We start from the raw sequence: 57,671 nt of genomic DNA, 5'->3' as shown, positions 1-57,671 counted from the left end.
GTAGCAAGTCGCTGTAGCACCTCAAACCACTCACTGACCAGCTGAAACGCCGCCGTGATCGGCCGTCAGAGCGTGGTCAGGAACATGTAGACCATGCTCAGGGAGAGGACCAGTTCGGTGGTGGCCGTCAACCTGGGGCGGTCTCGGGGCGGGCGGACCAGGTCGGTTCCGGCGAAACCGGCGCTGAGCAGGCAGTAGGTCATCAGCACCCAGGCCACCAGCGGAAAAGCGAAGCCTGCGGACTGTGCGCCGACGACGGCCAGCGCGCTGCCGTGCGAGTGGCCGGACGAATGCGCGGTGGACAACGACAACAGGCCTGAAGTGGGCCCGTGCGGCCGAGCGGCGGCGAACATGTACGACATGGCCAACCCGCCGACCAAGTGGTGCAGGTAGGTCAGGGCCGGACGCCGACGCAGCGCCAGCACGCCCATCCAACCGGCGTTCGCAACGAACAGCGCAGCCCACACGCCGGGCGGAAGCACCTCGGGCAGGAACATCGCGGACATCCCGATGCCCATCAAGACGTGAGCGATGTCGGCGCTCCCGCACCCACCCCAAGCCTCCGGAAGCCGCCAACGGCGGACCACCAGCCGAACCAAGCACACCGAGGTCACCGCGATGACCGCCCCGCCCAACACCTGGTCGACCACCAACAACCCCCGGCGTCCGATCGGCAACCCGAGATACCCGATTGTTCGCGCCCCACCACCCTAGGTCTAGGTCCAGTCGGTGCTTTCAAAAACCCAACCCAGTGCGCCGAACACCCAAACCAAGAAGTCCACGTTGGACAAATCAACAACCGCCCAACCCCATGCGTCGGCGAAGCCGCACCAAATGCGCACGCACACAAAGAGTAGTGACGACACTCACCCAAACAACACGAAAGCCGCCTGCTCCAAAAGGATGATTTCAAGGCACAGGGGCTACCCAGGTCCGGAAGCGTCCTTGCCGGCTACCGACCCCGAAACCAGGTCTTCACCCCGTCGACCTGGAGACGCTTGATCAGCTTGGGGCAAGGTGGCAACATCCGATCCCACGGTATATGTCGGCGGAAGCTTGCCCCCTTGGCGCGGTCTGATAGCCCTTGTGGAGGTCGATGGGGCGAGGACAGAGCAGTCGGGACCGGACCGCAGGGTTTGAGTATGCCCCCTTCACCCTGTTGGCCTGCCCGTGCGGCGAGGATCTTGCTTCTGCGTTCCGGTGACCATAAGCCGGCGGTTGTTGTTTCCGTGGTCAACAACGTCGCCGTCGTGAACGTTGAGGCGGGCCACGTCACGTTGGGGTACTCGTGATCAACCCGCGTGGCCTGGCAGCCTCCCCTACCGCCGAGCACCCACAATGTTGAACGTGCGTTCGAGTGCTCGCCACTCAGGCACTTCTTCGGTTACCATTTGTGTAACAAACCGGCCAAACCCGTCATGAGCACAGCATGCCTGATACCACGCAACGCGATGCGAACGGTGCACAGTGTCACCGAAGGCTTGATCTTGCCGAGCTCCGGAACACCCGCTTGAGGCTGCTGCGCGAAGCATACCGGCGTGGCGGAGACCACACAGCTGTTCTGTTCGATACTGAGTTCTTGGGCGATGCCGACAAACCCACGGTTATGGAAGCGATCCTGCGGGCTGCGCTCACGAGCGGCGGTGCTGACTTCTGTGACCTGCAAGTACACGATCGGCAAGAGGGTGCACTGCGGATCCGGGCACAGCACGGCTTCAGGCCCGCGTTCCTGAGCTTCTTCGCAAGCATCACGACCGGCCATCCCACCGCCTGCGCCAAGGCACTGGTCACCCGTGCGCCTGTTCTGGTCGACGATGTCACCCGCAGCCCGATCTTCGTCGGACAGCCGACGCTGGACCCGATTCTCGACGCTGGGACCCGCTCCGTCGCCTCATACCCGCTAATGGACGGCGGACCGGAGCCGCTCGGTGTGCTGTCGTTGCACTACAGCCGCCCTGGGTTCGGACGCGGAGTCCCCGAACTCGTGGTACTCGGCGCCGCCACGGCACTCAAACACTTTCCTCCCGACGGAGATGGCCCCGGCCACTGGTATGACTTCACGCTGTGACGGCTTCCGTCACGGCTCGCCCACTTACTGGCGCCGCTTCCGGCGGAGCAACATTGCAATGCCTGGGGATCGAACCCAGAGCCCGCGGTCCCCGTTTCCGCGATCGACAACGTTTGCCGTTGTCTGCCAACACCTTTGGCTACCTCCTACCGTCATTTGCAGTCGATTGCGGGTTATTGTTGGCAATAACGTGGCAACGTCCCCTGCTTGGGCCTGCACGAAGACAGTTTCGCCAGGTGGCAGGCACGTGAAAACGGGCAAGGCTTCGACGGGTCGCTTGCACGCCTCTGCCTCTGGTCGGTACGAGACTAACGGCGCCGCTCGGGCGTGCTTGCCTGTGAACCCCGCTTAACAGGATGTGTACCTCGGCCGCAAGGCGGTCGGCAGGGAAACGGCTTAGTCGCTAGAAAGAGCCTTCGTTACCGAGTCAGACTGAATTGCGTGGATAAAGTGCGGAGAAGCTTGGGCATGTAAAAAGCCCCAGGGTATTAACCTGGGGCTTTTGTGCGCCAACAGGGACTCGAACCCCGAACCCGCTGATTAAGAGTCAGCTGCTCTGCCAGTTGAGCTATTGGCGCTGGTTGTCGGTCAAGTTTTGAACGGTTCGGTTCCTTTTCGGTTCCGCCCCGGTCTCCCTGGCGACGTGGAAAACATTAGCACGGCACTGCGGGGTGCCGAAGAGGGGGGTCGGTTTTGGGGGTGGGCGAGGTTGTCGGGGGTGGGGACGCAACCCCGGGGTGGGGTGCTGCGTCTCATGGAGGGTGATCGGCCAGGGGAGATCACCCTATGTGTGCAACCCGGTCCCTTCACTCACTGTCGGGGCATTGCTGCACACTGTTCTCAGGCGTAGCGGCGCATCGGAGCGGACGGACAGTTGCCCATGAGGGAGTTGAGTAATTCGGTCGGGTTTCCCGTACGGGTGTCACGACTGCTGACAATGTTGATCTTCGGTTTGGTGGCGTTGCTCGTCGCCGGCTGTAGCGGGTCCGGTTCGGGGGACGAGGTGGCGCCCGCGCCGACGTTGGAGCTGGCACCGCAGAACGGGGCCAACGACATTTCGCCGACCGCGCCGATCAGCGCGAAGGCGGTCAACGGCAAGATCGTCGAGGCGGTGCTGACCAGCGCGGAAGGCAATGCGACGGCAGGTGCCATCGCGCCGGACGGGGTCAGCTGGGCCGCCACCGAAAAGCTCGGTTACGGCAAGACCTACACGCTGTCCGTGACCGCGCAGGGGGCGAGCGGGCCGACGATCACCCAGCAGTCCACTTTCAGCACCATTTCACCCGGCAAGCAGACCTTCGTGTCGATGAACCCGCTGGACGGGCAGACCGTCGGCGTCGGCCAGCCGCTGGCGTTCTACTTCAGCGAGAAGGCCCCGGCACCGGACAAGGCGAAGGCCGAGGAAGCGATCCAGATCCGCACCGAGCCGGCGGTCGAGGGTGCTTTCTACTGGTTCAACAGCCGCGAGGTGCACTGGCGGCCGAAGGAGTACTGGAAGCCGGGCACCAAGGTGTCGATCGACGTCGACGTGTACGGCAGGGACCTCGGCAACGGCGCCTGGGGCGAGGAGGACCGCAAGGCGACCATCACCATCGGCAACGCGGTCGTGCTGAAGGCCGATGGCGCCACCCACAAGATGACCATCGAGAAGAACGGCAAGCTGCTGCGGACCATGCCGGTGTCGTTGGGCAAACCGTCGTTCCCGTCCAACAACGGCGTGCACGTGGTCACCGAGCACCACGCTACGAAGGTGATGGACTCCTCCACCTACGGCCTGCCGGTCGAGGCGGGCGGCTACCGCACCGAGGTCCAGTGGGCGGTCCGGATCTCCAACGGCGGTGAGTTCCTGCACGCCGCGCCGTGGTCGGTGGGCGATCAGGGGCGGCGCAATGTCAGCCACGGCTGCATCAACATGAGCATGGCCGATGCCAAATGGGTCTTCGATCTGCTGAAGAAGGGCGATGTCGTGCAGATCACCAACTCCGGCGGGCCGAACCTGCGCGCCTGGGACGGTTTCGGCGACTGGCAGGTCCCGTGGGGCCAGTGGGTGCAGGGCAACAAGTGAGTTGAAACCGCAGTTGCCAGGACAACAAAGAAAGGCCCCGTTCCAACTGGAACGGGGCCTTTCTTCATTGGGTGAGTGACGGGAATCGAACCCGCGACACCTGGGACCACAACCCAGTGCTCTACCGACTGAGCTACACCCACCGTGGCCGCTCGGACTAGCCCTCTCGAGCACCCTTCCGGAGCAACGCTCATATCGTAGCGCGCGCCGCCATCCGGTTTTCCACCGCCTCCGGTTTATCCGGTGCGCGCTGGTCAGCGGCCGGATTCCGGGTTCTGGCCGGACTCCTAGCGGGCCTTCTCGGTGCCGCCGACGCCATCGCCGTCGAGCAGTTCGGCCGCCACCGCCTGGGCCTGCTCGCTGGTCGGCCCCGGCTGCGGGACGAACGCGGTCCGCCGGTAGTAGGCGAGCTCGCGGATGGACTCCCGGATGTCGGCGAGCGCGCGGTGGGCGAGGCCCTTCTCCGGCTGCGCGTAGTAGATCCGCGGGTACCAGCGGCGGCACAGCTCCTTGATGGACGACACGTCGACCATCCGGTAATGCAGGTGGGTGTCCAGCCGAGGCATGTCGCGGGAGATGAAGCCGCGGTCGGTGGCGATCGAGTTGCCGGCCAGCGGCGCGGACCGGCCGTCCGGCACGTATTGGCGGATGTAGTCCAGCACGCGCTGTTCGGCCTCTTCGAGCGTCACCGTGGAGCGGCGCACCTCTTCGGTGAGGCCGGAGCGGTCGTGCATCTCGCGGACCACGTCGGGCATTCCGGCGAGCTTCTCCTCGTCGGCGTGGATGACGATGTCCACGCCTTCGCCGAGGATGTTGAGGTCGGCATCGGTGACCAGGGCGGCGATCTCGATCAGCGCGTCCTTGCCGAGATCGAGACCGGTCATTTCGCAGTCGATCCACACTAGACGGTCGTTCACCCGAGGCAGCCTAACTCGACACGAGGGGTGATCGTGCAGCCCTGCCGGTCAGGTGTCCAAGCGGGCGAGCAGTTCGCGAGGCACGACCTTGCCGGTGGCGTTGCGCGGCAGGTCGTCGAGGAACACCACATCGCGGGGCGTGGCGAATTTCGACAACCGGCCGCGGACCCGCTCGCGCAGCTGCTCGGCGTCCAGCCAGCCGTCGGCTCGGAGCACCACGAACGCCGCTAGCCGCTGCCCGAACTCGGCGTCGTCGACTCCGATGACGGCGGCCTCGGACACCTCCGGCTGGCCGGCTATGACGTCCTCGGTCTCCTTGGGGTAGACGTTCTCGCCGCCGGAGGTGATCATGTCGTCTTCGCGGCCGACGACGAACAACCGCGCGGCGGCGTCGAAGCGCCCGAGGTCTCCGGTCGACATCAGGCCGTCGCGGGTCTCCCGGCTGCTGCCGTTGGTGTAGCCCTCGAAGAGCAGGTCGTTGCCGACGAAGATCCGCCCGGTCGCACCGCGACGCACCGGGATTCCGTCGTCGCCGAGGATGCGCACCCTCGTCCCGTGCGGTGGTCGGCCAGCCGTGCCCGGGGCGGCGCGCAGGTCGTGCGGTGTCGCGATGCTGACCCAGGACACCTCGGTGGAGCCGTAGAGGTTGTAGAGCACCGGCCCGAAGGCGCGCTGGAACCTGGTGGCCAGGTCGGCGGGCAGCGCAGAACCGCTGCTCGCCACTACGCGCAACGTGCTGTGGTCGTACTCGTCGCGGACCCGTTCGGGAAGCTCGAGGATGCGCTGGAGCATCACCGGCACCGCGAACATCGATGTGCACTGGTTGCGCTGCACCGCGCCGAGCGACTGCTCGGGGTCGAACCGGCGGCGCAGCACCAGCGTCGCGCCGAGCACGGAGCCGAGCTGGAACGCGGCGAGGCCCCAGGTGTGGAACAGCGGTGCGTTGACCAAGATCCGGTCCCCGTTTCGCAGCGGCACGCGGGACAGGATCGCCGCTGCAGGCGCGAGCCCCGGCGGATCGGGGCGGCGGGCGCCCTTCGGGGTTCCGGTGGTGCCGGAGGTGAGCACGATCATCCGGGAGTGCCGCTTCGGCCGGGGCAGGTGCTTGGCCGAGGACGTGGCGATCAGGTGCTCCAGCGTGTCGTGCCGGGTGGTGCCTTCGGTCCACGCCAGCACGGCCTTGAGGTCGTCGGGTAGGTCCGGCAGGTGGGTGCGGTATTCGGCGTCCAGGACCAGCAGGCCGACCCGCTGCTCGGCGATCACGTCGGCGAGCAGCGGGGTGCTCAGGCCCGTGTTGAGCAGAACCACGTCTATGCCGAGCTTGGCGGCGGCGACGATCGTCTCGATCGGCCCGTGGTGGTTGCGGCACAGCACGCCGATCCGGGTGCCTCGGGGAACCCGGTTGCGCAGGCCGTTGGCAAGCCGGGTGGTGCGCTGCGAGAGCTCGGCATAGCTGAGTGCGCCGCGCTCGTCGATCACGGCCGGGCGGTCGGCGTGACGCACCGCGCCGACGGCGAAGCCCAGCGGCGGGGTGATGCCCCAGCGGCGCCAGGCGAGGACGATGCGCAGCAGCTTGTCCGGCCGAAGCGGGCTGATCACGCCCTGCTTGGTCAGGACGGACACCGTGCGCAGGCCGGACGCCCCGCGCCGGAGCAGCGCGGCTGATCGTTGCCAGAACGTGCTCACGCAGTCACCTCTCGGTTGCCAGGCTACCGGGAGTAGATAATGCCGCGAGCGGACTTGCGGGGGGAAGACTGCGCTCGTGAGCGCGGCGGCCGGCGGACCGCCGGCCACCGCGCTCACGAGGGGATCACTCCATTGCGGCGGCCTCCACGATCGCGTCGCGCAGGGCCGCGCGTAGTCTGCCGACCTCGAGCGGGGAAAGCACCGCGGTCTCGCCCGGTGGAGCGACCACCACCACGTTCCCCTGGTTGAACAACACCGATATGTCCCGGCGTCTGCCGGCGACATCGCGGCAGCTCACGTGCCATTGCCTGGCGGGCTCCACGATCCCAGCCTCCCCATTGAAGTCCGCGCGCTCTGCCTCCAGCGCGCGGTTGTTGATCGAGGGACGCAGCTGGACGCGCACCGTGACGGCGGTTCTGCGCATTAGTCACCCGGCAAACTTCCGGGGCACTCCCGGTAAGGGGCACCGATACGCAGAGTGTCCGCAGTTTCAATTGAAACTGCGGACACGGGGCGGGGTCGGCCGGCCTTCAGACCGGGCGGACCACCAGGCCGTTCGGTTCGGCGGTGAAGGTGACCGCGGCTTCCTCGAAGTCGGCAATCGGCAGCTCGTCGCGCACCAGCCGGTGCGGCGCGTCGAAGGCCTCGACCCGGATCTCGCGGGTGGTCAGCGTCCGCTCCGGGGTGTCCGCGCCGCCGACCTGGACCTGCAGCTCGCCGCCCTGCACCGTCATGGTCAGCCAGCCGCCGGGCACCGTCAGCTGCGCACCGTCAAAGGTCAGGACCAGCCGGCTGACACCGGGGTCCTCGGCGCGCACGGCGACGTGCGAGATCGCGACATCGCGCTGGCCGGAGTCGCCGGCCAGGGCGATCACGTCCCGCTTGACCTCCTCGGCGGGGCCGTCGCCGGGCTTCGGCGCGAGCACCGGGGCGCGCAGCTCGGCGGCCACTCGGTAGGGCTGCCACGATCCGGCACCGATCAGGTTGACCACCGCGGTGATCTCGACGTCGGCCAGCAGCCGGTCGCTGCCGGGAGCCGGAGTCACTTCGACCGCGGCGACGTCGCGCCGGTTCAGCAACTCGCGCAGCGCCTTCGCGCGCTGCCTGCTGTTGCGGTCGAATCCGCGGGTGATCGCCACCGTCCCCGAACCGGCGGCCGCCACGGCGGCTTCGGTCAGGTCCGCCAGCGGGGCCCAGATCCGGGCGGGATCCTCCGGCCGGGGCTGCCGGCGGGAACGGGCGAAGCTCGGGGCATCGGTCGTGGTTTCCATCATCAACCACTTTAGTCCGCGACGAAGGGTTGCCTGGCCTGCCGGTGGGGACCTTCAAGGTGTGAATTCGATCGCTGTGCCGGGCGCCGGGCGAGCGGCTGTGCGCCGATCGGAGCAGCCGGTCCGCCCGCTTGGCGGCCAAGCGGGCGAGGGCGTGGTCGCGCGGCGGTCCCGGTTGTTAGGTTGGTGGGACTGACGCGGGGTGCCCGGGCTGCCGGGCTGAGAACAAACCCGTTGAACCTGACCTAGCTCGTACTAGCGGAGGGACGTCATGGTTCCCAATGTGCTGACCATCGCAGGCACCGACCCCAGCGGCGGCGCCGGTGTGCAAGCCGATCTGAAGACCTTCTCCGCGCACGGCGCCTACGGCATGTCCGTGATCACCGCGCTGGTCGCGCAGACCACCACCGGTGTTTCCGAGGTCCACGAGGTGCCGCCGGAGTTCATCACCGCGCAGCTGGTCACGCTGCTCGACGACGTGCGGGTGGACGCGGTCAAGATCGGCATGCTGGCCAACGCCGAGGTGATCCGCGCGGTGATCGGGGTCCTCGACCGCTACGCGCCGCCGCACGTCGTGCTGGACCCGGTGATGGTCGCCAAGAGCGGTGACCGGCTGCTCGCGCCGGAGGCGGTCAGCGTGCTGCGTGACGAGCTGCTGCCGCGCGTGGACCTGATCACCCCGAACCTGCCCGAGGCCGCCGATCTGCTGGGCGAGCCGGAGATCACCGACCCCGACGAGATGCCCGCGCAGGCCGAGCGGCTGGCCGGGTTGGGCGCGAAGCAGGTGCTGCTCAAGGGCGGTCACCTCGACGGCCGGTCCAGCGTGGACCTGCTCTACGGCGACGGGATCGCCGAGTTCCTGTCCAGCGAGCGGGTCGTGACCACCAACGACCACGGCACCGGCTGCACCCTGTCGGCCGCGATCGCGGCGCTGCGCCCGCAGCGCGGGGACTGGCTCGAAGCGGTGCGCGAGGCCAAGGAGTACCTGACGGCGGCTCTGCGTGCTTCCGACCGGCTCGACGTGGGCCACGGCCACGGCCCGGTGCACCACTTCCACCACTGGTGGTGACAGTTTTCCGGTTCGGGCTCACCTCGCGCGGCGGTGCGGGTGGCGGAACCTCAGGCGTCGCCTGGACTCCGGGATCCCCGATTTGCGCATGGCTTCGGGGCCGTCCTCGCCAGGTGACGTCTGAGAACCCGCGGCGGTGCAAGTTGCAACAGGGTGGGCTAAGCGCCTCCGGCGCTTCGAGGACAAAGAAAAACAGGTACTAAAGCGGCCCAGCATCCAGAAGCACGCAGGGCTCCACACACGACGAGAGGTTCTGATGAGCAAGCTGCCCGCTCCGCCCGCCGACGGTTTCTGCGCCGAGGCATGGGCGCACACCGCCGATCTGCAGCAGGCGATCGTCGAGCACCCGTTCAACGCCGCACTCACCGACGGCACCCTGGACCGCGACCGGTTCGCGTTCTACATCGTGCAGGACGCGCGCTACCTGGTCGGTTTCGCGCAGGCGCTGGCGGCCTCCGCGACGCGGGCCGACAACGCCGAGGACGCGGCGTTCCTGGCCGGTGCGTCCCAGGGTGCACTGGTTGAGGAGCGCCGGCTGCACGCCGGTTACGTCGCGGAGTTCGGCCTCACCGACGCCGAGATCGCCGGGATCGACACGTCCCCGTCCTGCCTGGCCTACACCTCGTACCTGCGGGCGACCGCGCTGACCGAGCCGTATCCGGTGCTGCTGGCGGCGATCCTGCCGTGCTTCTGGGTGTACCAGCATGTGGGCACCACGATCTTGGAAGCCACCGGTGGTGCCGAAGGTCACCCGTACCGGGCGTGGATCCAGACCTACGCCGACGACGAGTTCGCCGAGGCGGTGCTGACCGCGCGCGACCTCACTGACCGGGTCGCCAAGGGAGTCGACGCCGAGACCCGGCAGCGGATGCTCGACGCGTTCACCCGAGCGACTGAGTACGAGTGGTTGTTCTGGAACAGCGCTTGGATCAAGGAGGAGTGGCAGACTTCGCGATTCCTGAAGTAATCGCGAAACCCGTTGCAGGATAGGAAGAACGCGCCTCGACCCGGTGTGATCCGCTGCACGAACGGGGCCGTAACGAATCGCGGGCCGAAGCGATGCTCCCAGCGAGGCACCCGTCCGGGCGGACTTGGGTGTGGGTTCTTCCCACCGTAGACGGAGTTTCGATGGCCGTGGGCAATTCTCTTCTGATCGTTCTGATGGGCATGCTGGTGCCGGTGTTAGCGGCTGCGCCGTTCTACCTCGCCGACCGCCGTCGGGAGCAGCAGGATGCCGCCGAGGGTGACGAATAGGTCAGCTTCCGTAGATCTTCTTCGCGAGTTCTTCCTTGCCCCGCTTGAGTTCTTGCAACGCATTGGCGGCGAATCCACCGCTGGCGGGCATGGCCGGGATCCGCAGGCCTTCGCTGAGCGTCCAGCCGGAGCCGCAGTCGATCAGCGACCGGTGCTTGTTGGTGTAGTAGCCGGAGTTGATCGACACCGCGACCCCGTGTGCTCCGGCCGCGGCCGCCATCAGGTGCAGGTGGAATCGGCTGGACAGCCAGTGCTGCCCGGCCGCCGCGGGCAGCCCGTCGGCCATGATCTCGGAGAACGGGTAGAAGCGGGTGCCCGGCAGGTCGTGTTCCACCAGCGCGAAGACCTCGCGGTCCACGCGCGGGATGCCTTCGACGATGCCGACCTGCTTGGGGCGCACGCCCCATTCGCCCAAGGTGTCCAACAGGAATCCGGCCAGCGCGGGCACCGAATCGTCGAGCAGGTCCGACTGCAGGCACACCATGACCTCGCGCAGGTCGTCGTCCCGGTACAGCCCGGGTTCGACCCCGAAGAACATGTCGTCGCCGGTGTGCGAGGTGGCGCTGGATAGCGCCGCCGACGGCTCGTCGCGCACGTCGACGACCTCGAACTGCGCGGCGAGGTTGCGCAGCAGCGGTTCCGCTTCGTCAGCGACCGGCGACAACCCTTGGCCGGTCATCACCGCCCGGCCGCCGGAACGGCGCGTCGCCGCCACCGCGGCCGCGAGCAGGCCGATGTGCCGCGGCCAGATGCCGTTGACGAATCCGCCGCCGACGATGTGCACCAGGTCGGCACGGGCCGCCAGCTCGATGCCGGCGACCCATCGCGGCGCCAGCCCCGGGTTGTTGAACGCGTGCTGCACGAACGACGCGACCTCCCACGGCCCGTCCGACGGGGCCTCCCAGCACAGCCGCCAGAAGGTGTCGGTGAACCGGACCCGCGGATGCAGGTGGCCGAGCAGGACGTCGCTCGGTCCCGGGTTGGGGCAGTCCACCCAGATCTCGCTGTCCGGCGCGACGCGTGCCAGGTGCTTCAACCAGGCGGCGGCGATCAGTTCGTCCCCGTAGTTCGGGTGGCCGGTGGTGGCGACGAGGTAGATGGTGGGGGGCTTCGTCAACGGTGGGGCTCCAGCCTTCGGGTGCCGAGTCCCTTTCGAACGTAGCAACGACGAAGCCCCGACCGCCGTGCTTGGTGATGTCTCGCACCCCACCGCCACCGCTGGTACCAATTAGGGTGAGCTAACTTCCATTGGAGGCGTGTTGACGATCCGATCCCAGGCGAAGGTGGGCACCGACAAGCCGGCCCGCTACGCCAAGCAGCTGTCCTCGCACCTGGGGCACCGGTGCGCAGTGTCTGAAGAACCCGGTGGCATCCGGATCACCCTGCCCGCCGACAGCGGCGTGGGCAGTTGCCTGCTGGTCAACGAATCGGATGTGCTCGCCTTGCATGCCGAGGCGGAGAACGCCGAGGTGCTCGACCGCGTGCAGGACGTGGTCGGCCGCCACCTCGAGCGTTTTGGTCAGCGCGACGAGCTCAAGGTCAACTGGACGAACGACTGAGTATTAACAGTCGCGAGGATCATGCAGAGGTCGGGCGAGCGGCGGCAGCCGCTTCCTGGCACCTGGGCAGCTCCCGCCGCCGCAGGTTCTCCTGCGTCGACCCGGAGTTCTCTATTCCTTGCTGATCTCGTCGCGGATGCGGGCCAGGCGCTGGCGAGAGCGGTTGAACTTGGCCTCGAAGTGCTTCTCGAACAGGTCCGTGGGCAGCTGCGGGATCTCCGCCGGCTCCGCCGAACGCTGCTGCGGTGCGACCGGCGCCGACCGGGGTGCCTCCGGCTCGGCCTCGGACCTGGTTTCTGCGTCGGACCAGGTTTCGGTCTCGGCCTCGGGTTCGGTCGCCGGTGGCTGGTCGTCGGTGCTCGGCCGCCGGGGGATGACCGTCGGCGGCGCCGGCTTGACCGGGGCGGCCGGGGTGCGCAGCGCGTGCCTGCCCTTCGGGGCGGTCGCTGGTTCGGCGAGGCCGCTCTCGGCGAGGCGTCTGTTCGCGCGGTTTAGCAGTGGCCAGAAGACCAGCGTGGCCAATGCGAAACCGGTGACGAACATCAGCACAAGCAGATCCACGAGTAGCTCCGATCAGTTCTGTCTGGCGGGGCCTGTCTGCGGGGCGGCGCCGTTGGTGTGCGACCGCTCGATGGGAATGGTGTAGGTCTGCGCGTCGTCGCGCTGTTCGGGCAGCCGCACCGGCTGCTGCTCGACCTGCTCGGCATGCGCGATCCGCTCGACCTGCCGGTCCCGCGTGATCTGGTCGATGTCGTCGGCGATGTCCGGAATCGGGTCGCGCAGTTCCGCGACGGACTGGTCCAGCAGGTGCTGGGCCTTGTCCATTGCGGACAGGACCGAACTGCGCAGCTCCTCCAGTTGGAGTTGCTTGGTGCGGATCTCGTCCAGGGCTTCCAACCGCTGCTGCTCGGTCTCGGCGTCCCACTGGCCGCACTGCCGCCGGGTCTGGTCGATCAGCTGGTCGGATTCGAGCTGGGCGGCCGACATGGTCCGCTTGTACTCGTTGCGGATGTTCTGCCGCAGCCGCTGTTCCCGGGAGCGCAGGTCGCTGACCTTCTGGTCGTGCTCGCGGTGCAGCCGCGCGCGTCGCTCCTCGACCTCGGTGACCAGCTCGCTGCACTCGTTGCGCAGCTCGGTGGTGGCCCGCTGGGCCTCGTTGAGCAGTTCGCGCGCCTCGGTTTCCGCCGTGCCCCGGATGATCTCGGCCTGCCTCCTGGCCTGGTCGCGCAGGGTCTGCACCTCTTCTTCGGCGATCGAGAGCATGTTCTGCACCCGCTGGGAGGCGGCGGGCAGCCCGGTGTCGGAGGACTCGATCTGCTTGAGTCGCTGCTCGGCGGCGTCGAGGTTGCGGCGGGTGTCGTCGCAGAGCTTGCGGAGGTCGGAGTTGAGCTGCGCGGACTCGTTGCGGTCGATGGTGACCAGGCGCAGCTGGTCCTCCAGCAGTTCCAGGTGTTCGATGACCTGATGGCGGTTGAAGCCGCGTACCTGGATGTCGAATCCCGGCCGGAGCGGCACGACGGAGTCGGCGTCTTCCATTGGTGAACTCCTCTCCGTACGGTCTGGGCCGATTCGATAGGTCGGAGAGTAGGGGCGATGGTGCGGGTTCGCCCAGCGGAAAACAACGATCATCACCGGATCAGGTGCTGATGATCAGGCGATCAAACGGTCGCCTTGCGCTCAGCGATCGTGACACGGGTTCGTCCACTGTGCTCGTTTCGTTAGCCGGGTGACGCCCAGGCAGACCGGGGCAAGTACGGCAGTGGTGTGAAGCACTGTCACGAGATCGAGTGGTTAGGTTAGGCTCCGCTCACGTATGAGTTCGCGGTGTCTAGGGAGCGTGGCGTGACGACTGGAGTCGACCTTGCCGGACGGTCGCACCAGCGGACATCGGTGTTGCTGCGGCGGTGGCTGGCCGAAACGCACACCCCGGTCGCCGAGGGGCGAATGCGGTTGACCATCGGGTCGCTGCGGTTGGGCGCGGACGTGGTCTACGACTCGCCGACCGGGGCGCACAGCTTCGGCCCGATCCACGTCCTGGACGCCACCGGCGCGCCGGTCGAGGTGGCCGAGCCCGCGTTGCTCGCCGCCGCGTGCTCCGCCGATGCGCGCGCCCGCGCGCTGCACGACGCGCCGATCAACGCCGCCGACTCGGGCACGCTGCTGGACTGGCTGTTGGATGCCTTGCCGCGCCGTGCGGTCGATCCGCTTGCGCTGCCTGCGGATTTGGTCGCGGTTGCCCGGTCGGTCTCCGACGGGGCGGAGGCACGGCGGTGGTTGTCCACGCACGTCGAGGGCCGGTTGCTGCCCGCGATTCGGGGCTGGGAACCCGACGACGCCGCCGGTGCCACGGCGGCGCTGCTGACGCGTGGCGCGCTCGCCGTCATCGGGTTGCTGGGGCGGCGTGGTGTCGTGCACGAGACGGACCTGATCGCCGACCTCGCGGATCGGCTGCGGGCCATCGCCGACGCGTATCCGGACGCGGAATGGCTGGTGCGGCACTGGTTGACCAGCCCGACGCTGACCGATCTCGCCGTGCTCAACGGTTCCGGGCTGCGGTACCGCGCGGCTTCGGGCGAGATCCGGGTGCGGGCCGTGCCGTTCGAGGTGCGGAACCCGTTGTGGTCGGGCGCTCCGGACGCCCCGGGCGTGCCGATCCCGGAGCTCGGGGAGGGCTGGTCGTTGCGGCCGGTGCAGGTCTTGGGCGCGGATGGCGGGCCGGATGTGGCGCTGGTGCACCGCTGGATGAACAACGGGCACGTCGCGGTCAACTGGAACCAGGCGTGGCCGGTGCCGCGGTGGCAGGACGAACTGGCTGGTCAGCTCGCCGGGCGGCATTCTCTTCCCTGCATCGTCGGGCTCGGCGGGCGGGATGTCGGTTACCTGGAGCTCTACCGGGTGCAGCGGGACAAGCTGGCGCGCTGCTACTCGCACGATCCGCACGACCTCGGCGTGCACGTCGCCATCGGTGAGCCGGACGCGGTCGGGCGCGGGGTCGGCTCGTCGCTGCTGCGGGCGGTGGCCGAGGGGTTGCTGGCGGTCGACCCGGACTGCGGCCGGGTCGTCGCCGAGCCCGACGTCCACAATGGAGCTTCGGTGGGAGCGTTCGGCAAGGCCGGGTTCGGGCGGGCAGCGGAAGTGGGGTTGCCGAACAAGAATTCCGCGCTGATGGTGTTCGGCCGGTCCGCGCCGGGTGAGTAGTCCCACGTCGGTCGATGCGGTGAGCGGCTGTACTCCGGATCGGATCATAAGTAAGGTAAGCCTTACTTTCTGGTCGATCGTGGGGAGAACGATGTCGGGTCGTGCTGACGAGCAGGTGCCGTTGTCCGCCGCGCAGTCGGGGATCTGGTTCGCGCAGCAACTGGACCGCAACAACCCGATCTTCAACACCGCCGAGTACGTGGAGATCCACGGGCCGGTGGATCCCAGCCGCTTCGCGGCGGCCCTGCGGCGGGTCGTCGAGGAGGCCGAGGCGCTGCGGATGCGGGTGGTCGACGAGGCCGGCGAGCCGCGGCAGGTCATCGACGAGGCCGACGGTTTCGACGTCCCGGTGATCGACTGCTCGGATGCCGCCGATCCCGACGCGCGGGCGCTCGCCTGGATGGGCGCCGACCTGCGGGAACCGGTGGAGCTGACGCGGTCGAGGGCCGACGGCGGCCGGTTGTGGACCGCGGCGCTGCTCAAGCTCTGCGACGAGCGCTGGTGGTGGTACCAGCGGATCCACCACGTGGCCATCGACGGGTACGGCTTCTCGCTCCTCATCCGGCGGGTCTCCGAGCTGTACAACTCGGCGGATTCCGGGCCGTCGCAGTTCGGCTCGCTGCGATCGCTGCTGGACGCGGAACGGGAGTACCGGGAGTCGCCCAAGTTCCGCGAGGACGAGGAGTTCTGGCGGGAGCAGTTCGCGGACCGGCCGGATGTCGCGTCGCTGGCCGGAGATTCGAGTCCCACCGCGCACACCTTCCACCGCCAGGCCGACGCCTCCGGCGCGGCCGATGCCCTGGCCCGCGCCGCGACCGAAAGCCGGGCGATCTGGTCCGACGCGCTCATCGCCGCCTTCGGCGCTTACCTGCACCGGATGACCGGGGCCACCGACGTCGTGCTCGGACTGCCGGTGATGGGCCGGCTCGGGTCGGCTGCGCTGCGGGTGCCCGGCATGGTCGTCAACGTGCTGCCGCTGCGGCTGCGGATCACCCCGGGCACCACGCGCGGGGAGCTGATCGCGCAGGTCGTCAAGGCCGTGCGGCAGGTGCGCAGGCACCAGAACTACCGCAGCGAAGACCTGCGCCGCGACCTGAAGCTGCTGGGCTCGGACCGCCCCCTGTTCGGGCCGATGATCAACATCAAGTCCTTCGACTACGAGCTCACCTTCGGTGACAGCCCGGCGACCGTGCACAACCTCGCGGCCGGGCCCGTCGACGACCTGACCATCGCGGTGTACAACTCCGGCGGCGACCTGCGCTTCGAGTTCGACGCCAACCCCGAGCGCTACGGCGAGGCGGAGCTGACCGCGCACCGCGAGCGGTTCCTGCGGTTCCTCCAGGAGTTCTCGGACTGCGCCGGGAACACCCCGGTCGGCCGGATCGACCTGCTCTCGGCCGAAGAGCGCGACCGGATCCTGAACGAGTGGAACGCGCCGATCGCCGATGCCGGCGCGCCCCCGGCGGCGCCGCTGCCGCAGCTGTTCGAGGAGCAGGCCCAACGCACCCCGGATTCAGTCGCGGTCACCTTCGGCGCGCAGAACCTCACCTACGCCGAGCTCGACGCGCGGGCCAACCAGCTCGCGCACCACCTGATCGACCACGGCGTCGGGCCGGAGCAGCTCGTCGCGCTGGCGCTGCCGAGATCCTTAGAACTGGTGGTGGCGCTGCTGGCGGTGCTGAAGGCCGGTGCCGCGTACCTGCCGCTGGACCCGGAGCATCCGGCCGAGCGGATCCGCTACGTGATCGGGGACGCGCAGCCGACCGTGCTGATCAGCGACGCCGAGCACGCGGCGCGGCTGCCGGACGGGATCACCCGCATCCTGCTGGACGATCCGGTCGAGGTCGAGGAGATCTCCCGGCATTCGCAACGCGATCCGAAGGCCGGCGAGCGGGGACCGCTGACACCCGAGCACGCCGCCTACGTGATCTACACGTCCGGCTCGACCGGGCAGCCCAAGGGCGTGTCGATCCCGCACCACAACGTGGTCCGGCTATTCAGCGCGACCCAGCCGTGGTTCTCCTTCGACGGCAACGACGTCTGGACGTTGTTCCACTCCTACGCGTTCGACTTCTCGGTGTGGGAGCTGTGGGGCGCGCTGCTGCACGGCGGCCGGTTGGTGGTGGTGTCGCACGAGGTCAGCCGGTCGCCGCGGGATTTCCTGCGGCTGGTCGCCCGCGAACGCGTGACCGTGCTCAACCAGACGCCTTCGGCGTTCTACCAACTCAGCCAGGCCGATCGGGAGGCGCCGGGCACCGAGCTGGCGCTGCGGTACGTCATCTTCGGCGGCGAAGCGCTGGAACTGTCCAGGTTGGACGACTGGTACGACCGGCGCCCCGGGTCGCCGAAGCTGATCAACATGTACGGGATCACCGAGACCACCGTGCACGTGTCCTATGTGGAGCTCGACCGCGAGGCGGTCGCTCGCCGCGACGGCAGCCTGATCGGCCGTGGCATTCCCGACCTGCGGGTGTACCTGCTCGACGGACTGCTGCAGCCGGTCCCGCCGGGCGTGGTCGGGGAGCTTTACGTGGCAGGCGAAGGCCTGGCCCGGGGCTACCTCGGGAAGCGCGGGCTGACCGCGCAGCGGTTCGTCGCGGACCCGCATGGCGCGCCGGGGAGCCGGATGTACCGCTCCGGCGACCTGGGTCGGTGGCGGGCGGACGGCGGCATCGAGTTCGTCGGCCGCGCCGACCAGCAGGTCAAGGTGCGCGGGTTCCGCATCGAGCTCGGCGAGATCGAGGCGAACCTGGCGGCGCATCCGCAGGTGCGGCAGGCCGCCGTCGTGGTGCGCGAGGACCAGCCCGGCGACAAGCGGCTGGTCGGTTACACCGTCGGTGCGGCCGAGCCGAGCGAACTGCGGGCGCACCTGGCGGAGCGGCTGCCGGCCTACATGGTGCCGTCGGCCTACCTGGCCGTGGACGCGATTCCCTTGACCGGCAACGGGAAGCTCGACACCCGGGCCTTGCCCGCGCCAGATTTCGCCGCCGATGCAGGTGGCCGCGGGCCACGGGACGTGGCCGAGTCGACGCTTTGCCGGTTGTTCGCCGAGGTGCTCGGGGTGCGCGAGGTCGGCATCGACGACGGGTTCTTCGAGCTGGGTGGGCATTCCCTGCTGGCCGCGCGGCTGCTGGCGCGGGTGCGCACCGAGCTCGGTGCCGAGCTGACCATCCGCGGCCTCTTCGACCACCCGACCGTCGCGGGCCTGGCCGCGCAGCTCGAAGCGGGAGCCCGTCGGCCCGCGCTGCGGCCAGTGGAGCGGCCCGAGCGCATCCCGCTTTCCTTCGCGCAGCAGCGCCTTTGGTTCCTGAACCGGTTGGAGGGCGCCAGCGCCACCTACAACCTGCCGCTGGTGCTGCGGATGTCCGGGGAGCTGGACGTGGACGCACTGCGGGCGGCGATCGGCGACGTCGTGCGGCGGCACGAGAGCCTGCGCACGATCTTCCCGGACGAGCTGGGAGAACCCCGCCAGCAGGTCCTCGACACCGTGCCCGACCTTACGCTGGTTCGGGTTCCGGCCACCGGGGATCCGCAATTTCCATTGAAATCGAACCTTCGATTTCCATTGAAATTGCGCGACTCCGAGGACTCGGGGGCGTCCGGCGGGGTGGCCGGGGCGTTCGCGGCAGCGGTTCGGCAGGGGTTCGACCTGGCCGCGGAACCGCCTATCCGGACCACGTTGTTCACGACAACCGAATCGCCCGAGGCCGGCGGCGAGCACTTGCTGCTCGTGCTGTTGCACCACGTAGCCGCTGACGAGTGGTCGACGCGGCCGCTGGTGCGGGACCTGTCGACCGCATACGCCGCGCGCGTGGCGGGCGCGGAGCCGGGCTGGGACGGCCTTCCGGTGCAGTACGTGGATTACACGCTCTGGCAGCGGGAACTGCTCGGGGACGAGTCCGATCCGGGTCGGCCCGCGGCGCGGCAGCTGGCGTTCTGGCGGCAGGCGCTCGCCGACCTGCCAGACCAGTTAGAGCTGCCCGCCGACTTCCCGCGCCCGGCGGTGTCCAGCCACCGGGGCGACGCGGTGCGCTTCGACCTCGAACCCGCCTTGCACCAGCGGCTTCGGCGGCTGGCCGGCGAGCACCAGGCCAGCGTGTTCATGGTGTTGCAGGCCGGGTTGGCCGCGCTGCTGACGCGGCACGGCGCCGGCACCGACATCCCGATAGGTTCACCGGTGGCCGGTCGCGGCGATGACGCGCTCGACGACCTGGTCGGGTTCTTCGTCAACAGCCTCGTGCTGCGCACCGACACCTCGGGAGAGCCGAGCTTCGCCGAGCTCGTCGACCGGGTGCGGCAAGGCGACCTGGCCGCCTTCGACAACGCGGAGCTGCCCTTCGAGCGGTTGGCCGAGGCGCTCAACCCGGACCGCTCGCTGTCCCGGCACCCGCTGTTCCAGGTGATGCTCGCGTACTGGGGCGCGGCCGAGTCCGTCACCGCGGACCTGCCGGGGCTTGAGACCACTGTGGACACAGCGCCCGCCGGGGCGGCGAAGTTCGACCTGGCGTTCAGCCTCAGCGAACGGGCCGACGGCGGGGTCGACGGATTGGTGCAGTACAGCACCGACCTGTTCACCCGCCGCACCGTCGAGGACCTGGCCGCGCGGTTGGTCCGGCTGCTCACATCCGCCGTCGAGGATCCGGCCGCCCCCATCGGCCGCCTGGACATCTTGGGCGATGCGGCCCGGCAGCAGGTGTTGGCCTGGGGCGACGCCGCTGCTGGCGCGGCTCCGGCGGGAACGTTCCCCGAGCTGTTCGCCGCGAAAGTCGCGCAGGACCCGGACAAGCCGGCGCTGATCTTCGAGGACGTGGAGCTGAGCTACCGCGAACTGGACCGCCGGGTGACCGAACAGGCGCAGCTGCTGGTCGAACACGGCGTGGGCCCGGGCGACATCGTCGGCGTGCTGCTGCCCCGGTCGCCCGAGCTGATCACCGGCCTGCTCGCGGTGATGACCGCCGGCGCCGCGTATCTGGCGCTGGACCCGGACTACCCGGCGCAGCGGCTGCGGCACATGGTCGACGACGCCAAGCCGCGCCTAGTGCTCACCGCCGATCCGCGCGCAGACCTGCCGGTAACCCTGCTGAGCTGCTACGACAGCCCCGCCAGCATGCGGATCTTGCCGCGACCGGAGCTGGACGACGCGGCCTACGTCATCTACACGTCCGGCTCGACCGGCACCCCGAAGGGCGTCGTCGTGCCGCACCGCGGCATCGGCAAGCTGCTCGCCACCCAGCGCGAGCGGGTCGGCATCACCGCCGACAGCCGCGTGCTGCAGTTCGCCTCGCCGAGCTTCGACGTGGCGTTCTGGGAAATCTGCATGGGGCTGCTCAGCGGCGGCACCCTCGTGGTGGTGCCCTCGGACCGGCGGGTGCCGGGCGAGCCGCTGGCCGAATACACCCGGCGGCACCGCGTCACGCACCTCGCGATCGGACCGTCGATGATGGGCATGTTCCCCGCCGGCACCGAGCTGCCGCCGGACGCGACCTTGCTGTGCGGAGCCGAGAAGGTGCCTTCTGACCTGGTGCTCCGTTGGGCGCGGGACCGGCGGATGCTCAACTGCTACGGGCCGACCGAAGCCACCGTCAACTCCACGCTGTGGGACTGCGACCCGGACGCCGTCGGCAGCACGGTGCCGATCGGTGTGCCCGATCCGGGAGCGCGGCTCTACGTGCTGGACCGCGCGCTCCAGCCCACGCCGCCCGGCGTGGTCGGCGAGCTCTACGTCTCGGGGCTCGGGTTGGCGCGCGGGTACCTCCACCGGCCGGGGCTGACCGCCGAGCGGTTCGTCGCCGACCCGTTCGGCCCGCCCGGTTCCCGCATGTACCGCACCGGTGACCTGGTGCGTTGGCGGGCCGACGGGGTGCTGGACTTCGCCGGGCGCGCGGACGACCAGGTGAAGATCCGCGGGTTCCGCATCGAACTCGGCGAGGTTGAGGCGGTGCTGGCCAAGCATCAGGACGTCGCGCAGGTCGCGGCCGTGGTGCGCGAGGACACCCCGGGCGACAAGAGGCTCGTCGCCTACGTCGTCGGTGGCGGCGAAACCGCCGAGTTGCGGCGGCACGTGGGGGAGTCGCTGCCGGACTACATGGTTCCCGCGGCGGTGGTGTTCGTCGACGCGTTGCCGTTGCTGCCCAACGGGAAGCTCGACCGCCGGGCGCTGCCGGTGCCGGACCTCGGGGAATCCGTGGGCAACGCCATGCCGCGCAACCCCACCGAAGAGATCCTCTGCGGACTGTTCGCCGAGGTGCTCGGGCTGCCGCGAGTCGGGGTCGACGACAGCTTCTTCGACCTCGGCGGGCATTCCCTGCTGGCCGTTAAGCTGATCGGACGCATCCGCGATGCGCTGGGTGTTCGGGTCAATGTCGGCAGCCTCTTCGCCGCGCCGACCGTGGCCGGTCTAGCGGAGCGGTTGCACACCGGGAGTTCGCGCGACGCTCTGGAGATCGTGCTGCCGCTGCGCACCGAGGGCAGCAAGGAACCACTGTTCTGCGTGCACCCGGCGGCGGGGCTGGCGTGGCCGTTCTCCGGGCTGCTCAAGCACATCGACGCCGAGCGGCCGATCTACGGCATCCAGTCGCGGGGGCTCGCGGAGCCGAAGCCAGTCGCAGAGAGCCTGCACGAGATGGCCGCCGAATACCTGGAGCACATCCGGCAGGTGCAGCCGCACGGGCCGTACTACTTCCTCGGCTGGTCCTTCGGCGGCGTCGTCGCCCACGAGATGAGCACCCAGCTGCAGGCACTGGGCGAGGAAGTGCGGTTCCTGTGCATGCTCGACTCCTACCCGAAGGACGTGTGGGACGTGTTGCCGACCGAGGAGGAGGCGCTGAAGGCGCTGCTCTACATGGCCGGCTACGACCTCGCGGAGCTCGGGGAGGGGTCGTTGACCAGGGCAGACGTGATGGAGATCCTGTCTGCCGAGGGCAGCGCGCTGGCGAATCTCGAAGAGCACAGCACCACGGCGATCATCGACAACTTCGCCAACTGCGCGGTGCTGGAGAACCAGGCGAACCACGACAAGTTCCAGGGCGACGTGCTGTTCTTCACCGCCACGGTGAACCGGGCCAAGGCCTCGCTGACCGCGCAGATGTGGCAGCCGTACGTCGACGGCACGGTGCACAACCACGACATCGCCTGCGAGCACAAGGACATGACCCAACGCGGCCCGCTCGCCGAGATCGCCGCGATCGTCGACCCGGCCTTGACCGAGGCCAGCTCGTGACGGGCACGCGTGAATCGGGGATCCCGGAGTCCCCGCGGCGTCTGCGGTTCCGCCACCCGCACCGCTGCGCAGAACGAGTTTGGAAACAGGCTTTGAACGCCGAAGGAGCACGCCGATGACGAACCCGTTCGAAGATCCTGCCGCGGAGTACTACGCGTTGATCAACGAGCAGGACCAGTACTCGCTGTGGCCAGCCGCGATCTCCGTGCCCGCCGGGTGGACCATCGCGCACGGCCCGGCGGACCGGGAATCCTGTGTCGACCACATCGAGGTGAACTGGACCGACATGCGGCCCGCGCGCTGATGGCGATGCTGCTCGGCGTGCGCCCGCAGGTCGCGGTGTGCGTCTGCTACGTGGCGGCGATGTTCATGAACGGCATGGACGCCACGATCGTCAACGTGGCGCTGCCGGCCATCGGCGCCGAGTTCGCCGTGCCGCCCAGCGCCACCTCGGCGGTCAACGTCGGCTACCTGGTCAGCCTGGCGGTGTGCATCCCGGTCTCCGGCTGGCTCGGCGACCGCTTCGGCACGAAACGGGTTTTCCTCGGCGCCTTTGGGGTATTCGTGATGGCATCGGCGCTGTGTGGGCTGGCCGACGACCTGCCGCAGCTGACGTTTGCGCGGGTCCTGCAGGGCGCCGGCGGCGGGGTGATGAGTCCCGTCGCGCTGACCATGCTGTTCCGCGCCTACCCGCCGGAACAGCGAATTCGGTTGTCCCGCGTGCTCCTGCTGCCGACCGCGGTGGCTCCCGCGCTCGGCCCAGTGCTGGGCGGCTTCTTCGTCGAAAACCTCACCTGGCGCTGGGGTTTCTACGTGAACCTGCCGGTCGGCCTGCTCGCCCTGCTTTTCGGCGTGCTGTTCCTGACCGAACACGTCGAATCGCGGGGCAAACGCTTCGACTGGCTCGGTTTCGCCCTGGCCGCACCGGGACTGGGACTGGTCATGTACGCGCTGGAAGCCGTGTCGCAGGCCGGCCCCGGTTCACCGCGCTTCTGGGCCTGCGGACTCGCCGGGCTCGGCTGCCTCGCGGTGCTGGTCCGCACGCAACTGAGGGCCGCACATCCGATGCTCGACCTGCGCCTGTTCGCCGACGCGTCGTTCCGGCGCGGCAGCCTGATCCTCTTCACGTGCGTCGCCGGATTCCTGGGTACGCTCTACGGATTCACGCTGATGTACCAGGCGGGGCTGGGCGCTTCGGCGTGGGAAACCGGCTTGGTGACGCTGCCGAAGGCGATCGGGCTGATGATCGCCTCGCAGCTGGTCGGCTGGGCGCACCGCAGGTTCGGGCCGCGGCTGCTGATCGCGACCGCGATGTTCGGTGCCGCGGTGTCGTTCGTGCTGATGAACACGCTCGGGCCCGGTGATCTCTGGCTCGCCGCGGCCGTCCAACTGGCATCGGGTTTCTTCGTGGGCGCGGCCTCCGCCGAACTGCAGGTCGTCGCCTTCGCGACGATCAGCAAATCGGCGACCGGTGGGGCTTCGACGCTGTTCAACGTCCAGCGCCAGGCCGGTTCCGCGCTGGGCGTGGCGATCACCGCGAGCGTGCTGGCAGCGGTCGGGACCGACGGGCTGGGCGGCTACCACCTGGCGATGCTGGTGTCGGCCGGGTTCGCGCTGGTCGGGGTGATCTTCGCCGTGCGCATCAAGGATTCCGGGTCACCGCGCCAGAAACTCGCCGCCGCGCGGCGGTAGAGATCTGAGCCACCGCGGGAAGACAACGCCCAGTTCGTGTGGTTAGGTTAGCCTTAACTGACATGGTTGTTGGCCGGCAGGAAGGAACGCATGACCGATGGGTACCGCTGATCGTCTCCGGCGCGACCGGCCCCCGGCGCGCGACCTGCAGGTCCTGCGCACCGCTGAGCTCAGCCCGTCGATGCGGCGGATAACCCTCGGCGGCACGGAGCTCACGGGATTCCTCGACGAGCACACCGGGCCGAACATCAAGGTTTTCGTTCCGCAGCAGGGGCAGCAGCGACCGGTGTTGCCGACGCTCGACGCGGAGACTGGTCGCTACCGGTGGCCCGACCTGCACGAGCGGCCGACCATGCGGACCTACACCGTGCGCCGCTACGACGAGGCCCGCGGCGAACTCGACGTCGACTTCGTGCTGCACGGCGAATACGGCGTGGCCTCAAACTGGGCGCGCGCCGCCCGCCCCGGCGACCGCATCGGCGTGATGGGCCCGGGCGGCAGGACCTGCCGGCCCGCCGACTGGTACCTGCTGGTCGGCGACGAGACGGCGCTGCCCGCGATCTCCGCGATCGTCGAAGGCCTGCCGCCCACCGCGCGCGGCCAGGTGTTCGTCGAGGTCGGCGACGCCACCGACCAGCAGCACGTCGAAACCCCGCTGGACCTGCGGTGGACCTGGCTGCACCGCGACGGGGCGGCCGCCGGCCGCGCGCCAGGGCTGATCGACGCCGTGCAAGGGCTGGAAATGCCATCAGGCGTGGACGTTTCGGCTTGGGTAGCGGGGGAGTCCGGCATCGTCCGGGGCATCCGCCGGCACCTGCGCGCGGAACGTGGCATGGACGCGAAATCGGTGCTCGCCATCGGTTACTGGAAATACGGCATGGCCGAAACGGAGTACCACGACAAGCACAACCACGACCGGGACTGACCGAACGACCCGGTCCGGCACCGGCGGGATCCAGCGGATTTCGCCGGCAAATCCGGGTGCCCGAAAACGGGTGCCGGCGAGCTGAGGGGAAATACGTGGCTGCGGTCGACGAGAGAATCCACGACGTGCTGGGAATCGGTTTCGGGCCGTCCAACCTGGCGCTGGCCATCGCCATCGAGGAGCACAACCGCACCGCGTCGGAAAAAGACCGCCTCGATGGCGTTTTCTTCGAGCGCCAGGCCGCGTTCGGGTGGCACCAGGGCATGCTCATCGAGGGCACCACCATGCAGGTGTCGTTCCTCAAGGACCTGGTCACCATGCGCAACCCGGCCAGCGACTTCTCGTTCCTGTCCTACCTGCACGAGAAGCAACGGCTGGTCGACTTCATCAACCACAAGACGATGTTCCCGACCCGCGTCGAGTACCACGACTACCTGGAGTGGGCCGCGGCCCGGCTCGACGGCGTCGTGCGGTACGACTCGGAGGTCGTCGAGGTCAGCCCGGCCGGGGAGCACATCGAGGTGGTGGTGCGCCGCGACGGCCGGGCGGCGGTGCACCGCGCGCGCAACGTCGTGCTCGCGGTGGGGCTCGAAGCGAACCTGCCGGAGGGCGCGGAGCTCGGCGATCGTGTGTGGCACAACCTGGATCTCCTGCACCGGGTCGACGAGCTGACCGAGGCACCGCGGCGCTGCATCGTCGTCGGGGCCGGGCAGAGCGCCGCCGAGGCCACCGAGTACCTGCACCGGACCTTCGCCGACGCCGAGGTGTGCTCGGTGTTCGGCAGGTACGGGTTCAGCCCCGCCGACGACAGCCCCTTCGCCAACCGGATCTTCGATCCGCGGGCGGTGGACGACTTCTACGCGGCGTCTCCCGAGGTCCGCCGGGACCTGATGAACTACCACCGCAACACGAATTACTCGGTGGTCGACCTGGATCTCATCGAGGAGCTTTACTCGCGCGCCTACCAGGAGAAGGTGCGGGGCGAGCAGCGGCTGCGGATCTTCAACGCCTCCCGCGTCACCGACGTCTCGCCGCGCGCGGACGGCGTGTCGGTGACCGTCGAGTTCCGGCCCTCGGGCGAGCGGACGGTGCTGGACGCGGACCTGCTGGTCTACGCGACCGGCTGCCGGCCGCGCGACGTCTTCCAGCTGCTCGGCGACACCGCTGAGCACTGCGCTCGCGACGAGCGGGGCCGACCTCAGGTCGAGCGTGACTACCGGGTCCGCACCACCGGGGACTTCCAGGGCGGCATCTACCTCCAGGGCGGCACCGAGCACACCCACGGCCTCACGTCGTCGCTGCTGTCCAACGGAGCGGTCCGGGCGGGCGAGATCCGCGACTCGATCGTCACCCGCCGCCAGGCTCCCCGCCCCGCCCGCGACTACGCCCTCACCCGAGGCTGACACCCCGGGGCTCGACCCCAGTTTCAACTGAAACTGGGGTTGGTCTTCGGGGGGTCGGGGATCGGGTCCGGGGTGGGTTTGGTGTGGTTTCAGTTGAAACTGGGGGTCTTGTAATCGTGGGCACAGCGGGAATGGTGTTCGGCCGGGTGCGGTTGTAGGCACTGATGGAAACTGATGCGTCCCCGGAGCGCACCGAGTCGGGCAGCGCGACCGCAGAGCAGGACGACCCGATCAAGGGCCTAGCCCGTGGCGACTCGCCCGTGGCGTTGTCGGTGCTCGACCTGTCCACCGTCGGCGTCGAGCACAGCCCTTCGGACGCCCTGCGCACCACCACCGAGCTCGCCCGCAGCGTCGAGCAGTGGGGGTTCCACCGGCTGTGGGTCGCCGAGCACCACGGCATGCCCGGCATCGCCAGCTCCGCGCCCGCCGTGATGATCGCGCACCTCGCCGCGCACACCACCACCCTGCGCCTGGGCTCCGGCGGCGTGATGCTGCCGAACCACGCGCCGCTGGTCGTCGCCGAGCAGTTCGGCACTCTGCAGGCGCTGCACCCCGGCCGCATCGACCTCGGCATCGGCCGCGCACCCGGCACCGACCAGGCGACCGCCCGGGCCCTGCGGCGCACCACCGGGCCGCTGTCCGCCGACGACTTCCCGCAGCAGCTCGGCGAACTGATCGCTTTCCTCGACGACGACTTCCCGGTCGACCACCCGTACGCCGCGATCCAGTCCGTGCCGCACGGCCCCATGCCGCCGGTGTGGCTGCTCGGTTCCAGCGGCTTCAGCGCCCAGCTGGCTGGCGCTCTCGGCCTGCCGTTCGCCTTCGCGCACCACTTCAGCGCGCAGAACACGCTGCCCGCGCTGGAGCTCTACCGGCAGTCCTTCCAGCCCTCGGAAGTGCTGGCCAAGCCGTACGCGCTGATCGGCGTGCAGGCCGTCGCGGCCGACACCGACGAGGAAGCGCTGGACATCATCCGGCCCGTCGCGCTGAGCATGCTGCGGCTGCGGCGGGGCATGCCCGGCAAGCAGCCGACCCGCCGGGAGGCCCGCGAGTACCCGTACACCGAGCTGGAGCAGAGCTTCATCGACAGCTGGTTGGCAGACGCCGTCTACGGCGCTCCGGAGACCGTCCGGGCCGGGCTCGACGAGCTGCGCGAACGCACCGGAGTCGACGAGCTGATGCTCACCGCGAACGTGCCGGACCGGGACAGCAAGCTGCACTCGTTCGAACTGATCGCCAAGGCGTACCGGATGATCTAGCCACTCGCCAGCCGTTCCTGAAGCGGCTTGTCCCCCGCAGGTTCTCGGGGGTCGCCTCGGGAAAGACACCCCGGCGTGGCGTTTGGGCATGCATGAGCCGGGGATCCCGGACCGAAGGGGCGTCTGAGGTTCCGCTACGGGACCACCTACGCAAATTGGTCAGCAGAACAAGTTCTCAAGGTGTGCGCCGCCACTCTTGCCCGAGGTCCGGCACAGGCGCTCAGAGCCGTGGCGTACGGTCTATTAACACCGGTCTTTCTAGGCACGAGGCGGGATTGAGGGATTGGCGTGAAGCCTGGTGTGCTGGCCTTCTACCGGATCATGGCGTACGTCACCGCGGTGCTGTTGATCCTCCTGTGCGCCGCGATGGTGCTCAAGTACGGCCACTACGTCGGTTTGTGGTCGGAGGGTTCCTCGACCCAGCAGCTCGGTGAGACGTGGACCTTCCGGATCGGCGTCGCGCACGGCTGGTTGTACATGGTGTACCTGCTCGTCGCCGTGGTCGCCACCACCCAGCTCCGCGCGCCGATCGGCCGGATGCTGCTGGTGCTGCTGGCCGGCACGATCCCGTTCGGCGCGTTCGTCGCCGAGCGCAAGGTGACGCACTGGCACGAGCTGCGGTTGGCGGGCAAGCCGATCACCGCGCCGCACAGCGTCGCGAAGTCGGAGGAATCGCACGCCTCATGACAGCCGCTCCCGAATCCGCCACTTCGCAGCCCGCGCCGACCACCGGTCGTCGTCGCGGCGTGGTGGCCGCCTACCTGGCCTTAACCAAGCCGCGCGTCATCGAGCTGCTGCTGGTCACCACGATTCCCGCGATGTTCCTCGCGCAGCGCGGTGTCCCGTCGTTGTGGCTGGTCATCGTGACTCTGGTCGGCGGTGCCATGTCCGCCGGTAGCGCCAACGCCCTCAACTGCGTCGCGGACTCCGACATCGACGCGGTGATGAACCGGACCAAGAAGCGCCCGCTGGTGCGCTACGAGGTGCCGCGCCGCAACGCGCTCGTCTTCGGCATCGTGCTCGGCGTGGTGTCGTTCGCCGTGCTGTGGCTGGGCGCGAACCTGCTGGCGGCGATCCTGGCCACGGCCGCGCTGCTGTTCTACGTCTTCGTCTACACGCTGGTGCTCAAGCGCCGGACCTCGCAGAACATCGTGTGGGGCGGCGCGGCCGGCTGCATGCCCGTGGTGGTCGGGTGGGCCGCCGTCACCGGCAAGGTGGAGTGGCCCGCGCTGGTGATGTTCGGCGTGGTGTTCCTGTGGACACCGCCGCACTTCTGGTCGTTGGCCATGAAGTACAAGGACGACTACGCGCGCGCCGGGGTGCCGATGCTGCCGGTGGTCGCCACCGCGCGGCAGGTGTCGGCGCGCATCCTGGCCTACAGCTGGGCCACAGTGGGCTGCACGTTGCTGCTGGTGCCGGTGACGAGCTGGGTGTACGTGGCGTTCGCGGTGCTCGGTGGGGCGGCGTTCCTGATCGTCGCGCAGCGGCTGCACGCGGCGGTGCGCAACGGCCAGGCCGTCAACCCGATGAAGCTGTTCCACCTGTCGAACTCGTACCTGGCGCTGCTGTTCGTGGCCATCGCGGTGGACGCCGCCGTCGGTTTGCCCGTGCTGGGCTGAAGCAGCACCCCATCGCCGTTTGGAGCGAACGGCCCGTTCGCGTCGCTAGACGAGGCGTACAGGCCGTTCGCTCCTTCCGGCTTTCGGGCGGTGGGTGAGGTGAACGGACCGTTCGCGTCGTTAGAAGAGGCGGTGAGGCCGTTCGCTTCGCCCAGCCCACAGGGCCGTCGACTACAGGCGGAGGTGGAGTCGGAGGGCGCTCTCCAGCTTGGCGAGGGTGCTCTGCGGCAGCGTTCCGATGCGGTTGCCGAGGCGGTTTACCGCGACCGCCCGGACCTGCTCGGCCTGGGCCTTGGAGTCGTTGGGCAGGCCGCATTCGGCGGCCCGCAGGAGCACCTGGAACGGGTGCACGCGGTCGATGTTGGAGGTCACCGGTACGACGGTGATCACCCCTCGCCCGGCGCGCTGGGCGCTGCGGTTCGCGGCGTCGTTGCTGATGACGACCGCGGGGCGGGTCTTGTTGGCTTCCGAGCCGCGGATGGGTTCGAAGTCGACCCAGTAGAGGTCACCGCGGCGCATCGGCGATTCCGTCGGCGGCAGTCGCGTCCCACAGTTGCGCGTCGGCGCTGCCGTCCCACTCCTCCCAGGCGCTGGCGTAGGCGTCTTCCAGCCCGGCGTTGCGCAGCAGGTTGATCGCCTGGTGGATCACTGCCGACCGTGATGGCGCGCCGATCTGCTGGGCGTATTCGTCGACGAAGGTGACGTCTTCGTCGGTCAGGCTCACACTCACCTTCATACCGCGATGCTACCCGTGCTGCCACCCGCTGTCATACCGCTGTTTCGCCTGGTAGATGCTTTGAGCGGCTTCGGGGTGCGGTGGCGCCCGAAACAACTCATGGGACCTGACCAGGGGAAACGTTCAGCGCATGATCGGGAAGATGTCTGGGGTGCCGCGCCCGGTGGCCGCGTCGACGAAGGCGACCGGATCCGCGGTGGCGGCGAGCAGGTGCACCGTCTCGCGCAGCGGTTCGCCCTCCATCGGCCCGGGCACCGGGAGGTCCAGCGCGGTGGCCATGTCGAAGTAGTGCACCACCGCCTCCATCACGAAGATCCGCAGCGCCTCGCCCGCCGGCACCACGGCAACGCCGCCGTAGTCGACGCGTTGGTTCAGATCGGCGCCCCGCAACGCGGCGACGACCTTCGGGGCCACCTCGGTGAACTGGGTGACCAGCTCGCCGGTCGAGGTCGCTGCGGCCTGCTCGGTCGCCTGGTCGCGGAGGAGGTCGGCGGTCTGCTCGGCGACGCCGCCGGACTGCTGCATGAAGGCGAGCAGCTCGGCGGCGTCGTTATGGGTCACCTGTCCCTTGGTTTCCGGCGCGTCCAAGGCCGCGCCGGTCGCGGCCGGGAATCCGCTGTGGTGGGCGTAGACGTCCTTGACGGTCCAGCTCGGCAACCGGGTCGGCCGCTGCCACCGGGTCTCGTCGAGGCTGCTGCCCAGCTCGGCCCACGCCCGCCACGCTTGATCCAGGACGTCGATGATCATGCTTCTCCGATCAGTTCGAAGGTCACGCACGCCCGGCCGCCGAAGCGGTCGGCGTGCTCGTGGACGGCTGCTTCTAGGAAACCGCGGGCGTGCTCCTCGGCGGGTTCGTCGCTCAACGCCTCCAGGTAGGTCCGGTGCGCCGCCAGCGAGGCCACCGCCCGGTCCAGGGTGCCGGTGATGTCCTCGGCGTGCGTCGGCTGCGGCGAGGCGGCGATACCGATCCAGCGCACGCCCCGCCACGGCTCGTAGCCCTGCTCGATCAGTTCCGGGAAGATCCAGCGGTTCCCCGCATCGGCCACCGCGTCCAGCACCGCCCGGCCGACCGCGCGGTGGTCGGCGCTGTTCCAGCTGCCCGGCCCCCAGTCATCGTGGTGGTTCAGCGTGATCACCAGCTCCGGCCGGTGCTGGCGGATGGCACGAGCCAGGTCCTGCCGCAGCGGCAGGCCGTGCTCGATCACGCCGTCGCGATGATCGAGGAACTCCACCGACCGCACGCCCACCTCGGCGGCGCTGGCGATTTGCTCGGCTTCGCGCAGCGGCGCGGCGTCCTCCGGCGTGACCCCGTCGATGCCCGCCTCGCCGCGCGTCACCAGCAGGTAGGCGACCTCCCGGCCGCTCGCGGTCCAGGCGGCCACCGCGCCAGAGCAGCCGTACTCGAGGTCGTCGGGGTGGGCGACGATGGCCAGCGCGCGGCGCCAGTCCTGCGGCATGGGCTTGAGGTCGTCGGCCATCGCGTCATCCTCCCAAAGTTTCCGTTGGTACTAGTTCATTCTGGGGTTGCGCAGAACAACTGGCCACGCAATTTCCCGTCCTCCACCGGAATCATCGCTTTGGTGGAGTCCCTTTTCCGGGCCCGTGGCCAACCGCAACCGTGGTACCCGAACGCATACGGATGTGAGCACGCGCTGGAGGCGCTAGGACCACCTGCGCAGCTTGCGCCGCGGGTTCTCGGACGTCGTCCCGGGTTCTGCTACCCGCACGGCCTCGCGAACCAGCTCCATCAACAAACTTTCTTCTATTCCGGGAAATTCGTGTTGTGGCACATCGACGAAAGGCAACTGCGCTAGGAGGTCAGCAGATGGAACCTGCCTCGGACGTTAAGACCCGTTGGCTCATCGCATTTCTCGTCGCGGTGCTCGCCGGCGACGGCCGGCCGCGCACCGAGGTGATCGGGCTCGGGCCGGGCCGGGCCTGGATGGGTCGCCAGACGGTGAACGAGGGCGACGACACCATCCGCATCGCGGCGCACGAGCTCGGCCACATCCTCGGCCTGCCGGACAACCGCACCGGGGTGTGCGAGGACCTGGTGTCGGGCGCCAGCGCCGGGCCGGACTGCGGCAACGCGAAGCCGAACCTGGACGAGATCGCCGAGGTGGAGCGCAACTTCGCCGGCGGCGTGCGGATCGCCCCGCAGGTGTTCCGCGAAGACGTGCTTGCCGCGCGGTGAACACGTGGGTGGCGGTGGCCTTCGCCCCGATGCGCCACCAGCCGGTAGAACTTGCTGTTTCGCCTGCTCAGGGCCCGTGAGTGCGGTTCGGTGAGATACTCCCGCAAGCGCTCACGGGACCTGGCTCACCGGTTCGGAGCAATCGGTGCCAGGAACCGCTTTCGCTGCGCTGCCGTCAAACTCCGTGAATCCCGCTTGAACGGGGTTTGGCGGTACTAGGCTTGCTGATCATCAACGGGTCACTCCGCGACAGCGGAGAGCAGCGAGGCGGGCGAGGTCATGCGCGACGAGCCAGGGCACGACGAGCGGCAGCCGGCAACCGGCGAACCGGTCGACGCCGCGCGGGAACCGGCGGTGCCGGCGGGCGAACCGGCAGTCGAATCGGCCGGGAAACCGCCTGGCCCGGCCCGATCGGAGAATGACCAGGTTGAGCCTGCGAAAGGGTCGGCCGAGGCGGCGAGAAAACTGGTCGGGCCGCCGGAAAACCCGGCTGAGCTCGGGGACGACGCCGCTGATTCGGCGGTCGAACCGGAAACCGGCGAGCAGCCCGGGGAATCCGCCGAGCCGTTACCCGACGCACCGCCGGACCCGGTCGCGCGGTTAGCCGAGGCGGTCGCCGCGCTCACCGAGCAAGTCCACGAACACCACGAGCGGGCCGTCGCCCGCGAGCGCGTCATCGACAAGCTGCACGCCGACGTGGAGCGGCTGCGCGCCGGGGAACAGAACCTCGTGCTGCGCCCGATTACCAAGGACCTGCAGAACCTCCGCAAAGACCTGCTGCACCAAGCCGGCCTGCTGCCCGCCGAAATCGGCCGCCAGCAGGTCGTGGACCTGCTCGAATCCTTCGCGCTGAGCGCGGAGCAGGCGTTGGAGCGCTGCGGCAGCGCCCCGATCCGACCGGAGATCGGCGCCGAGTTCGCGCCGCGCGAGCACCGCGCCATCAAGGTCCTCCCGGCCGACGACCCCGCCCAGCACGAGCGGATCGCCGTGGTCGTCTCCGACGGATACCTGGACACCACTACCGATCGCGTGACCGTCCCCGCGCGGGTGCACGTGTACCGCTGGAGCGCCGAATCCGCGCCGGCCACCGAGAACGACCCGCGAGCAGAGGGGATGAGCGCAGATGTCTGACGGCGACCTGAGGGTGTTCGGCATCGACCTGGGCACCACCTATTCGGCCATCTCGTACGTCGACGAGACCGGCCGACCGGCGGTTTGCCGCAACACCGACAGCAACGAGACCACGCCCTCGGTGGTGTTCTTCGAGAATGAGTCCAACGTGGTCGTCGGGTCGGTGGCGAAGAACTCCGCGATCATCGACCCGGACCGGGTGGTGTCGCTGATCAAGCGGCAGATGGGCAGCGACGCCGAGTTCCAGTTCGACGGCACCACCTACACCCCGGAGTCGATCTCGGCGCTGATCCTCAAGCAGCTCGCCCAGGACGCCGCCGCGCACACCGGTGGCGATGCGACGCGCGCCGTGATCACCGTGCCCGCTTACTTCGGCATGCTGGAGCGCAGCGCGACCAAGAACGCAGGTCAGATCGCCGGGCTGGACGTGATCGGCATCGTGCCGGAGCCGGTTGCGGCGGCGCTGCACTACGAGGCGACCACCGACGCCGAGGACAAGACGATCCTGGTCTACGACCTCGGCGGCGGCACCTTCGACACCACGGTGATCCGGGTGTCCTCCGACGAGATCGTGGTGATCTGCACCGACGGTGACGACAACCTCGGTGGCGCGGACTGGGACACGCGGCTGCGCAACCACCTGCTGGCGAAGTTCCTGGAGCAGGCGCCGGAAGGCACCGAGGCCGACGACGACGAAGAGTTCATGCAGTCGCTGGCCACCACCGCCGAGGAGACCAAGAAACAGCTGTCGAAGGCGGAATCCCGCGCGGTGGCGCTGCGCGGCGCCGGGGTCAGCGCCCGCGTCGAGGTGACCCGCGCCCAGTTCGAGACCGAAACCCAGGACCTGCTGGACAAGACCGTCGACATCGTCAAGCGCACCCTGGCGACCCTGCAGGACAAGCAGCCCGGCGCGCAGATCGACGACGTGCTGCTGGTCGGCGGGTCCACCAAGATGCCCGCGGTCGCCGAGCGGCTGCGCGCCGACTTCGGCTGGGACCCGAAGCTGCACGACCCGGACCTGGCGGTGGCCAAGGGCGCCGCGCTGTACGCGTTGGGCCGCGTGGTGCACCGCGAGATGACCGAGGCCGCCGAGCAGGGCGCTACAGGTGTCGCGGAAGCGGTGCAGAACGTGGCGCAGCAGACCGGGATCTCGGTCAAGGCGCTGGAGAACCTCGCCGCCAAGCAGACCCGCAACGTGCTGCCCAAGGCCTTCGGCGTGAAGCTAGTCGACACCAGCGACCAGGACTGGCAGCAGAAGCCGACGAAGCACTTCGTCAAGCACCTCGTGCACGCCAACGACTCGCTGCCCACCGACGAGCGCGTGCTGGAGGCGGCCACCGTCGAAGACGGCCAGACCGGGGTGATGATCGAGCTGTTCGAGCAGTCCGGGGTGGTCGCCGGGCCGGACCTGGACGAGAACAAGCCGATCAACGAGGGAAAGGGGCTCATCGACGGGTTGCCGCAGCTGCCCGCCGGATCGCCGGTGAACATCCGCATGACGGTCGACGACGAGGGCCTGCTGGAGCTGACCGCCACCGAGCCGTCCACCGGCAAGTCGCTGGACATCAAGGTCCGGGTGAGCGTGCGCAGCGACGAGGAGGTCGCCGAGGCCAAGAAAGTGGTCGCCGGGATCACGGTCTCCGGTTGAGAACCCGAACCAGGAACAGGACTCCCGCCGCGATGCGCGCCCGATTCACCGCGTCGGGCCTGTCCTCCGCGAGGTTGCCCGGGGCGCGGGGTGTCCCCGCCGGACACAGTTGAGAACCTGCGGCGGCGGCCGCGCCAAGTCCGAGATGAAGATCGAACAGAGGTCAAAGACAGGATCCGATGCAACCCTTCGATCCCAAGGCCTACGAGCGCGAAGTGGTGCGGCCGCTGCGGGGACGCAGCGGCCGATTACCCGACGACCTGCTGACCAGGTACGCGGTCGAGCCGGGCTGCTCCGACGCGGAGCTGGCGCAGCGGCTCACCCAGATCCGTTCGCACTGGAACAAGAGCGCCCAATCCACCGCGAAGTCCAGCTTCACCACCAGCGTCTACAAGGCGTTCCTGCGCGAGGACGAGGAGCTGCGGCGCGCGCACGGCGACGCGATGTCCGGCATGTCGTGGTGGCGCAACCGGAACAACGACCGGGCCGGCGCCAGCAAAGAGCAGATCGACGAACTCGTCGGGATGCTGAAGGCGAACTTCGGCGAACTGGGCCTGATCACGCCCGGGCAGCTGGCGACGATGCGCGAGACGTTCGGCCAGCTGGCGCCCGCCGAGGTCGACCAAGCCCTGGACAAGGCCGGCGTGCAGACCGCGACACCGCGGGAACTGCCGAAGACCAGCGGCCTGTCCGAGACCCTGTTCCGGCGATTGAAAGCCCTGCTGGGCGACGCTGAAGTCACCGGAATTCCCGAGCTCCTGCACGGCAAGCTCGAAAGCTACCGGCTGCTGGTGGAATTCGACAGCACCCCGTCCTCCCCGACCGGGCTCACCGCGAAAGCCATCCGGCAGGCCATCGACCGGGAGAACCGGCGCTCCGGAAACCAGGCCGCCCGCGAGGCGCTCGGCATCCTCAACACGGCGCTCGGCAAGGACGGCGCGGACCTCCGGCTGCTGGCGCTCTACCACCTCCTCGACGACGTGCGCCGGCTCCGCGAGAACGGCGCACCCGCCAGCGCTCTGCTGAAGGTGCTCGGCCGAAGCGGGCTGGACGCGGGCGAAGTCCGGCAGGCCGTGGTGAGCGTCCTCAGCGAAACCGGCGCCACGGCGCCACCGGTCACCGGCCTGCAGAAGGTCGCCGAGCTGCTGTCCGACGGCCAGCTCATCGCCGCCCAGCAGACCCTCGCCGCGATCACCGACACAGACGAGGCGACCGCCGCGAAAGCGGCCGTCGACCGGCACGCGGAGCAAGTGCGGCAGCTGCGCGAAGCCGCGCACCGCGCGCTGCGCGGCGGAGCCGAAGGCGAAGCCCGGCGCCAGCTCGGCGAAGCCGCGCGGCTCGCCGCCGACGACGACGCGATAGCGGCGGAGCTGCGGCGGATCCCGCTGAGCCCGGTCGACGCCGTGACGGCGCAGCCGGAAGGCGTCGGGGTGCGGGTGTCGTGGCAGGCGTTGCCCGACCACGACGACGGCACCCGGTACCGGGTGGTGCGCCGGGCCGGGCGGATGCCCGGCGACGCCGACGACGGCGACATAGTCGCCGAAGGCGGGGAGACGGCGGTGGTGGACGCCGCCGTGGCGGCCGGCGGGAGCGTCGGGTACGCGGTTTTCGCCGCCGGGGACGGTGGCGTCTGGTCCCGGCCGGTCGGGGCGACCATCGACGTGCTGCCGCCCGTGCACAAGGTGCGGTTGGCCGTTCGCGGCGGGGCGGTCGAGGGGAGCTGGGTCGTTCACCGGGACGCCGTCGGCGTGGACGTGCGGCGGCGTCGCGACGGGGAAGCCGCGGACGTTCCGGTGCCGACCAGCGGTGGCAACGGCTTTCGCGATTCCACAGTGGACATCGATGGTGACTGCACCTACCTGCTGACCGCTCGGTACCGCCGCCCGGACGGCACCGAGGTCTCGGCCGAGGCCGTGCCGGTTCGGCACACCGCGCGGGCCGCGGCGACGCTGCCGCCGGTCACCTCGTTGGACGCGCGGCGCTTCGGCGGCCAGCTGGTGCTGTCGTGGGTGTGGCCGGAAGACGTTCGGATGGCCGAAGTGACCTGGGCGAACGCGTTGGCCGACACCGGAGGCGGGCGGCTGCGGTTGACCCGGCAGCAGTACCAGGCCGACGGCGGTTGCCGCATCGACGCCGGGCCCGGCACCGTGCGCGCGCAGGTGTCGGCGATCGCGACCGCCGACAACGGCGAAAGCCGGTCGCTGCCCGCCGCGCTGGCGGTGCCCGGGGCGCCGCCGCAGGTCAGCTACCGGGTCGAACGGCAGAACCGGTTGTTCGGCACGAGCACCGCGCGCATCGTGCTGACCGCCGACCAGCCGGTGCCGGAATGCACGGTGCTGGTGATCGTCGCGCCCGGCCGCGTCATGCCGCTCAAACCCGACGACGGCCAGGTCCTGCACCGCGGCGTCCACGATCTCCGCGAACCGGTGGAGCTGACCGTCGAACTGCCGCGCCGGAAACCGTTCTGGCTGCGGTGCTTCGTGCACGCCGCCGGTATCGAGCTGATCGATCCGCCGATCTCCCAGCTGAAGGTGTCCTGATGCACATCCTCGATGCGGCACAACCGACCCCGAAGCCCGTCGCCCCCCAGCGAGGAGTTCCGCGATTTCAATGGAAATCGGACCTCCGATTTCCATTGAAATCGCGGTGGAACGGGGTGGTCGGGCGGCTTGCCGCGTGGAACGAGTCCGGGGAAGGCTGCTGATGGCCAAACTCGCCTGCCCCTACTGCTACCACCGGTTTCCCGCGAGCAACCTGTGGTTCCAGTGCACCGGTCGGCCCGCACCCGGCAAGGAGAAGTGCCGGAAGGTCGTCGACCCCGAACGGCAGCGGCTCACCGGCTACGCCCCCGCTTCCTGGCCGGTCTTCGCCGCTCCGAAGGCCCTGCTCGGGCGCACGCCGCGCCGGGCGCCGTGCCCGGACTGCGGCACGGTCAGCGGCATCCGAGCCTGCCCGGTGTGCCACACGCCGCTGCCCGCCAACTTCGCCGACAGCCGCAGCCCGCTGATCGGGGTGGTGGGCGGCAAGAACGCCGGCAAGACCGTCTACACCACGGTGCTCGTGCACGAACTGCGGCACAACATCCGGCGCCGCTTCGACGCCGACATCTCCTTCGCCGGGGAGCAGGCCGGGGTCGGCACCGCCCAGTGGCTGGCACGCTACGAACAGGCCCTGTTCGACGACCGGGCGTTGTTCGAGTCCACCGCCAGCTCCGCCGACGGCATCCGCATCCCGCTGGTCATGCAGTGGCGGCAGCCGCGCGTGCAGTTCGGCCGCCAGGTGCACAACACCACGACGTTGTCGTTCTACGACGCCGCCGGCGAGGACATGACGACCCAGGAATTCGTCAACAGCCAGGCCTACCTGACCGCGGCGGACGGGCTGATCGTGCTCCTCGACCCGTTCCAGCTGCCCGGTGCGCAAGACCGGATCGCGGTGCCGGACGTCGGCCGCCGCGACGCCGAGCCGCCGGTCAACGTGCTCAACCGGGTCACCGAGATGCTGCGCTCCAGCGTCGGGCTCAGCGACCGCAAGAAGATCAGCACCCCGATCGCCGTGGTGTTCTCCAAGATCGACGCGTTCTTCGGGATGCTCGGCGACAACCACCCGCTGCTGCGCCCGCCGGCCACCGGGCCCGAGTACGACGAGGCGGGCGGTCAGGACGCCGACGAGCACCTGCGGGCGCTGCTGGCCGAGTTCGGCGCCGACGACCTCGACGGACATCTGCGGGCGCATTACCAGACGTTCCGCTATTTCGCGGTTTCCTCGCTGGGTGCGGAACCGGACTATGGCCGCAAACAGATCAACCCGGCCGGGGTGCGGCCGTTCCGCGTGGACGAACCACTGCTGTGGCTGCTCAGCCACTTCGGGATCATCGAACGGAGCCGACGATGAGCGGGCGCGAGTTCCAGTCGCTGTACTACACCGACTGCCGGCCGGGCCAGGGACTGCGCGGCGGCGCGGGATTCCAGTTCCAGGCCGTCACCCCCGGCACCACCGACGAGATGATGACCGCGGTGCAGCGCTCGGCGCTCTACGAGGCCCCGGTCGGCTGGATGCGCGAGAAGCGTGAAGCCTCCGACTACCCGCCTTCCCTGGTCCACGTGCACGGCGCGGTTTACGCGACCGCCCGCGGGATCTACCTGGGCGCGGAGACCGGCGGCGTGCGGGAGGGCAACCAGTTCACCCACGCGCTGGCCACCGCCGACCCGCACCTGTACGGGCCGATCCGGCCCGCGCAGCTGTGGGGTGCGCGGTGGTGGGTCGAGGAACCTGCGGAGACAACCGAGTGCGAGGAGGTGCCGGCCGAACCCGAGGCTGGCCCGCTCGGCGTGGAGGCGCTGCGGGACTGGGTGCTGGGCCAGCAGGACGGCGCATCCTGGTTGCTCGCCGTGCATTCCGCGATGGACCGGGTGCACGACGAGGGCGCGCCCCGGCTGGTGTTCGTCAGCGAGGACGCGGAGACCGCGGTCCGCTGGATCGCGGCCGGAACTCTCCTCCTGCCGCAGGAACGGGCGCTGCGGGTGGGCTTCCGGGTGTTCGCGACAAATCCGCAGTACAGCGGCCACGAGGTGCTGGCGGTGCACCCGGACTGGGCCGGATCGCTGGCCGACCCGGACCGCAATTCCGACTACGCCGTGTTCAACCTGGTCAGCAGCGAGCACCGGAAAGTCGAGCCGACCGCCGCCGCCCGGCATTGGGTGCCGCGCTTCCTCGGCGCCGACCCCTACGACGTGGTCGACGCCATCGAGCTGTCGCACCAGTTCGCACGAGGCCGGAACGGGAAACCGCCGATCGCGGCGGATCGGCTGGCCGCCGGGGTGCTGATGCTCGACGAGACCGTGTCCGGGCAGGATTCCGCGCTGGCGCTGGCCGAGTGGCTGGTCGCCCCGCCGTCGGTGTCCGCGACGGACGTCGTAGAGCCGGTGCTGGATGCCGTGCTGGCCGCCTCGCCCGGGCTGCCGGTGCTGGCGAGACTGGCGGAGACCAACACGGCACAGGCCGGTCGGGTGCGGATCGCGTTGCTGCGCGCGGAGATCGACGAGATCGTGCGCGGCACCCCGGCCGCCGCCCCGCCGCCGCTCGCGCCGAGGCCGTGGACCCCGGACGAGGCGGAGGAGACCTGCGCCCTGGTCGAGGCCGCCGCCGGCGCTGTCGCCCCGGAACGGATGGACCTGCTGCTGCGGACCGCGACCAGGTTCGACGTGCGGCCCCGGGTGGGGCGGTTCGGCGAGGCTGCCGGGCGGTTCGTCGAGTGGTGGGCCGAGCACCCGCACGCCGGTTTCGACCCGGCGCGCTGGACGTGCGGCCCGGAGATCACCGACTTGCTGCGCGACGCGCTGACCCGCCGCCTGACCGGCCCCAACTCGATCGTGGTCGGCGAGGCGATCAACGACCGCTGGTGGCGGCTGCTCGCCCCGACTCTCAGCGACCCCTTCATGCCGCTGGACGCGGCGATCGCAGCAGCGGCGGTGGCTGCGGGCGGTACGGCCCGTCAGGAGACCATCGGGCGCTTCCGCGAGCAGCTGCGCGCACCGGACAGGCCGGGTACCGGCGAAGCGGTGTGGGAGGCGCTGTTCCGGAATTCGGCGCCCACCCTGGCCGAGGTGAAGGACTTCCTCACCGCACTTCCTGCTACGGCTGTTTCGGATTCCTTGGCGCAGAAGGCATTCGCGGCACTCGAGAAGTCCAAAGTGTCCGGTCACTACCTGGATGTCCTGCGGATGCTGGGGCACCACATCGGCGACCGGGAAAACCTGCGCAAGCTGTGGGAGGAGGACAGCCGGCTGCGGTCCTGGCTGAGCACCTTCACCCGCAAGGGCGCCGAAACCGATGCCGGGGCGCTGAAGGACGTCTCCGAAGAGGTCTTCACCGCCCGCGCGGACCAGATCATCGCGGCGCTGATCGGCGCCGCCCCGCAAGCCACGCTGGACGCCACCGAGCAGGGCGGCGAACAACTGCAGAAGATGCTGGTCCACGCGCTGCCCGCAGTGTGGAACGACGAGCAGGCCGAGCCGTCGCGGCGGGACCAGGCGGTCGTGCTGGCGTTCCTGACCGCCTGGCACGACACCACCTCCGAAGAGGTGCGGAAGGTGTTCGACAAGGCCCTGGAACGCTGGGCCGGCAAACAGAAACAGTCCGACTACCGGCGGATCAGCAAGCTCCTGCGCGGCGTGGCGGCCGAGGACGCCGCCGCTTGGCACGAGTGGTTGCAGGAGTACTCGCAGCAGAAGCCCAAACCGACCCGGACCCGTGAGCTCGCTCGGCGGCTGTTCCGCAGACGGGAGAAGTGATGCCGTACATCATCGGCGGCATCCTCCTGCTGTGCTTGGGGCTCTGGATCGCTTCGGTGGTGATCACCATCGCCGCCTGGCTGTTCCCGCTCTTCATGCTGATCGGCAGCTCCTGGGCGTTCGTCGCGACGTGTCAGGTCCTGCTGGGGCGCGGTTCGCGGCTTCCGGTGCTGGTCACGCCCAACGACGCGGTCAACGGCACCGCCGGGCTGCGCGAGCCGAAGGGGCCGTTCCCGCGTGACTGGGCCTGGCCGAGCTACCTCGCCGCCCAGTGGCGCCGCGACCTGATCGCCGCCTGGCACAACGGTTCCGGTTTCATCGTGCGCGGCTGGCGGTGGGGCTTCAACTACGGCGACGGCAGCAAGCTCAAGTGGGTGAGCATCGGCATCACCATCCTGGTCTGGACCGGCGTCACGCTGGGTGCGGTGCTGGGCGCGGTCGAGGTGGTGATCATCGGCGCGATAGCGCTGGGCGTCGGTTGGCTCGGGTGGGCCGCGGTGGTCGGCGCCCTGCGCGGCTACGACCACGTCGTGCGGCGGATGCGGAAGGCCAGCGGGAGCTGCCCGGTGTGCTACCACGTGATGGCAGTCCCCGCCTACCGGTGCGGCGGTTGCCAGGTGGTGCACCACGACATCCGGCCCGGCGTGCTGGGCGCGGCGTCGCGCACCTGCGGGTGCGGCGCGAAGCTCCCGACGACGGTGCTGCGGGCGTCCCGGCAGCTGGAGGCGCTTTGCCAGCGGTGCGACCGGCCGCTGCGCGGCGGCTCGGGCGCGGTCACCGACATCCGGGTGCCGGTCTTCGGCCCGGTGTCGGCGGGCAAGACCCGGCTCGTGCACGCGGGTCTGTTCACGCTGCGGGACGTGGCCGCCGCCGAGGGCGTGGTGCTGGACTTCGTCGACGACACCAGCAGGCAGGCCTTCCAGCACGGCGAACAGCTGATCGCCAGCGGCGGCGACACCGCGAAAACCCCGGCCGGGCAGCTGGCCCCGGCGATCACGGTCCGGTTCACCCGCGGCGGCCCGGGGAAGTCCCGGGGCCAAGCGCTGGTGCACCTCTTCGACGCGGCCGGCGAGTTCTACCTCGACCGGGACGACAACAGCGAGCTGGAATTCCTGGACCACGCCGGGGGACTGGTGTTCGTGGTCGACCCGTTCGCCATCGGCTGGGTGCGTGACCAGCTCGGCGGCGCCCTGGAATCCCGCCTCGCCGAGGCGCACCCGGCCAACGGCGACCCCGAGCAGGTCTACCACGTGACGGCCCGGCGGCTGCGCGACTACGGGGTCGAGACCCAACGGCGCGCACTGGCGATCGCCGTGGTCAAGGCGGACCTGCTCACCGACCTGCCGTGGGCCGCCGACCTGTGCGCCGGGGCGGTGCGCGGTTGGCTGAACACCGCGGGCCTGGACAACCTCGTGCTGGCCGCGGAGCGGGACTTCGCCGAGGTCCGCTACTTCGTGGTCTCGTCGGTCACCGGGACCAGGCCCGGCCACCGGCTCACCCCGGCCGGGCCGTTCCGCTGGCTGCTGGGGCGCGGCGGTTTCGCCCTCGGTCGCGACGAGAAACCGACCACGGAGGCGGTATGAGCATTCGTCCCCCGGTGAACTACCGGGTGTCCCGCTGGTTTCTGGTCGTGGTCTTGGCGATCGCCATGCTCGCCAGCATCCTGTTCTCGGCTACCAGCTGCGCCGACGTCGTGACCTCGGTGCTGAACAATGGCTGACGAGCTGGTGCTCGGCATCGACCTGGGCACCACCTACTCCGCAGTGGCGTCCATCGTGGACGGTGATGTCGAAGTGGTCCGCAATCGGCTGGGCGAGCTCACCACGCCTTCGGTGGTGCACTTCGCGTCCGCCGGCACGGCCGTGGTCGGCGCGGCGGCGCGGGACAGCCTGGACCCGGAGAACACCGTCGAGCTGATCAAACGCCGGATGGGCACCGCATTCGAGCTGATGTTCCACGGCGCGAGGCACACGCCGGAATCGGTGTCGGCGCTGATCCTGCGCAGCCTCGTTGACGACGCCATCGCCCGCTTTGGTCCACATGGGACGGTCCGGGCGGTGATCACCGTCCCGGCGTACTTCGGGATCCGCGAACGCGAGGCGACGCTGCAAGCGGCCCGGCTGGCCGGGATCGACGTGCTGGAGGTGCTGAGCGAGCCCGCCGCGGCGGCGCTGCATTACGCCACCCAGGCCGAATCGGGTGCCGCGCTCGTCTACGACCTCGGCGGCGGGACCTTCGACACGACCGTGCTGCGCGTGGCCGCCAACGAGGTGCACGTGGTGGCCACCGACGGCGACAGCAGGCTGGGCGGCACCAACTGGAACGAGCGCATCGCCGAGCACCTGGCGGACGCGTTCACCCGCGAGTTCCCGGGCGCGGACCCGGACGACGAAGACTTCCAGCAGCAGCTCCAGGACGCCACCGAGCAGGTCAAACGCCAGCTGAGCACGGTCACCAGGCGCAGGGTGGGGCTGCGCTGCGGAGCTGATGCGGCGAGCTTCGACATAGACCGGAAGACGTTGGAAGACCTCGGAGCCGACCTGGTGGACCGCACCCTGCGGATCGTGGACCGCGCGCTGGCCGCCGCCGCGGCGAAGGGCGTGTCCCGGATCGACGAGGTGCTCCTGGTCGGCGGCGCCACGAAGATGCCCGCGATTCGCACTGCGCTGCAAGCACATCTCGGCCGCGCTCCGAAGATCGTCGACCCGGACCTGGCGGTCGTCTCCGGCGCTGCCGTTCGCGCGCGTCGGCTCGCCTCGTCGCAGGCCGGCGCTCGGACCACGGCCGCAGTGGTGCCGCGCAGCTTCGGCGTGCTGATCGAGGACAGCCACGACGAGAAGCTGCGGAGCTTCGTCGAACACCTCGTGCACCGCAACGAACCGCTGCCCGCTGTCGCGACGGCCCGGTTCGCCACCATCGTGGACCGGCAGCGATCGGTGCGGATCCAGGTGTTCGAGCAGTCCGGCGACGTGCCGTCGCCAGAGGTCGGGCACAACCGGCGGGTGCTGGACGGCGAGTTCGCCGGATTGCCGCCGCTACCCGCGGGTTCGGTGATCGAGGTGACGCTGCGGGTCAGCGCGGACGGCCTGCTCGCGGTGACCGCGCGGGAACCACTCGGCGGCGCGGCACTGGACCTGGAGGCCTATGTGGACGGTGTCGTCGACGGCGCGGAGACCGAGCAGCTCGCCGAGACCATCGCCGGGCTGTCGGTGCGGTGCTGAAGGGGCAGCGATGAGTTCGTGGATTCGCCGGAACTTCGGCGGGATCGGTCTGACCCAGTCCCCACCAGGCCCGCACCTGCCGAAGCTGCGGGAAAGGTACGGCGGGCACGTGCTGCTGTGCATCGACGTGAGCGCCTCGATGGGCGGCGGCCTGCTGTCCCAGGCCATCGCCGGCGGTGAGCAGTTCCTCGCCGAGGCCGAAGCCGCGCACTACGAGAGCGGCCTGGTGCTCTGGTCCGACGGGGTGCAGAAGTACGTGCCGCCGGAAGCCCAGCTGGACGAGGTGACCTCCGCGCTCCGAAAGGCAAAAGCGACCGGCGGCACCGTGCTGTCGCACGCGTTGCAGCTAGGCATCGACGTGCTGCCGGAATACCCGGGCGACCGCGTGCTGTGCATCTTCAGCGATGGGGCGCTGGCGGACCGGGAGAAGGCCCGTGCGCTGGCGCATAAGGCCTGCTCGATGGGTATCCGCATCATCGTTCGCGGCCTCGGGCGAAAGGCGGCCTCGGCACTCGCCGATCTTGCCTGCCCCGGCGTGCCGGACGACGACCAGCAGATCGACGATGCGGCCGGTGTCGCGTCCGGCATCGCCTCGATGGCCACCGGCCTGTCGATGCGCGGCGGCTGACCGGCTGCGCTACGGGGCCCTTCATCCGCCGGGGCGTCGCCGAGATCTGGCCCGAGCTGATGACCGGAACCTTGGGCTGCCGGCGCTTCGGGGCCTTCGGCGGTGACATCGGCGGCTGCGTGACCCAGTGGCTCGGCGCCGGCCGGACACGGTCGCCGCCGCGTTGGTGGGCTCGCCTGCCGGGCTCGTCGCGTGGATCGCCGACAATTACCGCGACTGGAGCGACTGCACAGCTGACGAGTTGCGGTCCTTCTTCCGTCCACTGAGGACCGAGGTTTGATCTGACGGACCGCTGCGGCCACCGGTCGCGCGGAGGGCGCGCCCCTACACCGTCTTCAATGCCGGAATAAGTGCATTCGACCGAATATTCGGTTTCCCGTTATTTGGGAGCGCGGGGCCGCGAAGGGCGTGATCTGTTACACCAATGGTGTATGACTGATCACGTTGTGATAACGATGGGTTGGATCGGGAGGATACTCGTATTGGCGGATGCCGCGCACAACCATCGAGGCAAATCACACGACGGTCGTTACGCGGCTCATTGTGCATCGAGAGTCTTGGAGGTTGGCGATGGTCGCGGCGCTGAAAGCGCACGCAGCATGGTTGGTGAACGCGCTGGGGGTCAACCGGAACCCGCTGCGCAGGCCCATCGATCGAGTGACGGCTGGCATCACGGTTCTGCTGCTCATGGTTGCGCTGGTCGCGGTCCCCGCGTCCGGTCTGGTCGGTGCGTCACTGCACACCGACCTGACGCAGCGGGCGGCGGAGTCGACGGACACCACCCAGCCGGTGACCGCAACGCTGACCACCCGTCCCGCGCTCAGCGTCGCGGTCGCCGAGGCCTACAGCCAGGACTCCCTCAGCTCCACGGCGGTCGTCGAGTGGCGCACCGGGCTGCAGTCGCACGCCGCGACCCTCCAGGTACCGGCCGAGAGCTCGCCGGGCGACACGCTGACAGTGTGGGTCGACCAGGCGGGCAACCGCGTGCCGCCGCCGGCGAGCGCGGGCTCGATCACAACCTCGGCGATCTCCGCCGCGATTCTCCTGCTGCTGGTGATCGAGCTGGCCTGCATCGCCCTGATCGCCGGAACCCAGAGCCTCGCCCGCCGCATGTCCATGCGGGCGTGGGAACGCGAATGGGCGTTCCTCCAGCACGGCGGCACCTGGTCCCAACGGTAAATTTCCCGTTCTGGAGCCTGGTTCCCAGGATCGTCCCGCGAAGCGTGATCGAAGTTGCTTTCGCGGCAAGCTTTTTGGAACTTCCCTCGCGCCGCGCAGCGCTGTGGGCGACTCGAGTCACGTCGGTGGGCCGTCAGTCGCCCGATCAGGTGCTGCGGGGCGCGTTCGTTTCCCGTTGCAGGTAGTAATCCCGCGTGTGAGCTCAGTGTCGAGCAGCGCACATCGCGGAAGCCGGAGATGCCGGATGAACGTTGGACAGATGAGTTCCTGAACCAGCTGCGCGAGGCAGGCGACCCAGACGCCGACGACGCCATCGCCGAGGTATCCGCCACGGGGCAGGAGGAAGCGGCAAGGCAGGGGCTGATCGGGCTTCGGCCGCAGCAGCGACGCGATCCCCAGCGGCCTGCCACCAAGCCGGGCGATGACCGCGGCGCCGCTGGAGTTCATCCGTGAAGTTCTTCCCCGGACGGAATCCTCCTGGCGTTCCGGAACATAAGCGTCCGTGAGCGCTTTTCGTTGCTGCGGAGACTGTTTCCAGGCTCGCGTGGCGGTGCGGGTGGCGGAACCTCAGACGCCGTCCGGTCTCCAGGAAGGGCTGTCCTCGCCAGACGACGTCTGAGAACCCGCAGCGGTGCCGGTCGCGAGGGCGGGCCAGCGGCTGGCACCGCTTGAAAGCCAGGAGCCCGCGCTACCGCGCGCTGGACGGCCCCCTCCAACTCACGACCCCGGACCAGCGGGAACGTCAGCTCGGCCGGGGCGCTACCGCCGCGCGGTAGGGGGCGAGCAACTTGCCCAGCCAGGCCTCGCCGATCGGGGTGTCCAGGTCGATCTGCAGCTCCGGCTCGTCGCCGTCCAGGCCGTCCGCGCCGCAACGGTCGCCGAACAGCACCAGCGCCGGGTACCCGGTGTCCCTTTTGGACGGCCAGATCAAGCCGTCCGCCCATTCCGCCTGCGATCGGATCCAGGCCGCCCACGCCTGGGTCCGCGCGTAGGCGTCCTCGCCCTCGGCGTCGACCAGCCACGAATCCTGTGCTACCGCAGCAAGATCCGGTGCCGTCAACAGACTGACCAGGTTCAGCTCCCGGGCGGTGCGCACCGCGCTGAGCCGTCGCTCGGCGATCTGCGCCCGGCGGATCAGCCGCTGCCCGTTGCCGCCGAAACCGAGGTTGCGCAACAGCACCTCCGCCAACGCCGTCGTCACGTGCAAGCCCGCGTAGTAGGTGGGAAACAGGTCCGCCGAGGTGCCGTCGAACCGGCCGCCCGACGACCCGTTGCCCGCCTGCGCGGGCTTGAACTCGGCCGCGTGCCGCGTGCGGAAGTGCAGCCGGAACAGCGTGGTGTCGGCGGGCAGCACGTACTTGTTCGGGGCGGCTTCGAACTCCGGTGGTGGTGTGGCCTCCGGCATGTTCACACCTCCGCCGAGTCTTCGCGGGCGGCGTCGATCAGCGCCCGGTCGGCGACCTGCCCGATCAGCTCGGCGGGCACCCCACCGAGCCAGTCGTTCGGCCCGAGCCACCAGTCCGCCGCGCCCCACGGGTCCTCCGCGGCATGCAGGTAGCGGTTCACGGTCCGCACCAGCTCGCGGGGGGCACCGGCGGCGTCGAACTGGAACGCGGGCCACCGGCTCGGGCCGTCGTCCGAAGGCAGCCGGATCAGGTCGGGGTCGGCCGGATCCGCCCCGGCGGCCCCGACCTGCTGCTCGTCCAACGAATCCGCCGCGCGCAGCCGGTCCAGGTCTGGGTGCGGCGCGGAGCTCGTCAGCTGGACGCGCAGGTCCGCGCTCAGCCGCTCCCAATCCACCGTCAGCCGCCGGAACCGTGGCTGGGGCTCGGCCAGCGCCTGCCGGACCGGGTGGGTCATCGGCAGCGCATCACCCAGCAGCGAGGCGATGTCCTCGGCGATCAGCGCCGAGGTCTCCGAATCCGCCGCGTCCTGCAACTCGGCGACCAGCGCGACCAGCCGGGTGAAGGCCTCGGGATCGAGCCGGTCGGCCACGTCGTCCCACTCGGTCGCCAGTGCGTCCAGCATCCGCTGTTGACTCAAACGCCGACCTCCTGTCCGGTGGGCGGTGATTCCGGTGCCCGCCGTCGCGCGCAACCCGACGTGATCCACGAACCCAACACGTGCCCAGTCAACACCAAGATCCAACGAACCGGGCGGCGAAGCCGGGATTGGGCCGTGCAGACCAACTGCGGGCACCAGCAACTGCACGGTCAGGATCCCGTTCTCCGGGGCGTCGGCCGGCACCTGCTCGGGCGGCAGGAACGGCAGCTCCGTGGGTTATTCGCTGCCGAAGGCGGAAAGCCGCGTCACCGCCGAGGTGCCGGAGCTGGCCGCGCTGCTGGACTGAGCCGCTAGCCGCTCACCTGGTGCCCGGCGATGTCGGTGCGAGCCTTGGCCACCGCCTTCTGGTCCATCCCACCGATCTTGAGTTCGAAGCGCACGTCGTTGCCGCTGTCCAGCTCCTTGGCGTGCACCGTCAGCTCACCGGTTTCCGACATGTAGAAGGTGATCTCGATGCGGCAGCCGGCCGGGCGCGCCGGGATGCCGGTGAGCATGCCGGTCCCGACCTTGGTGTTGTCGGCCGGTTCGTCCGACGCGACCGGACCGGCCTGCTCCCACACCTCGATCTCGACCATCCGCTGGTTGTCGACGACCGTCTGGAACGGGTACGGGCCGGTGTCGGCGGGCAGCGCGGTGTTGGCGTGCAGCAGGTGCGCCACCATCTGCCGCGCCCGCATCGGATCGGTGAGCGCCAGCGGATCACGCGGGTCCACCGCCTTGACCCCGAACGCCCGCGGCACCACGGTCGCGACCCGCTTCTTGGCCATCGCGTCGACGTCGGCCGCGCTGATCCCCAACTGCCGTTCAGCCGACGCGCCCTGAACCTTCTTGGCCTGCCTGATCAGCGCGAACAAGGCCGCGCCCTTGGCGACCGCGAGGTCCGGTTCGGAGAGTCGGGCGTCGAGCCCGAAGCGCTGCCTGAGCCCGGCCGCCACGGCAGGCATCCGGGTCATCCCGCCCGCCAGCAGCACCTCGTCGAACCGCTCGACGCCCTTGCGCCGGGCGGTTTCGATGATCCGCTCCGTGATCGACATTGTCCGGTCGAGCAGGTCGGCGGTGAGATCCTCCAGTTGCTGCCGGGTGACCGGCACGGTGAGCGCGGCGCCCCCGGCCCGCAACGCGACGTTGCGGGACATGGTGGCGCTCAACGCCTTCTTGACGTCCTCGGCGCGGTCGGTGAACTCCTGCATGGCCTGCTCGTCGGCGCTGGGATCCAGGTTCGGGTGCGCGTCCCGGAACGCGGCCAGCAGGTGATCGACGATCCGCTGGTCCCAGTCGGCCCCGCCGAGCTCGCCGTCCCCGTCGGTGCAGACCACCCGGATGTCGTCTCCGGACACCCGGATCACGGTGGTGTCGAAGGTGCCGCCGCCCAGGTCGTAGACCAGCACGTGCCGGGTCTGCGGCGATTCGTCCAGCGCGTGGTGGTGCAGCGCGGCGGCGACCGGCTCGTCCAGCACATCGAGCACGTTCAGCCCGGCGATCTCCCCGGCCTTGCGGGTGGCGTCGCGTTCGGCGATGCCGAAGTAGGCGGGCACCGTGATCACCACGTCCCGCACGGTGTGCCCGGTGTTCTCCTCGGCGGCGCGGGCGAGTTCGCGCAGGATCAGCGCGGAGATCTTCTCCGGGGTGTAGCGGTTCCCGTGGTAGGTGAACTCGGTGTTCTTGCGCCCCATGTCGCGCTTGACCAGCTGCGCCGCCAGGTGCGGCGCGAGCAGCGCGGAATTCTTCGCGGCCGTGCCCACCAGCGCCACGCCTGGCCGCTCGAAGTACACCACCGAGGGCGTGGTGTCCTCGCCGACCGCGCTCTTGGCGATCACCGGGCGTGCCGCCTCATCGACGTGCGCGATGCAGGAATGCGTGGTGCCGAGGTCGATGCCGAACGTGGCCGGCGCCATGATTCGTCCCTTCGTCGTGCCGGTGCTAGCGGCCTTGGTAGGTGAATCCTGCCCAGTGGGCGAGCCCGGTGGGATCGATGTCGGCGAAAAACGCCGCCAGTTCTTCGGGAATACCGGAAAGCGGGCGGCGGCGCGGGTCGAGCATCCACTGCTGCGCGGCCCGCAGCGCGCTCGCCGGGTCGGCGTAACCGGAGTTGAGATAGTGGTGAAACACGATCATGAACATGGCCGTGGGAATGTCCTCGACTTCCCAACGGGTGCCGACCACCCCGGCGGCACCGGCGGCGAGGAACGCGGTGGACAGCGTCAGCACCTCGTCGTGCTCCCGGTCGGTGAGGTCGCTGGCGCAGGCCGCGAGCACGACAAGCGCCCCGGCGGCGTCGCGCGGCCGGTCCCGCGCCTGGCGCAGGATGTCCTGCACCGGCAGCACCTCTTCGGAGCCGAGCAGCAGGGCCGATTCGGTCGGCAACTCCGCCGGGGTGGCGTGGCAGGCCAGGTGCAGCAGCGAGGCGGTGGGTAGTTGAGCGAGCACCTCGGCGGGTTTCGGCGGTTTGCGGCCCCGGTTGCGCCGCCTCGGATCTGACGGTTTCCCCAGGTAAGTGCCGTGCTCGTAGTGCGTGTCGTGGATGTGGCCGAGTTCGTGCCGGCTGAAGTGCAGCTCCGGCATCCGCACCAGCACGGGTTCGCTGGCCCACGAACGGGTTTCGCGCCGACCGGCCTCGACGAACTGCCGTGCCGACGCCGCATAGCAGATGATCGCGTCCTGGCAGGCGTAGCGGACCTTGCCGCCGGGCACCCGCCGCCGCGCGGCATGCCACGGCACGGTGCCCAGCTTTCCCACGGGTACCAGCACGATTCGCAGCGGGCGCTCGCGCGACCCGGCGGCGACCAGGTCCAGCACCGGGTTCAGCGCCGCGGTCCAAGCCCAGTCGCAGACGCTCTCCAACGCCGCCCGCCACTGGGCCTCGACCTCGCGGGAGCGTTCGCGCTGCATCTGGTCGAACCGGGCGACCGGGCCGTCCTCCGTGAGCTGCGCCGATTCCACCCGCTCGACCCGCCCGTCGGCGGTGACCAGCACCGCGACGCCGGGGAGCAGATAGACCAGAGCTTGTGTGCGCGCAGCGCGCAGCCCGGCGGCGATCTCCGCCACCAGCGGCGGGGCCAGCAGCTGCGCTTCCACCGCCGTGCCTTCGAAGGCACGCAGAACCCGGGAACGAAGGTCGCTGGGCAGCGCGGCATCGGCCACGCTCGCGGTCCCGGAAGCGCCGATGTCCCAAGGTTGTTGTTGCCCCACCTCGGATTCCCACCGGTCGGCGAGATCCGCGTGCCCGTTCTCCCGCAGCAGGGCCGGCATGTTCGCGTCGACCGTCGCAGCGTGCAAAACCATGCCGCGCCCCAACTCCAACGCCTGCACCGCAGCCTCCGACTGCCCGGCTGCGAGACACCAACGGCCCACGTCAGCTGCTTCGCCAGCTGCGGTGCTCGCCGTCTCCAACGCCCGGCGCGCGCTGGACTGCAGCAGGACGGTGCGCGCCCGCTCGCGCAACGCATCCAGCCCGGTGGTCACGGATCGCTGCGGATCACGACGCACGCTGTCGCCGCGGGTGAAGTAGCAGTCGGCCAGCGAGTGCAGCAGGTTCGCGGTGTCAAACGCCCCAGGCTCCAGCTCGAACTCGCGAAGCACCTGCTCAAACCGGTCGATGGCGTTGCTGAGATCACGTGGTGCGCGGGTGAATTCGAAGCGGGTCCGCAACGCGGTCGCCAACATGTAAAGCGCCTGCCAGCGGTTCTGCGGGTACACATCGGGGTTGGCGCAGATCTCGACCATCATGCCGATGCCCCGGTTGAGCATCCCGAGATCCCGGGTCACCATCGCCTGACTGACGCACGCCACCGCGGCACCGAGCACCTCGTTCGGCTGGTCGAAGTGGTGATCGGGCACCTGGTCGAGCGCGTCGAGAATGGCGTCCGTCGCGCTGCGCACCTCGTCCTTGTCGATGCCGTCCAGGCGGAACTCGCCGCCGCTGATCATGCTCCGGAGCAGCCGGATCGACCCCAGCGCACTCGCGAACCGGGGCCGCAGCACGCTGTCCGGCGGAAGTTCCGACAGCAGTTGCGCTAGTTCCGCGCCTGCCTGGTCCAACGCGTCGGGATCGGTGCGGCTCGGGGAAATCCGGCTCACCGCGGATGTGAACCGCGCGAGCACGTCGCCCCCGCCGACGCTTTCCGCGTAGTAGCGCGCGGCGTCGAGGTCCTCCCGAGCACCAAGGGCCATGAACCGCTGGGAGAGCAGGGCGCTCAGCCACGGCATCATCAACGGTCGCAGCTGGTGGTCCGCGGGCAGCAGCTCGTCGGCGCGCTGCATGTTCTCCACCGCGGTGTCGAGCAGTTCATCGGTGCGATCGGTGATGGCTTGGAGGCCGTCAGCGGAGCCCAGCAGGAAATGGTTGACGCCGGTGTTGACCGGATCGGCGGAGCCACGGCGGATTGCCCGCTCGCACATTTCCCGAACCCTGGCCAGTGATTTCGGCGACTGCGCACGGTCGGCCACGACCGACCCCAGCAGCGCCATCGTCAGCTGGGTGAGCACCGAGGCGCGATCCGGATCGTCGTCCGCGAAGTACTCCAACGCGTGTTCCAGCCGCTGGATGGTGGCGGCGTGTTCGGTCTGGTCGAAATCCGAGGGCTTCTTGCCGGGCGTGACCAAGGAAGTGCGCAAACCGGTGAGCAGCAACGGGCGCATGGGGTGGTCGGCCGGCAGCGCCGCGGCGGCCGCGGCGATCCGGGCAATTGCGGCGTCGGCGTCTTCGGAGCTGCCCGTGACCTCTGCGAGCTTGGCGGCCAGACCTGCTTGCAGCCCGGCGATTTCTTGCTTGCCAGGCTCGTCCTCGGGCCAGCTGCGCGCCGCGTCGTCGAGCTCGCCGATCGCCGTCTCCCAGTCCTCGCGGGACGAGTTGTCCAGGTTGCCCGCGGCTTGGACGAGGACCTTCCAGGTGGTCACGGAGCTGTCGGCGGCGGCGTCCGGGGAAAGCGCGTCCAGGTGGCGGCGAACCTCGGGGAGCTCATCGGTGGGGAGTGACATCCGGTCGCCGACGTTCGCTTGGAGGCGGCCGTGGCGCAGCTCGGCGGGCACGTCCCTGGCCACGATGAGGAAGGCCAGGCCGATGTGGCAGGCGTCCGACATGCCGGTGTCGAGCGGGTGTTTCAGCGCTTCGGTGAGATCATCGGTCGCCCTCCGGTGATCGGTTTCGTCGCCGCCCCCCGACAGGAACCGGACGGTGTGGATCAGGCCGCGCGTGAGGCGAACCTGGTTCCGCAGCGGCGAATCCGGCAGCAGGGCGGACGCCGTGTTCAGGTCGGCCAGTGCCGCGTCGGACTCCTCCAAGGCACCCAGGTTGACGACCATCTGGCCGGTGATCAGGCCGATCCGGCCAACGATCTCGGCCGCGTCGTCGGACAGCAGCGGCCGCAGCTGCCGCAGATAGCCGACGGCGGTGCGGAATTCCTCCTTGTCCCCGCGCTCTGCGAGCAGCGCGTGCGCGAGGCCGAGCTGGTAGAGCGGGGCGGCGCGGCCGGGCGAGTCGTCGGCGAGGTGATGGAGCAGATTCCCGGCGACCTCGATGACTTCGTCGACGTCCGCGCCGGTTGTCTGGGCGCGGTGCAGCAGCAGATCGGCCAGCTCCACCAGGACCAGGTAGGCGGTTTCGTCGTCGAGCTCTTCGGTGAGCTGGGCATACCGCTGCGCGATGGCCTCGTCGAGCTCCGCCGGATCGGCAGTCATCGCACCTCCCCGAAGTGATCAAGAACGCCGATCCAGCTTAGAGCCACGACGACTGGACACCACATGTGTCCAAGCACCGATTTCGCGCGAAATCGCGCTTCCGGACTGCGGTGCAGTGGGATTGGAACCGCAGCGGTTGTCCGCCTGACCTCCCGATGTCCGCCGCGGCGGCACCGGCGGAAGCGCCCAACGCCAACGATTTCGTGCTCAACAACGCCAGCGGTGACCTGCAGTCGAGGGCCGGCAAGCTGGATGCCCAACTGCCGAAGATCGGCGTGCAGAACATCCTGGACCAGGCCAACCGCCAGGGCAGCACCGGAAGTGCCTGCACCTCGCCCGCGACCAGCAAGTACCAGCACGTGCTGCTGGTCTACAGTCGGCGTACCGGCTGGCGAAGCCCCGTGTGCGGGGCGCGACGGCCACGGACGGCCGCTGGTTCCTCAGCACCGGCGGAGGAACGACCGGCCCGGGCCACTTCCAGGATACGTTGCCGGACAAAGCGACCGGAGCAGAAGTGCTCACAGTGGACGGTCCGGCGCGCGACGTGGTGATCGGCGTGGAGGACCTGCCGTACTGTCCTGGCAATAACGAGGTCTGGACGGTCACGGAGCACCCGGGCAAACGCGTGCTCTACAGCGTGCCCCGCTGAACGGTGAGATCCGGCCCGGGAACCTCCCGGGCCGGAGCCGCCGTCACTCGGCCGATAGCACGAGGAGCCCGAGGCCGATGAGCGCGACGATAATGGTCAGCAGCATTTCGCCCGTGACGCAGAAGACGAGTGCGAGGGCCAAAGCGCGCACGGCGAACTGTCGCTGCAGCCGGGAAACATCGGACGGTGTGCCGGATGACGGTGTGACCATCTCTCCTCCGAGCGGGTCGGGAGTGCTTCTCGGTATGTCGTCAACTTGGGCCAGGCCGGCGAAAATCGGCGCGGTGCCAGGGGAACAGGTGGTGCCGTCGGCTTCGGCTGCTGCTCACCGATCGGACCGGCATTTCGCGCGGGCCAGCCGTCACCTTGCAGGCCATCACCCGCCTCACGCCTGCCACATCCGTGCGCGGTAGCTCGCTCCCGCATGCTCAGCCGCGCAAGAAATACATGACAGTCATGGCCACGGCGATGGCCAGAATGCTGCCCCGCAGCAGCGAGGCGGGGAGACGGCGGGCGAGGTGGGCGCCGGCCCAGCCGCCGGCCACGGCGCCGACCAGCATGGCTGCGAGGACGAGCGGAGCGCCCAGTACGTCCGAAGCGAAGAGGAACAGCACAGCCGCGCTGAAAAAAACGGCCGCAAGCTGCACGACCCGCATCGGGTTGCTGGCGGCGGCGTCGAGTCCGAGCCCGATGCCCCACAGCGCCATCATCGTGATACCTACGGCACCGCCGAAGTATCCGCCGTACACGGCGAGGAAAAATTGACCGATCAGGACGGCCCGGGGACTCATGCTGACCGAGCGGCCCAGTGCGTTGCGCAACGTCTGGGAGAGGCGGCGCCCGAAGGCGAGGATCAGCGTGGCGGCGGCGAGCAGCCAGGGCGCCGCGGCGTCGAACGATGATGCCGGCAGTGCCAGCAGCAGACCGGCACCGACCCCGCCGCCGACCATGCTGATCGCCATCAGCGCCTTCGTGGACGTCTCCCCGACCGGCGTGAGCTCGCGTCGGTAGACCCACGCGCTGGCCACGGCCCCAGGCACGAGGGCGACCCGCGACAGCGCGTTCGCGGTCACCGGTGGCAGGCCGAACGCGACGAGAGCGGGCAGCGCGACGAACGTACCCCCGCCACCGATGGCGTTCAGCGCCCCGGCAGCGGTACCGGTCAGCAGAACAAGCAAAAACTCGATCACAGCCCGAGCATCGTCCCGCGACCAGTGGGTCCACAATGCGTAATCGGCGTACCCAGCCTTAGGCTGGGCCTTAGCCTGAGACGATGCGCTACGACCTGGACGACCTGCGGCTCTTCCTCCACATCGTGACCGAGGGGTCGATCACGGCGGGTGCTCGGCGGATGCACCTGAGCCTGCCTTCGGCCAGCGCCAGAGTGCGTTCGCTGGAAGGCCAAGCCGGCGTGGCACTGCTGATCCGCGGCCGGCGGGGCGTGCGGCCGACACCAGCCGGGACCACCCTGGCCCGCCACGCACGGGACGTGCTCGCTCAGACCGCAAGACTCGAAAGCGCCGTCGCGAGCTATACCCGGTCTCCCACCGCCCCACTGACCCTGCTCAGTGGCGGCTCCGCGATGCACCGGCTCGTGCCGAGGGCCCTGGTCTCGTTCCTCCGAGCACATCCAGACGTCGACGTCACGGTGTCCGAGAGCCGCACGCCCCAGACCGTGCGGATGCTCGCCGACGGCGAGGCGGACCTTGGGGTGGTCCTCGACGACGAGACCCGCGACTGCGGCCTGCACATGGAGCCCCTCGGCGACGACTCACTCGTCGTGATCGGCCAGGCCGGAGGAATCCTCGCCGGACGGACCGCGCTGACCTACAGCGAAGTCGCCGAGCATCCTCTTGTCGGGCTCAACGCCGACTCCTCGCTGCGCCGTTGGATCGAGAAGCACCTCGTGTCACACGCTCCGGTGGTGCGCTACCGCACGACCGTCGCGAATCTCAACGTCCTCGTCGCCCTCGCCGCTGCCGGAGTCGGACTCGCCGTAGTACCGCGTCCCGTCATCGACCCCCACCAGCCACTTGAGGTGTGTGAACTGCAAGACCCCTGGGCTCGTCGCCACCATTTGCTGGCCTGGGGCGACAAGGACCATGCCGCCTCGACGGCCGTCGCCTCACTCGCCGAACATCTGCGTCACGCCGCCCACTTCGATCCTGTCTCCAGCAACACCCACGCAAACCCCATCGACCGGCGTCCCCGCCAAGACGGCTGATCGGCTGCCGCCTCGCCCGGAGGGGCCGCCTCCCATGCCGAGTGCAGGACTGCAAGGAGAACCGGTCTTTGTCGCCAGGCCCAACCCCAGGTGACCGGGAACCGGATTTCCCCAAAAGGCCGTGGAGCCTGCCCGAACGGGTTTACGCTGTCGTGATCAACGCATCCGGGACGAGCGGATTCGATCATGACAGCTGCTGACAGGGCGAAGATCGATACCTCAAAACCGAGCATGGCGCGGGTGTACGACGCTTTCATTGGCGGCAAAGACAATTTCGAGGTGGACCGCGAGGTGCTGCGCGAGGTCCAGAAGATCGCCCCGGACGCGGTGCAGGTCGGGCGGCAGTGCCGGGACTGGCTGATCCGCGTGGTCCGCTACCTCGCGGCGCAGGCTGGCATCGACCAGTTCCTCGACCTGGGCTCGGGCCTGCCGAGCGCGGCGAACACCCACCAGGAGGCGCAGCACATCAACCCCGAGGCGCGAGTGGTCTACTTCGACATCGACGCGTCGGTCGTCGCGCACGGCCGAGCGCTGCTGGTCGACAACGAGTACACGCACTTTGAGCTCGGGGATATGCGGCAGTCGGCGGAGATCCTGGAAAACCCGGTGGTGACCCGGTCCCTGGACTTCAGTCGCCCGGTGGCGCTGATCTACGGCAACACCCTGCACCACGTGTCGACCGATCGCGACCCGGTGGGCATCATTTCGACCTACATCGACGCCTTGGCCGCGGGCTCGTTCCTCGTGATCTCACACCTCTACAACCCGGAAGACGGCACGTCCCAAGCGAAGCTCGCGGAAGGGGTGAAGGCGCAGTTCGAGGC

48 protein-coding genes, 2 tRNA genes and 1 riboswitch (1 of these 51 cut by a window edge) are annotated in these 57,671 nt (G+C 69.4%); of the genes, 30 read left to right on the top strand and 20 right to left on the bottom strand.

Features of this window, described 5'->3' with window-relative positions:
* Positions 1-65: 65 nt before the first annotated feature.
* Complete coding sequence (locus SSPN_RS48885) at positions 66-677, bottom strand: DUF5134 domain-containing protein (RefSeq protein WP_049887596.1); 612 nt, start codon at positions 675-677, stop codon at positions 66-68.
* Between the two features lie 752 nt (positions 678-1,429).
* On the opposite strand from SSPN_RS48885, the gene SSPN_RS0115415 reads away from it, so the two are divergent.
* Positions 1,430-2,068, top strand: a complete 639-nt coding sequence (locus SSPN_RS0115415) for a GAF domain-containing protein (RefSeq protein ID WP_083821724.1) — start codon at positions 1,430-1,432, stop codon at positions 2,066-2,068.
* Between the two features lie 505 nt (positions 2,069-2,573).
* Here the strand turns inward: SSPN_RS0115415 and SSPN_RS0115410 are convergent.
* Positions 2,574-2,646: transfer RNA gene (locus tag SSPN_RS0115410), tRNA-Lys, on the bottom strand.
* Between the two features lie 341 nt (positions 2,647-2,987).
* Here SSPN_RS0115410 and SSPN_RS0115405 point away from each other — a divergent pair.
* On the top strand, positions 2,988-4,133 hold the full coding sequence (locus tag SSPN_RS0115405) for a L,D-transpeptidase (protein WP_237710553.1): 1,146 nt from the start codon (positions 2,988-2,990) through the stop codon (positions 4,131-4,133).
* Positions 4,134-4,203: 70 nt separating this feature from the next.
* On the opposite strand, the gene SSPN_RS0115400 is transcribed toward SSPN_RS0115405, so the two are convergent.
* The 5 genes from SSPN_RS0115400 to SSPN_RS0115380 form a co-directional block, all read right to left on the bottom strand.
* Positions 4,204-4,276: transfer RNA gene (locus SSPN_RS0115400), tRNA-His, on the bottom strand.
* A 144-nt stretch (positions 4,277-4,420) separates the two neighbouring features.
* Positions 4,421-5,050, bottom strand: a complete 630-nt coding sequence (gene orn, locus SSPN_RS0115395; RefSeq protein WP_029535366.1) for an oligoribonuclease — start codon at positions 5,048-5,050, stop codon at positions 4,421-4,423.
* 48 nt (positions 5,051-5,098) lie between these two features.
* Entirely contained in the window at positions 5,099-6,736 is a 1,638-nt protein-coding gene (locus SSPN_RS0115390) for an AMP-binding protein (RefSeq protein WP_010696042.1), read from the bottom strand.
* Between the two features lie 124 nt (positions 6,737-6,860).
* A complete protein-coding gene (locus tag SSPN_RS0115385) occupies positions 6,861-7,058 on the bottom strand; it encodes a hypothetical protein (protein WP_029535365.1) in 198 nt (65 codons plus the stop codon).
* Positions 7,059-7,266: 208 nt separating this feature from the next.
* Positions 7,267-8,010: a hypothetical protein gene (locus tag SSPN_RS0115380; protein ID WP_010696040.1), complete on the bottom strand. Its 744-nt coding sequence runs from the start codon at positions 8,008-8,010 to the stop codon at positions 7,267-7,269.
* A 185-nt stretch (positions 8,011-8,195) separates the two neighbouring features.
* Positions 8,196-8,291: riboswitch (TPP riboswitch) on the top strand.
* Between SSPN_RS0115380 and thiD the strand changes: the two genes are divergently transcribed.
* The 3 genes from thiD (at position 8,279) to SSPN_RS61590 (ending at position 10,330) form a co-directional block, all read left to right on the top strand.
* Positions 8,279-9,076 (top strand): bifunctional hydroxymethylpyrimidine kinase/phosphomethylpyrimidine kinase, encoded by a 798-nt coding sequence (gene thiD, locus SSPN_RS0115375; protein WP_010696039.1) that lies wholly within the window; start codon positions 8,279-8,281, stop codon positions 9,074-9,076. It overlaps the preceding riboswitch by 13 nt.
* Before the next feature lie 256 nt (positions 9,077-9,332).
* A complete protein-coding gene (gene tenA, locus SSPN_RS0115370) occupies positions 9,333-10,043 on the top strand; it encodes a thiaminase II (protein WP_010696038.1) in 711 nt (236 codons plus the stop codon).
* Between the two features lie 161 nt (positions 10,044-10,204).
* The gene (locus SSPN_RS61590; RefSeq protein WP_010696037.1) at positions 10,205-10,330 is read left to right on the top strand and encodes a hypothetical protein; all 126 of its coding nucleotides are present in this window, start codon (positions 10,205-10,207) and stop codon (positions 10,328-10,330) included.
* A 1-nt stretch (position 10,331) separates the two neighbouring features.
* Here SSPN_RS61590 and SSPN_RS0115360 read toward each other — a convergent pair whose 3' ends face one another.
* Positions 10,332-11,447, bottom strand: coding sequence for a polysaccharide pyruvyl transferase family protein (locus SSPN_RS0115360; protein ID WP_010696036.1), 1,116 nt, complete (start codon positions 11,445-11,447; stop codon positions 10,332-10,334).
* A 142-nt stretch (positions 11,448-11,589) separates the two neighbouring features.
* On the opposite strand from SSPN_RS0115360, the gene SSPN_RS0115355 reads away from it, so the two are divergent.
* Entirely contained in the window at positions 11,590-11,889 is a 300-nt protein-coding gene (locus tag SSPN_RS0115355) for a DUF2218 domain-containing protein (RefSeq protein ID WP_237710552.1), read from the top strand.
* A 111-nt stretch (positions 11,890-12,000) separates the two neighbouring features.
* Here SSPN_RS0115355 and SSPN_RS0115350 read toward each other — a convergent pair whose 3' ends face one another.
* On the bottom strand, positions 12,001-12,450 hold the full coding sequence (locus SSPN_RS0115350; protein WP_010696034.1) for a hypothetical protein: 450 nt from the start codon (positions 12,448-12,450) through the stop codon (positions 12,001-12,003).
* Between the two features lie 12 nt (positions 12,451-12,462).
* Complete coding sequence (locus SSPN_RS0115345) at positions 12,463-13,425, bottom strand: hypothetical protein (RefSeq protein WP_010696033.1); 963 nt, start codon at positions 13,423-13,425, stop codon at positions 12,463-12,465.
* 306 nt (positions 13,426-13,731) lie between these two features.
* Here SSPN_RS0115345 and SSPN_RS0115340 point away from each other — a divergent pair, with 306 nt between their 5' ends.
* The 9 genes from SSPN_RS0115340 (at position 13,732) to SSPN_RS0115300 (ending at position 29,204) form a co-directional block, all read left to right on the top strand.
* Positions 13,732-15,087, top strand: coding sequence for a GNAT family N-acetyltransferase (locus tag SSPN_RS0115340; protein ID WP_237710551.1), 1,356 nt, complete (start codon positions 13,732-13,734; stop codon positions 15,085-15,087).
* Positions 15,088-15,178: 91 nt separating this feature from the next.
* The gene (locus tag SSPN_RS0115335) at positions 15,179-22,306 is read left to right on the top strand and encodes an amino acid adenylation domain-containing protein (RefSeq protein WP_010696031.1); all 7,128 of its coding nucleotides are present in this window, start codon (positions 15,179-15,181) and stop codon (positions 22,304-22,306) included.
* A 115-nt stretch (positions 22,307-22,421) separates the two neighbouring features.
* Positions 22,422-22,610 carry an MbtH family protein gene (locus tag SSPN_RS0115330; protein ID WP_010696030.1) on the top strand — a complete coding sequence of 63 codons (189 nt, stop codon included), beginning with the start codon at positions 22,422-22,424 and terminating at the stop codon, positions 22,608-22,610.
* Between the two features lie 5 nt (positions 22,611-22,615).
* Positions 22,616-23,998: an MDR family MFS transporter gene (locus tag SSPN_RS0115325; protein ID WP_029535362.1), complete on the top strand. Its 1,383-nt coding sequence runs from the start codon at positions 22,616-22,618 to the stop codon at positions 23,996-23,998.
* Between the two features lie 97 nt (positions 23,999-24,095).
* A complete protein-coding gene (locus SSPN_RS43920; protein ID WP_010696027.1) occupies positions 24,096-24,923 on the top strand; it encodes a siderophore-interacting protein in 828 nt (275 codons plus the stop codon).
* 95 nt (positions 24,924-25,018) lie between these two features.
* Entirely contained in the window at positions 25,019-26,326 is a 1,308-nt protein-coding gene (locus SSPN_RS0115315; protein WP_010696025.1) for a lysine N(6)-hydroxylase/L-ornithine N(5)-oxygenase family protein, read from the top strand.
* Between the two features lie 164 nt (positions 26,327-26,490).
* Positions 26,491-27,585 carry an LLM class flavin-dependent oxidoreductase gene (locus tag SSPN_RS0115310; RefSeq protein WP_010696023.1) on the top strand — a complete coding sequence of 365 codons (1,095 nt, stop codon included), beginning with the start codon at positions 26,491-26,493 and terminating at the stop codon, positions 27,583-27,585.
* A 288-nt stretch (positions 27,586-27,873) separates the two neighbouring features.
* Positions 27,874-28,272, top strand: coding sequence for a DUF3817 domain-containing protein (locus tag SSPN_RS0115305; RefSeq protein WP_010696022.1), 399 nt, complete (start codon positions 27,874-27,876; stop codon positions 28,270-28,272).
* Entirely contained in the window at positions 28,269-29,204 is a 936-nt protein-coding gene (locus SSPN_RS0115300; protein WP_010696021.1) for a heme o synthase, read from the top strand. The genes SSPN_RS0115305 and SSPN_RS0115300 overlap by 4 nt, the downstream gene beginning before the upstream one ends.
* A gap of 171 nt (positions 29,205-29,375) precedes the next feature.
* Here SSPN_RS0115300 and SSPN_RS0115295 read toward each other — a convergent pair whose 3' ends face one another.
* The 4 genes from SSPN_RS0115295 to SSPN_RS0115280 all read right to left on the bottom strand — a co-directional run bounded on the left by SSPN_RS0115295 (position 29,376) and on the right by SSPN_RS0115280 (position 31,418).
* The gene (locus SSPN_RS0115295) at positions 29,376-29,723 is read right to left on the bottom strand and encodes a type II toxin-antitoxin system PemK/MazF family toxin (protein ID WP_010696020.1); all 348 of its coding nucleotides are present in this window, start codon (positions 29,721-29,723) and stop codon (positions 29,376-29,378) included.
* Positions 29,710-29,928: an antitoxin gene (locus SSPN_RS0115290; protein ID WP_237710550.1), complete on the bottom strand. Its 219-nt coding sequence runs from the start codon at positions 29,926-29,928 to the stop codon at positions 29,710-29,712. Before SSPN_RS0115290 ends, SSPN_RS0115295 begins: the two co-directional genes overlap by 14 nt.
* Positions 29,929-30,063: 135 nt before the next feature.
* Entirely contained in the window at positions 30,064-30,687 is a 624-nt protein-coding gene (locus SSPN_RS0115285; RefSeq protein ID WP_010696017.1) for a maleylpyruvate isomerase N-terminal domain-containing protein, read from the bottom strand.
* Positions 30,684-31,418: a PIG-L deacetylase family protein gene (locus SSPN_RS0115280; protein WP_010696015.1), complete on the bottom strand. Its 735-nt coding sequence runs from the start codon at positions 31,416-31,418 to the stop codon at positions 30,684-30,686. The genes SSPN_RS0115285 and SSPN_RS0115280 overlap by 4 nt, the downstream gene beginning before the upstream one ends.
* 347 nt (positions 31,419-31,765) lie before the next feature.
* Between SSPN_RS0115280 and SSPN_RS0115275 the strand changes: the two genes are divergently transcribed.
* From SSPN_RS0115275 to SSPN_RS0115220, 12 genes are all read left to right on the top strand, one after another.
* On the top strand, positions 31,766-32,134 hold the full coding sequence (locus SSPN_RS0115275) for a snapalysin family zinc-dependent metalloprotease (RefSeq protein ID WP_010696013.1): 369 nt from the start codon (positions 31,766-31,768) through the stop codon (positions 32,132-32,134).
* A 279-nt stretch (positions 32,135-32,413) separates the two neighbouring features.
* Positions 32,414-33,265 carry a nucleotide exchange factor GrpE gene (gene grpE, locus SSPN_RS43915; protein ID WP_010696010.1) on the top strand — a complete coding sequence of 284 codons (852 nt, stop codon included), beginning with the start codon at positions 32,414-32,416 and terminating at the stop codon, positions 33,263-33,265.
* Positions 33,258-34,913, top strand: a complete 1,656-nt coding sequence (locus SSPN_RS0115265) for an Hsp70 family protein (RefSeq protein ID WP_010696009.1) — start codon at positions 33,258-33,260, stop codon at positions 34,911-34,913. The genes grpE and SSPN_RS0115265 overlap by 8 nt, the downstream gene beginning before the upstream one ends.
* Before the next feature lie 179 nt (positions 34,914-35,092).
* Positions 35,093-37,453: a SaeA-related protein gene (locus tag SSPN_RS0115260; protein WP_010696007.1), complete on the top strand. Its 2,361-nt coding sequence runs from the start codon at positions 35,093-35,095 to the stop codon at positions 37,451-37,453.
* 163 nt (positions 37,454-37,616) lie between these two features.
* Positions 37,617-38,807 (top strand): TRAFAC clade GTPase domain-containing protein, encoded by a 1,191-nt coding sequence (locus SSPN_RS0115255; RefSeq protein WP_029535361.1) that lies wholly within the window; start codon positions 37,617-37,619, stop codon positions 38,805-38,807.
* A complete protein-coding gene (locus SSPN_RS0115250; protein WP_010696001.1) occupies positions 38,804-41,206 on the top strand; it encodes a GTPase-associated protein 1-related protein in 2,403 nt (800 codons plus the stop codon). The genes SSPN_RS0115255 and SSPN_RS0115250 overlap by 4 nt, the downstream gene beginning before the upstream one ends.
* The gene (locus SSPN_RS0115245) at positions 41,206-42,789 is read left to right on the top strand and encodes a TRAFAC clade GTPase domain-containing protein (RefSeq protein ID WP_010696000.1); all 1,584 of its coding nucleotides are present in this window, start codon (positions 41,206-41,208) and stop codon (positions 42,787-42,789) included. Before SSPN_RS0115250 ends, SSPN_RS0115245 begins: the two co-directional genes overlap by 1 nt.
* Complete coding sequence (locus SSPN_RS56730; RefSeq protein ID WP_010695999.1) at positions 42,786-42,926, top strand: hypothetical protein; 141 nt, start codon at positions 42,786-42,788, stop codon at positions 42,924-42,926. The genes SSPN_RS0115245 and SSPN_RS56730 overlap by 4 nt, the downstream gene beginning before the upstream one ends.
* The gene (locus tag SSPN_RS0115235) at positions 42,919-44,427 is read left to right on the top strand and encodes an Hsp70 family protein (RefSeq protein WP_010695998.1); all 1,509 of its coding nucleotides are present in this window, start codon (positions 42,919-42,921) and stop codon (positions 44,425-44,427) included. Before SSPN_RS56730 ends, SSPN_RS0115235 begins: the two co-directional genes overlap by 8 nt.
* 10 nt (positions 44,428-44,437) lie before the next feature.
* On the top strand, positions 44,438-45,055 hold the full coding sequence (locus SSPN_RS0115230; RefSeq protein ID WP_010695997.1) for a vWA domain-containing protein: 618 nt from the start codon (positions 44,438-44,440) through the stop codon (positions 45,053-45,055).
* A gap of 570 nt (positions 45,056-45,625) precedes the next feature.
* Positions 45,626-46,234: an Rv1733c family protein gene (locus SSPN_RS0115225; RefSeq protein WP_010695995.1), complete on the top strand. Its 609-nt coding sequence runs from the start codon at positions 45,626-45,628 to the stop codon at positions 46,232-46,234.
* A 237-nt stretch (positions 46,235-46,471) separates the two neighbouring features.
* Positions 46,472-46,687, top strand: a complete 216-nt coding sequence (locus SSPN_RS0115220) for a hypothetical protein (RefSeq protein WP_010695988.1) — start codon at positions 46,472-46,474, stop codon at positions 46,685-46,687.
* A 289-nt stretch (positions 46,688-46,976) separates the two neighbouring features.
* Here the strand turns inward: SSPN_RS0115220 and SSPN_RS0115215 are convergent, their stop codons facing one another.
* From SSPN_RS0115215 to SSPN_RS0115200, 4 genes are all read right to left on the bottom strand, one after another.
* Positions 46,977-47,639: an RES family NAD+ phosphorylase gene (locus SSPN_RS0115215; RefSeq protein WP_029535360.1), complete on the bottom strand. Its 663-nt coding sequence runs from the start codon at positions 47,637-47,639 to the stop codon at positions 46,977-46,979.
* A 2-nt stretch (positions 47,640-47,641) separates the two neighbouring features.
* Positions 47,642-48,481 carry a hypothetical protein gene (locus tag SSPN_RS0115210; protein ID WP_010695986.1) on the bottom strand — a complete coding sequence of 280 codons (840 nt, stop codon included), beginning with the start codon at positions 48,479-48,481 and terminating at the stop codon, positions 47,642-47,644.
* A gap of 107 nt (positions 48,482-48,588) precedes the next feature.
* Positions 48,589-50,193, bottom strand: coding sequence for an Hsp70 family protein (locus tag SSPN_RS0115205; protein ID WP_010695985.1), 1,605 nt, complete (start codon positions 50,191-50,193; stop codon positions 48,589-48,591).
* A 25-nt stretch (positions 50,194-50,218) separates the two neighbouring features.
* Positions 50,219-53,974 carry a CHAT domain-containing protein gene (locus tag SSPN_RS0115200; RefSeq protein ID WP_010695984.1) on the bottom strand — a complete coding sequence of 1,252 codons (3,756 nt, stop codon included), beginning with the start codon at positions 53,972-53,974 and terminating at the stop codon, positions 50,219-50,221.
* Between the two features lie 403 nt (positions 53,975-54,377).
* Between SSPN_RS0115200 and SSPN_RS54735 the strand changes: the two genes are divergently transcribed.
* Positions 54,378-54,623 carry a hypothetical protein gene (locus tag SSPN_RS54735; RefSeq protein WP_143539490.1) on the top strand — a complete coding sequence of 82 codons (246 nt, stop codon included), beginning with the start codon at positions 54,378-54,380 and terminating at the stop codon, positions 54,621-54,623.
* Between the two features lie 43 nt (positions 54,624-54,666).
* On the opposite strand, the gene SSPN_RS56725 is transcribed toward SSPN_RS54735, so the two are convergent.
* Both SSPN_RS56725 and SSPN_RS0115180 read right to left on the bottom strand, forming a co-directional pair.
* A complete protein-coding gene (locus SSPN_RS56725; protein ID WP_010695980.1) occupies positions 54,667-54,834 on the bottom strand; it encodes a hypothetical protein in 168 nt (55 codons plus the stop codon).
* Positions 54,835-55,051: 217 nt separating this feature from the next.
* A complete protein-coding gene (locus SSPN_RS0115180; RefSeq protein WP_010695977.1) occupies positions 55,052-55,813 on the bottom strand; it encodes a sulfite exporter TauE/SafE family protein in 762 nt (253 codons plus the stop codon).
* A gap of 83 nt (positions 55,814-55,896) precedes the next feature.
* Between SSPN_RS0115180 and SSPN_RS0115175 the strand changes: the two genes are divergently transcribed.
* Positions 55,897-56,847, top strand: a complete 951-nt coding sequence (locus SSPN_RS0115175; protein ID WP_010695972.1) for a LysR family transcriptional regulator — start codon at positions 55,897-55,899, stop codon at positions 56,845-56,847.
* Between the two features lie 186 nt (positions 56,848-57,033).
* Positions 57,034-57,671, top strand: partial view of an SAM-dependent methyltransferase gene (locus SSPN_RS0115170; RefSeq protein ID WP_029535357.1) — the 5' portion only. The gene runs 178 nt beyond the window's last position; 638 of the gene's 816 nt are visible here — the first part of the coding sequence; it begins with the start codon at positions 57,034-57,036; the stop codon falls past the right edge of the window.

Origin of the sequence: Saccharopolyspora spinosa NRRL 18395 (assembly GCF_000194155.1) — a bacterium.
GTDB classification, from domain to species: domain Bacteria; phylum Actinomycetota; class Actinomycetes; order Mycobacteriales; family Pseudonocardiaceae; genus Saccharopolyspora; species Saccharopolyspora spinosa.
The sequence above is the reverse complement of the archived record's forward strand: the minus strand, read 5'-3'. Positions and strand labels throughout refer to the sequence as shown.

What these genes read in the sequence shown, in the direction of transcription:
- SSPN_RS0115415 (WP_083821724.1), top strand. Translation starts at nt 1,430, where the DNA reads ATGCCTGATACCACGCAACGCGATGCGAACGGTGCACAGTGTCACCGA.
- SSPN_RS0115380 (WP_010696040.1), bottom strand. Translation starts at nt 8,010, where the DNA reads ATGATGGAAACCACGACCGATGCCCCGAGCTTCGCCCGTTCCCGCCGG.
- thiD (WP_010696039.1), top strand. Translation starts at nt 8,279, where the DNA reads ATGGTTCCCAATGTGCTGACCATCGCAGGCACCGACCCCAGCGGCGGC.
- tenA (WP_010696038.1), top strand. Translation starts at nt 9,333, where the DNA reads ATGAGCAAGCTGCCCGCTCCGCCCGCCGACGGTTTCTGCGCCGAGGCA.
- SSPN_RS61590 (WP_010696037.1), top strand. Translation starts at nt 10,205, where the DNA reads ATGGCCGTGGGCAATTCTCTTCTGATCGTTCTGATGGGCATGCTGGTG.
- SSPN_RS0115345 (WP_010696033.1), bottom strand. Translation starts at nt 13,425, where the DNA reads ATGGAAGACGCCGACTCCGTCGTGCCGCTCCGGCCGGGATTCGACATC.
- SSPN_RS0115335 (WP_010696031.1), top strand. Translation starts at nt 15,179, where the DNA reads ATGTCGGGTCGTGCTGACGAGCAGGTGCCGTTGTCCGCCGCGCAGTCG.
- SSPN_RS0115330 (WP_010696030.1), top strand. Translation starts at nt 22,422, where the DNA reads ATGACGAACCCGTTCGAAGATCCTGCCGCGGAGTACTACGCGTTGATC.
- SSPN_RS0115325 (WP_029535362.1), top strand. Translation starts at nt 22,616, where the DNA reads ATGCTGCTCGGCGTGCGCCCGCAGGTCGCGGTGTGCGTCTGCTACGTG.
- SSPN_RS43920 (WP_010696027.1), top strand. Translation starts at nt 24,096, where the DNA reads ATGGGTACCGCTGATCGTCTCCGGCGCGACCGGCCCCCGGCGCGCGAC.
- SSPN_RS0115310 (WP_010696023.1), top strand. Translation starts at nt 26,491, where the DNA reads ATGGAAACTGATGCGTCCCCGGAGCGCACCGAGTCGGGCAGCGCGACC.
- SSPN_RS0115300 (WP_010696021.1), top strand. Translation starts at nt 28,269, where the DNA reads ATGACAGCCGCTCCCGAATCCGCCACTTCGCAGCCCGCGCCGACCACC.
- SSPN_RS0115295 (WP_010696020.1), bottom strand. Translation starts at nt 29,723, where the DNA reads ATGCGCCGCGGTGACCTCTACTGGGTCGACTTCGAACCCATCCGCGGC.
- SSPN_RS0115285 (WP_010696017.1), bottom strand. Translation starts at nt 30,687, where the DNA reads ATGATCATCGACGTCCTGGATCAAGCGTGGCGGGCGTGGGCCGAGCTG.
- SSPN_RS0115280 (WP_010696015.1), bottom strand. Translation starts at nt 31,418, where the DNA reads ATGGCCGACGACCTCAAGCCCATGCCGCAGGACTGGCGCCGCGCGCTG.
- SSPN_RS0115275 (WP_010696013.1), top strand. Translation starts at nt 31,766, where the DNA reads ATGGAACCTGCCTCGGACGTTAAGACCCGTTGGCTCATCGCATTTCTC.
- grpE (WP_010696010.1), top strand. Translation starts at nt 32,414, where the DNA reads ATGCGCGACGAGCCAGGGCACGACGAGCGGCAGCCGGCAACCGGCGAA.
- SSPN_RS0115265 (WP_010696009.1), top strand. Translation starts at nt 33,258, where the DNA reads ATGTCTGACGGCGACCTGAGGGTGTTCGGCATCGACCTGGGCACCACC.
- SSPN_RS0115260 (WP_010696007.1), top strand. Translation starts at nt 35,093, where the DNA reads ATGCAACCCTTCGATCCCAAGGCCTACGAGCGCGAAGTGGTGCGGCCG.
- SSPN_RS0115255 (WP_029535361.1), top strand. Translation starts at nt 37,617, where the DNA reads ATGGCCAAACTCGCCTGCCCCTACTGCTACCACCGGTTTCCCGCGAGC.
- SSPN_RS0115250 (WP_010696001.1), top strand. Translation starts at nt 38,804, where the DNA reads ATGAGCGGGCGCGAGTTCCAGTCGCTGTACTACACCGACTGCCGGCCG.
- SSPN_RS0115245 (WP_010696000.1), top strand. Translation starts at nt 41,206, where the DNA reads ATGCCGTACATCATCGGCGGCATCCTCCTGCTGTGCTTGGGGCTCTGG.
- SSPN_RS56730 (WP_010695999.1), top strand. Translation starts at nt 42,786, where the DNA reads ATGAGCATTCGTCCCCCGGTGAACTACCGGGTGTCCCGCTGGTTTCTG.
- SSPN_RS0115235 (WP_010695998.1), top strand. Translation starts at nt 42,919, where the DNA reads ATGGCTGACGAGCTGGTGCTCGGCATCGACCTGGGCACCACCTACTCC.
- SSPN_RS0115230 (WP_010695997.1), top strand. Translation starts at nt 44,438, where the DNA reads ATGAGTTCGTGGATTCGCCGGAACTTCGGCGGGATCGGTCTGACCCAG.
- SSPN_RS0115225 (WP_010695995.1), top strand. Translation starts at nt 45,626, where the DNA reads ATGGTCGCGGCGCTGAAAGCGCACGCAGCATGGTTGGTGAACGCGCTG.
- SSPN_RS0115220 (WP_010695988.1), top strand. Translation starts at nt 46,472, where the DNA reads ATGCCGGATGAACGTTGGACAGATGAGTTCCTGAACCAGCTGCGCGAG.
- SSPN_RS0115215 (WP_029535360.1), bottom strand. Translation starts at nt 47,639, where the DNA reads ATGCCGGAGGCCACACCACCACCGGAGTTCGAAGCCGCCCCGAACAAG.
- SSPN_RS0115205 (WP_010695985.1), bottom strand. Translation starts at nt 50,193, where the DNA reads ATGGCGCCGGCCACGTTCGGCATCGACCTCGGCACCACGCATTCCTGC.
- SSPN_RS0115200 (WP_010695984.1), bottom strand. Translation starts at nt 53,974, where the DNA reads ATGACTGCCGATCCGGCGGAGCTCGACGAGGCCATCGCGCAGCGGTAT.
- SSPN_RS56725 (WP_010695980.1), bottom strand. Translation starts at nt 54,834, where the DNA reads ATGGTCACACCGTCATCCGGCACACCGTCCGATGTTTCCCGGCTGCAG.
- SSPN_RS0115175 (WP_010695972.1), top strand. Translation starts at nt 55,897, where the DNA reads ATGCGCTACGACCTGGACGACCTGCGGCTCTTCCTCCACATCGTGACC.